At 41.5% G+C, this 46,376-nt stretch carries 39 protein-coding genes, 1 tRNA gene and 1 pseudogene; 32 read left to right on the top strand and 9 right to left on the bottom strand.

Going from position 1 to position 46,376, the window contains the following annotated elements; genetic code table 11:
• Nucleotides 1–210: 210 nt before the first annotated feature.
• Nucleotides 211–1,773 (bottom strand): gluconokinase, encoded by a 1,563-nt coding sequence (gntK, locus tag FC98_RS10680; protein ID WP_040471556.1) that lies wholly within the window; start codon nt 1,771–1,773, stop codon nt 211–213.
• A 309-nt stretch (nt 1,774–2,082) separates the two neighbouring features.
• On the opposite strand from gntK, the gene FC98_RS10675 reads away from it, so the two are divergent.
• Both FC98_RS10675 and FC98_RS10670 read left to right on the top strand, forming a co-directional pair.
• Nucleotides 2,083–2,928: a MurR/RpiR family transcriptional regulator gene (locus FC98_RS10675; protein ID WP_054655579.1), complete on the top strand. Its 846-nt coding sequence runs from the start codon at nt 2,083–2,085 to the stop codon at nt 2,926–2,928.
• Between the two features lie 33 nt (nt 2,929–2,961).
• Nucleotides 2,962–3,720 (top strand): GH25 family lysozyme, encoded by a 759-nt coding sequence (locus tag FC98_RS10670; RefSeq protein ID WP_008856985.1) that lies wholly within the window; start codon nt 2,962–2,964, stop codon nt 3,718–3,720.
• A gap of 132 nt (nt 3,721–3,852) precedes the next feature.
• Here FC98_RS10670 and FC98_RS10665 read toward each other — a convergent pair whose 3' ends face one another.
• A complete protein-coding gene (locus tag FC98_RS10665; protein WP_054655577.1) occupies nt 3,853–4,206 on the bottom strand; it encodes a DUF4828 domain-containing protein in 354 nt (117 codons plus the stop codon).
• A gap of 123 nt (nt 4,207–4,329) precedes the next feature.
• Between FC98_RS10665 and FC98_RS10660 the strand changes: the two are divergent.
• From FC98_RS10660 to FC98_RS15185, 9 genes and pseudogenes are all read left to right on the top strand, one after another.
• Nucleotides 4,330–5,052, top strand: a pseudogene (locus FC98_RS10660) (Gfo/Idh/MocA family protein); the annotation flags it as partial.
• Nucleotides 5,053–5,346: 294 nt separating this feature from the next.
• Nucleotides 5,347–6,639 (top strand): DEAD/DEAH box helicase, encoded by a 1,293-nt coding sequence (locus FC98_RS10655; RefSeq protein WP_056949547.1) that lies wholly within the window; start codon nt 5,347–5,349, stop codon nt 6,637–6,639.
• 49 nt (nt 6,640–6,688) lie between these two features.
• Nucleotides 6,689–6,761: transfer RNA gene (locus FC98_RS10650), tRNA-Arg, on the top strand.
• A gap of 263 nt (nt 6,762–7,024) precedes the next feature.
• Nucleotides 7,025–8,500: a glycan biosynthesis hexose transferase WsfD gene (gene wsfD, locus FC98_RS10645; RefSeq protein ID WP_008856981.1), complete on the top strand. Its 1,476-nt coding sequence runs from the start codon at nt 7,025–7,027 to the stop codon at nt 8,498–8,500.
• Nucleotides 8,497–10,050: a hypothetical protein gene (locus FC98_RS10640; protein WP_008856980.1), complete on the top strand. Its 1,554-nt coding sequence runs from the start codon at nt 8,497–8,499 to the stop codon at nt 10,048–10,050. The genes wsfD and FC98_RS10640 overlap by 4 nt, the downstream gene beginning before the upstream one ends.
• A gap of 183 nt (nt 10,051–10,233) precedes the next feature.
• Nucleotides 10,234–11,487 carry a glycosyltransferase family 2 protein gene (locus FC98_RS10635; protein WP_082602899.1) on the top strand — a complete coding sequence of 418 codons (1,254 nt, stop codon included), beginning with the start codon at nt 10,234–10,236 and terminating at the stop codon, nt 11,485–11,487.
• Between the two features lie 22 nt (nt 11,488–11,509).
• Entirely contained in the window at nt 11,510–13,561 is a 2,052-nt protein-coding gene (locus FC98_RS10630; protein ID WP_235803618.1) for a cellulose biosynthesis cyclic di-GMP-binding regulatory protein BcsB, read from the top strand.
• Entirely contained in the window at nt 13,551–13,985 is a 435-nt protein-coding gene (locus tag FC98_RS15190) for a hypothetical protein (RefSeq protein WP_235803617.1), read from the top strand. The genes FC98_RS10630 and FC98_RS15190 overlap by 11 nt, the downstream gene beginning before the upstream one ends.
• Nucleotides 13,986–14,078: 93 nt before the next feature.
• Nucleotides 14,079–14,414 carry a hypothetical protein gene (locus FC98_RS15185; RefSeq protein ID WP_235803616.1) on the top strand — a complete coding sequence of 112 codons (336 nt, stop codon included), beginning with the start codon at nt 14,079–14,081 and terminating at the stop codon, nt 14,412–14,414.
• Here FC98_RS15185 and FC98_RS10620 read toward each other — a convergent pair.
• On the bottom strand, nt 14,411–15,091 hold the full coding sequence (locus FC98_RS10620) for an EAL domain-containing protein (protein ID WP_008856975.1): 681 nt from the start codon (nt 15,089–15,091) through the stop codon (nt 14,411–14,413). The genes FC98_RS15185 and FC98_RS10620 overlap by 4 nt on opposite strands.
• A gap of 179 nt (nt 15,092–15,270) precedes the next feature.
• Between FC98_RS10620 and FC98_RS10615 the strand changes: the two genes are divergently transcribed.
• From FC98_RS10615 to FC98_RS10600, 4 genes are all read left to right on the top strand, one after another.
• Nucleotides 15,271–16,659, top strand: coding sequence for an FAD-dependent oxidoreductase (locus tag FC98_RS10615; RefSeq protein ID WP_054655567.1), 1,389 nt, complete (start codon nt 15,271–15,273; stop codon nt 16,657–16,659).
• A 5-nt stretch (nt 16,660–16,664) separates the two neighbouring features.
• Entirely contained in the window at nt 16,665–17,819 is a 1,155-nt protein-coding gene (locus FC98_RS10610) for a hypothetical protein (RefSeq protein WP_056949549.1), read from the top strand.
• 141 nt (nt 17,820–17,960) lie between these two features.
• Nucleotides 17,961–18,443, top strand: a complete 483-nt coding sequence (locus tag FC98_RS10605) for a hypothetical protein (RefSeq protein ID WP_040471551.1) — start codon at nt 17,961–17,963, stop codon at nt 18,441–18,443.
• 21 nt (nt 18,444–18,464) lie between these two features.
• Complete coding sequence (locus FC98_RS10600) at nt 18,465–19,112, top strand: GGDEF domain-containing protein (RefSeq protein ID WP_056949545.1); 648 nt, start codon at nt 18,465–18,467, stop codon at nt 19,110–19,112.
• 105 nt (nt 19,113–19,217) lie between these two features.
• On the opposite strand, the gene FC98_RS14990 is transcribed toward FC98_RS10600, so the two are convergent.
• Genes FC98_RS14990 through FC98_RS10590 form a run of 3 tightly spaced genes read right to left on the bottom strand, consistent with a single transcriptional unit; the run spans nt 19,218 to nt 20,771 of the window.
• Nucleotides 19,218–19,367 carry a hypothetical protein gene (locus FC98_RS14990; protein WP_169788692.1) on the bottom strand — a complete coding sequence of 50 codons (150 nt, stop codon included), beginning with the start codon at nt 19,365–19,367 and terminating at the stop codon, nt 19,218–19,220.
• A gap of 17 nt (nt 19,368–19,384) precedes the next feature.
• On the bottom strand, nt 19,385–19,822 hold the full coding sequence (locus FC98_RS10595; RefSeq protein WP_008856969.1) for a GtrA family protein: 438 nt from the start codon (nt 19,820–19,822) through the stop codon (nt 19,385–19,387).
• Between the two features lies 1 nt (nt 19,823).
• Complete coding sequence (locus tag FC98_RS10590) at nt 19,824–20,771, bottom strand: glycosyltransferase family 2 protein (RefSeq protein WP_008856968.1); 948 nt, start codon at nt 20,769–20,771, stop codon at nt 19,824–19,826.
• Nucleotides 20,772–21,453: 682 nt separating this feature from the next.
• Between FC98_RS10590 and wecB the strand changes: the two genes are divergently transcribed.
• On the top strand, nt 21,454–22,569 hold the full coding sequence (wecB, locus tag FC98_RS10580) for a non-hydrolyzing UDP-N-acetylglucosamine 2-epimerase (protein WP_054655561.1): 1,116 nt from the start codon (nt 21,454–21,456) through the stop codon (nt 22,567–22,569).
• A 15-nt stretch (nt 22,570–22,584) separates the two neighbouring features.
• Nucleotides 22,585–23,505 (top strand): YihY/virulence factor BrkB family protein, encoded by a 921-nt coding sequence (locus FC98_RS10575; protein WP_008856964.1) that lies wholly within the window; start codon nt 22,585–22,587, stop codon nt 23,503–23,505.
• A 44-nt stretch (nt 23,506–23,549) separates the two neighbouring features.
• Here the strand turns inward: FC98_RS10575 and FC98_RS10570 are convergent, their stop codons facing one another.
• Entirely contained in the window at nt 23,550–24,005 is a 456-nt protein-coding gene (locus tag FC98_RS10570) for a flavodoxin (RefSeq protein WP_008856963.1), read from the bottom strand.
• A gap of 332 nt (nt 24,006–24,337) precedes the next feature.
• Between FC98_RS10570 and recX the strand changes: the two genes are divergently transcribed.
• From recX to FC98_RS10530, 8 genes are all read left to right on the top strand, one after another.
• A complete protein-coding gene (gene recX / locus FC98_RS10565; RefSeq protein WP_054655556.1) occupies nt 24,338–25,138 on the top strand; it encodes a recombination regulator RecX in 801 nt (266 codons plus the stop codon).
• 256 nt (nt 25,139–25,394) lie between these two features.
• The gene (ntdP, locus tag FC98_RS10560; protein ID WP_040471550.1) at nt 25,395–25,946 is read left to right on the top strand and encodes a nucleoside tri-diphosphate phosphatase; all 552 of its coding nucleotides are present in this window, start codon (nt 25,395–25,397) and stop codon (nt 25,944–25,946) included.
• A gap of 315 nt (nt 25,947–26,261) precedes the next feature.
• The gene (locus tag FC98_RS10555) at nt 26,262–27,374 is read left to right on the top strand and encodes an AI-2E family transporter (RefSeq protein WP_420805291.1); all 1,113 of its coding nucleotides are present in this window, start codon (nt 26,262–26,264) and stop codon (nt 27,372–27,374) included.
• A gap of 120 nt (nt 27,375–27,494) precedes the next feature.
• Nucleotides 27,495–27,905, top strand: coding sequence for a glycerol-3-phosphate cytidylyltransferase (gene tagD, locus FC98_RS10550; protein ID WP_008856956.1), 411 nt, complete (start codon nt 27,495–27,497; stop codon nt 27,903–27,905).
• 216 nt (nt 27,906–28,121) lie between these two features.
• Nucleotides 28,122–28,967, top strand: coding sequence for a hypothetical protein (locus FC98_RS10545; protein ID WP_056949543.1), 846 nt, complete (start codon nt 28,122–28,124; stop codon nt 28,965–28,967).
• 12 nt (nt 28,968–28,979) lie between these two features.
• Nucleotides 28,980–31,004, top strand: coding sequence for a CDP-glycerol glycerophosphotransferase family protein (locus tag FC98_RS10540; RefSeq protein ID WP_056949542.1), 2,025 nt, complete (start codon nt 28,980–28,982; stop codon nt 31,002–31,004).
• Nucleotides 31,005–31,500: 496 nt separating this feature from the next.
• Nucleotides 31,501–33,081, top strand: coding sequence for a peptide chain release factor 3 (locus tag FC98_RS10535; RefSeq protein WP_008856950.1), 1,581 nt, complete (start codon nt 31,501–31,503; stop codon nt 33,079–33,081).
• A gap of 24 nt (nt 33,082–33,105) precedes the next feature.
• Entirely contained in the window at nt 33,106–34,533 is a 1,428-nt protein-coding gene (locus FC98_RS10530) for a C69 family dipeptidase (RefSeq protein ID WP_054655551.1), read from the top strand.
• Between the two features lie 62 nt (nt 34,534–34,595).
• On the opposite strand, the gene FC98_RS10525 is transcribed toward FC98_RS10530, so the two are convergent.
• Nucleotides 34,596–35,723 carry a MucBP domain-containing protein gene (locus tag FC98_RS10525; RefSeq protein WP_008856947.1) on the bottom strand — a complete coding sequence of 376 codons (1,128 nt, stop codon included), beginning with the start codon at nt 35,721–35,723 and terminating at the stop codon, nt 34,596–34,598.
• 177 nt (nt 35,724–35,900) lie between these two features.
• Nucleotides 35,901–38,144, bottom strand: coding sequence for an ATP-dependent Clp protease ATP-binding subunit (locus FC98_RS10520; RefSeq protein WP_008856946.1), 2,244 nt, complete (start codon nt 38,142–38,144; stop codon nt 35,901–35,903).
• 150 nt (nt 38,145–38,294) lie between these two features.
• Between FC98_RS10520 and FC98_RS10515 the strand changes: the two genes are divergently transcribed.
• From FC98_RS10515 to FC98_RS10485, 7 genes are all read left to right on the top strand, one after another.
• A complete protein-coding gene (locus FC98_RS10515; protein ID WP_008856945.1) occupies nt 38,295–38,504 on the top strand; it encodes a hypothetical protein in 210 nt (69 codons plus the stop codon).
• Between the two features lie 133 nt (nt 38,505–38,637).
• Nucleotides 38,638–38,904 (top strand): phosphocarrier protein HPr, encoded by a 267-nt coding sequence (locus tag FC98_RS10510; protein WP_008856944.1) that lies wholly within the window; start codon nt 38,638–38,640, stop codon nt 38,902–38,904.
• 3 nt (nt 38,905–38,907) lie between these two features.
• Nucleotides 38,908–40,644, top strand: coding sequence for a phosphoenolpyruvate--protein phosphotransferase (ptsP, locus tag FC98_RS10505; RefSeq protein WP_056949541.1), 1,737 nt, complete (start codon nt 38,908–38,910; stop codon nt 40,642–40,644).
• Nucleotides 40,645–40,872: 228 nt separating this feature from the next.
• Entirely contained in the window at nt 40,873–42,057 is a 1,185-nt protein-coding gene (locus FC98_RS10500) for a glycosyltransferase family 4 protein (protein ID WP_008856942.1), read from the top strand.
• A gap of 22 nt (nt 42,058–42,079) precedes the next feature.
• Nucleotides 42,080–43,102 carry a glycosyltransferase family 4 protein gene (locus FC98_RS10495; RefSeq protein WP_008856941.1) on the top strand — a complete coding sequence of 341 codons (1,023 nt, stop codon included), beginning with the start codon at nt 42,080–42,082 and terminating at the stop codon, nt 43,100–43,102.
• A gap of 2 nt (nt 43,103–43,104) precedes the next feature.
• Nucleotides 43,105–44,133 (top strand): lysylphosphatidylglycerol synthase transmembrane domain-containing protein, encoded by a 1,029-nt coding sequence (locus tag FC98_RS10490; RefSeq protein WP_008856940.1) that lies wholly within the window; start codon nt 43,105–43,107, stop codon nt 44,131–44,133.
• Nucleotides 44,134–44,168: 35 nt separating this feature from the next.
• Entirely contained in the window at nt 44,169–46,232 is a 2,064-nt protein-coding gene (locus FC98_RS10485) for an LTA synthase family protein (RefSeq protein ID WP_008856939.1), read from the top strand.
• The last annotated feature ends 144 nt before the right edge of the window (nt 46,233–46,376 follow it).

The raw sequence follows: 46,376 nt of genomic DNA, 5'->3' as shown, positions 1-46,376 counted from the left end.
TTTATCGGCGGGACTTATGTCCCAGCCACCTAATCTATGATGCCTAAGAGACTAGATCTTAATAAACTAGAAATCTACGCTCGGACTTGTTTTTTTTGCCGAGAAGTTTCTACCTGCAACCAAATTGCCAAGTAGGCTAAGCGCGTAAATGCGGCCATCGTAGCTTTTAGAAATCCCCCAATCTTTCTTTGCTGCTCATATTTCCACCAACTATCCCTCTTTGTTGGCGTCAGCGTCCTCATGCTCATGGCGACGTTGATAATCAGCGATGTTTTTATATTCAGGTTCTAGGGAACGACTTAAGCGGATGTAAATCGGGATGAGTTCCCGGTAAGCGTTGAAATTCTTTGGATCCGGATGATGGACGACAGTTGTACCAACAAAATTCGAAACGTCGCTTAAACTATCAATCAAACCTAAGCTGTACATCCCAAGGGTAGCAGCGCCAAGTGCCGTACTCTCAAAGCTCTCAGGAATGGCAACGTCTTGTTCAAAAATATCCGTCAGCATTTGTCGCCAAAGCGCGGATCGGGCAAAGCCACCACTTGCTTGGATACTCTTTGGGCGGCCAACAACTTCCTCTAAAGCTAGCATAACGGTGTATAAGTTATAGACAATGCCTTCTAGCACCGCCCGAATCATATGAGCGCGGGTGTGAGTCCGGTTTAAGCCAAAGAATGAGCCCCGGGCATTGGCGTCCCAAATTGGTGCTCGTTCACCACCCAAGAATGGGAAGAACAGGAGGCCATCGGCGCCGGCCGGGATCTTAGCAGCAATTTCAGTTAATAAATCATATGGGTCAATGTGCATTTGCTCAGCGGTTACCTTTTCGGGTGCGCATAATTGATCCCGAACCCAGCGAAAGACAACCCCGCCGTTGTTAACGGGGCCGCCGACAACCCACATATCCTTAGCCAGGTAGTAACAAAATACCCGTGCCTTTGGATCGGTTTTTGGCTTGTCGGTAACTACCCGGACAGCACCAGAGGTTCCAATGGTTACTGCGACTACACCAGGCTTGATAGCGTTGACACCGAGATTGGCTAATGGGCCATCTGAAGCCCCAATGATGAACGGGGTCTCTGCGTCAATGCCAAGCACCTTCGCATATTCTTCATGCATGCCCTTTAATTGATAGGTTGTATCAACCAGCTCGGGGAGCTGTTCACGGGTTACACCGGCAATCTTTAACGCTTGATCGTCCCAGTCGAGGTTGTAGATGTTAAACATTCCGGTGGCGTTAGCGATTGAATAATCTTCCTTCAAAACACCAAAAAGTCGATAAAGAATGTATTCCTTAATCCCAACGAACCAACGTGCTTGCTTAAAGAGATCAGGATGGTCATTGCGCAGCCAAATTAGCTTCGTAAGTGGCGTCATCGGGTGAATGGGGGTACCGGTATGTTGATAAATTTCCATTCCCTCGGGGCTGTGCTTAAGGTCATCCGCATACTTAACAGCACGATTATCGCCCCATGTGATGGCACGGGTGAGGGGCTTATGGTTGTCATCAAGTAGAATCAAACTATGCATAGCACATGAAAAAGCAACCCCTTTCAATTCACCCTTCTGTAAATTAGCCTTGCGGAGGATCTCGGTAATGCCATCAGACATTGCCGAAAAGATTTCTTCGGGATCTTCCTCAGCCATATCAGGGGTATCTTGATAAAGGGGATAACCGTCATTTGAATAGCCATGAACCTTGCCGTGGATATCGTAGAGCACGGTCTTAACACTGGTTGTTCCAATATCAACACCTAGTGTATAATCCATATAAATAACTTCCTTTCTTGGTGGCAGCCAAACAGTTAACGATGCCTTGAATTGATAAAAAATAATAGCGGGTGCATAATTGAATACATAAGTGATACGTTCTGAATTCAGCACCACCTCAGCTTAAAGTTAGCATGTTGACCACGATACTTCAAATAAAATGTCTCCTGGATTTTGAAGCATATGCAAACGCCACCAAGCTATTATATGGAAAACAATTTCACAACGCAACTTTTTTGATGTAAAATATTTACAATAGAAGCTTTGTCGATTGATAAGCTGCATTACTAGAAACGAAAGGTGATCATAATGAGCTCGCCAGTTCAATTACTAAAACAATCGTTCGAAGATTTAAGTCGGACGAATAAAAAAATTGCCCGTTACGTGATTGATAATCCACAAGCCGCTTCTGAAGCCAATATTGAAGATTTGGCGGCGGTAACTGAGACTTCGACAGCGTCGGTTTCTCGGCTGGTTAAAACGTTGGGCTATGCAAATTTCCGTGAATTTACGTTGTCACTGGCTTATACACAATTGCGGCCGCAAAACTTACCGATCTTTAAGGATATTGATGCTAACGACTCACTTTCGACCATTGCGGATAAAATATTTACAAGTACACAACGTGCAATCCGTGACACGCGTGAAGGCATTGATGAAAACGACTTTGCCCGGGCTGTGTTAAGAATCATCCATTGCCGCCGGTTGGGATTGTTTGGCCTCGGCGGTTCTTCCGTAATTGCCTTGGATGGCTATCATAAGTTTTTGCGGACGTCGATTGACTGTTTTTACTATCCTGACTTTGACGTTCAGCTGATGCAAGCAGTAAAATTGGGTGAGGATGATTGTGGCATCGTGGTGTCTCATTCAGGGAAAAACCGCCAGACCCTAAAAATTGCTGAAACGCTGAAGCAACGAAAGGTCCCAGTGATTGGGATTACCGGCTATCCCGATTCGCCGTTAGCAAGCCACAGTGATATTACGTTCGTGTCGTTGAGTGATGAATCGAATTACCGATCAGAAGGGATGTATTCTTTAATTGCCCAAATGACGATTATTGACACCTTATTCATGATGGCGACGGTTAGAATGGGGCCGGCCACTGAAGACACAATTCAAAATGTTCAAAATATTATTGAAAGCACGCGTAGTTAGTGATTAGCTACGGTTAACTGAGATGATTATTTTATGAAGCGTAGAGATATTCAACCAATATATGCTGAAACTTACCGGAGACGGAGAAACACTAAAAAGGTAGTATTCGGCGTTCTTTTGTTGTTGGTTGTCGTTGCCCTAGGCTTTTTTATTGTCCACTGGCATGAAAAACAGGAATTGGCCAAGTATCCAATTCGCGGGGTTAGCCTGAACCAAACCAATGGGTATATTGATTTTGAAAGCTTAAAGAGTGATGGAATTAGCTTTGTATACCTAAAAGCGACTCAGGGAGCCACTTTCACTGATGACAGTTTTCAGAGTAATTTTGCGCGTAGCCAAGGGTCACAACTGCCTGTGGGCGTCTATCATTACTTTAGTTTTAGTAGCTCACCAAAGGCCCAGTTTAAAAATTTTGTGAGGGCGGTTCAGGATAACACTGGCAGTTTACCCATCTGTTTGACGATTCAATATTATGGGACTTATGGCGAAAACAATCTTCGCTGGCAAACTGTCCGGCGAAATGTCGCTCATTTGAGTCAATTGATTCAAGGGTATTATAAACGGCCTATCGTGATTTCAGCTACCTATAGTATTATTAACCACCTGCACATCCAAGCGACGGCTAAGCGCCAAATTTGGCCAACCGACGCGCAACTGGGAAAGCCCAACGGTGACGCGACGTTTATTCAAGTGACCCAGAAGCAAGACTTTAAGATGGATAAGCAGGTTATTTTCTTACCGATGGCAGTCTATAACGGTGGAAAAGCAAGTTGGCATCGTTATTTGAACTAAAAAGCATGTTTTTGGAGATGTCAATTGACGATTTGGGGAATAGTTGAGTATCCATTCTTGGTGTGGGTATGTGTGAGCAAGTTAACAAAAAAATCCAACCAGAAGCTGAATTTTCTCAGTTTCTAGTTGGACCTAATTTGAAATAGTCATTAAATCATAAGTGTCATTTTCTGATTCATCATAAAATTTAACTGGCCGCGCCTCGTTCCCCCGAATTTCGAGCTTATAGCCAAACTTATCGATGTATGAGAGTTCATATCGGCTAATCGCGGAAACTTTAGCTGATAGGTCCTGCTCATCAATCGTTAGCTTTAAATCTGGATCAATGACAATTGTGTGTTCCCGTCCACGGCGATCTTTGAAGCGCCAAGTTCCCACGAAAAATCTAGGATCAACCTTTGGCAATACTTTCTTGGCAGATTTTGGCGTATGAAAAAGGCCAACTCCTAGTGAAATTAAAAATAGAAAAATACTTCGTTTCCGCATCTTAAACCATCCCCTAGCTTGTATTCATCTAAGATTATAACGAATTAATATAACAGACCTGCTGAAATTCGTTTTCATTGCATTAAAACCTTGTTACAATTTAATTAAGAAGAGGTGGATAAAATGATTAAATTAGGAATTATTGGCACCAATTGGATAACACAGCAGTTCGTTGACGCAATTAAATTAGCTAAGACGTATGAATTAACCAGTGTTTATTCTCGTCATGAACAGACCGCCAAAGACTTTGCGGCTAAAAATGGGGCAACGGAATCATTTACAGATTTGGGGACGTTCTTTGATAACGGCGCCTTTGACACGGTTTACATTGCCTCGCCCAACAGCCTCCATTTTGAACAGGCGAAGTTAGCAATTTTACATGGCAAAAACGTGATCGTGGAAAAGCCGGCGTTCGCTAATCAAAAGCAGATGGCACAAATTCAGGAATTACTCACGAATCATTCAGACGTTTTGTATTTCGAAGCAGCCCGTAATATCCACACGCCCAATTTTCACGCGATTGCAGCTAAATTAGCTGAGATGACAACGGTGCAGGGAGCTGAATTTACCTATTCAAAGTATTCTTCTCGCTATGATCAGGTTTTGGCAGGCAAAGAGCCGAACGTTTTCTCACCTAAGTTTGCTGGTGGCGCTTTACAGGACCTTGGTGTATATACGGTTTATGATGCGGTTGCGTTGTTTGGGATGCCCCAAGAAGTGGCCTATTTCCCACAACTCATTCGGACCGGGGTTGACGGTAAGGGAACGGCGATCTTGAGTTATCCTGAGTACACCGTTACCTTAAACTTCTCGAAGGTGTCCAATTCACACATGACGTCTGAGATTTATGGCCTCAAGGACTTGATCTCAATTGATGATGCTGGTGAACTCCGGCAGGCAACCTATATTGATGCCGATAACAACCGGCAAGTGATTGCGAACACTATCGATGAGAACCCAATGTTACCAGAGGCAGAGGATTTTGCCCGCGTAATTAACGATCCGCAAAATGAGCAAAATCACAAGGATTATGAGAACTGGCGCCAATTAAGTATGCACGTGAATAAATTGCTGTTTAATCTACGCCAAGATGCTCACTTGTACTTTGTGGGTGAAGAAGAATAATGGACGGAGAAAATCGTGATAACAGAATTTGAAGAACACGCACACCAATTAGGCTACCAACGCCCAACGGCTATTCAAAAAGCGGTTTATCAACCGTTAAAGGATGGTAAAAGCGTTCTAGGACTAGCTCCAACTGGATCTGGTAAAACGGTGGCCTTTGCCCTGCCATTGCTGGAAAATATTCACCCAGATGATGGTCTCTCGCTGTTGGTCATTGAACCCTCCGCTGAGCTTGCAATGCAGACACAGAAGGTCCTGTTGGAGTGGGGGAAGCTCATTGGGTTATCCGTTGAAGGGATTATCGGTGGGGCCAATATTAAGCGCCAAGTTGATAAATTAAAGACGCATCCAAACGTCATTGTGGGGACAACGGGGCGGATCATGAACCTCATTGATCTTGGGAAATTAAAGTTAGCGTCCCTAACCGCAATTGTGATTGATGAAGCGGACAATTTATTGAGCGAAGATACATTAGATTCGATTCGCTCATTGGTTGATTTAGCGCCAACAACCGTAACCCTAGGCTTTTTTTCGGCAACTCAAAGTGATCTCTTAACTCATTTGAACCGTTGGTTTCTTCAAGATATTGAGACGTATGACGTTTCAGCAATTGATGATACCAGGGGAGAAGTCCGCCATGGATTGCTGGAAGTTTCAAATCACAAAAAGGAACAAATGCTGCTGCGCTTCTTGCATATGAAAAATTTCAAAGCCTTGGTCTTCTTTGATAAAATGGATACTTTGAAAAAAGTGGGGGGCTTTTTGTCCCATCGTCACATTAAAGAAGCAGCCGAACTAACGAGTGAACAACGGCAAACGAGTCGGCAAAAGGCCTTGAAGGAGTTTCGCTTAGGAAACGTTCGACTGCTGTTAACGACCGATGTGGCTGCGCGTGGGATTGATATTCCCAAGCTGCCAGCGGTTATTAATTATGATTTACCTACTGATCAGAAGACGTATATTCACCGGGTTGGTCGAACCGGGCGGATGCACGAGCCTGGCTTGGTCATTAACATGGGTGATGATCATGACTTGCGGGACCTTAAAAAATTGATGCGCAACGATGACTATGACTTAAAGAACATCTATTTTGATGGGAATCAATTATCGGATACGCGCCCTAAAAGTCCCGTTAAAGACGTCGAAGTTGCTCAAGAGCCAACTAAGGATCAGAAAAAAATGGTTGTCACGGATAAGAAACAACGCCCTCAAAGTGAACCGGTAAAACCAACTAAATCACATGCTGGTAAGAAAAAGCACAAGCATTCTAAACGCAAAGGGATGCATCATAAGCGAACCGAAAAATAATGTCTTTACACAACGCGATTAAAATGAGAAAATTAACTCGTGTTGTTTTGGCCTCATAGCACAACTGGATAGGGCACCCGCCTCCTAAGCGGTTGATCCCGGTTCGAGTCCGGGTGAGGTCATATTTATATTTATAAGCAACAAGAACAGGGATGCCGTTATATGTTGATATAGCAGCGTCCCTATTTTTACGAACGGGTTCGATCAGCAAAGTGACATAGTTATATTATTTGATCAGGCTGAAAAAGCGATCCTGATGAATTTTTCGGATTGCTTATTTATTGGTTGTGTCTATAATTGTAAATGGTTGAATATTTATATATTGTCCTAATGATTTAATTAGATACTAATAAAGATAAAGTGGGTTGTTTTTTTGAGTTGGACTGTGAAAAGATTAACGAAGTACATTTCACCAGCGTTATTTGCCACAATACTTTGTGCAATTATCGCTGGTTATTTGTTGTTCGTTCCCCCTGTAAACGGGTTAGCAGATAACGGCGACTTTTTACAGACGCTTTCGCAAAACGGGCTTAATCGAATTGATACCCGAAACTTATCATATTTCAATTATGTCATTGAAAAGTTTCATATCATGCATTTTTATAATGAAACTGCCGTACCAATATATTCATCGCAATTCCTATTTATTCAGGCTGCAATTGAAATCAATAAATTGTTTTTGAGCTCTCAAATTTTTGATATTCGTTTTCTCGGCCTCATTTACTATCTATTCTTTTTAGGCGCAATTTATTTGTTGACTCGTTCATTAACGGCACCTAATCGAAACTTCCGTAATTACCTGGTTTCACTGATCGTTGTTTTTGTTTTTGGGGACACTTCCAATACATTAACATTTAATTCATTTTATCCTGAGGCCGGGACATTTATTTTAATGCTTTATTGTTTTGCACTTTTTTTGTTAATTGCTCGTAAACTTGTTAAGCATGATCGGCTAACGACGGGTGCTTTTTTCGCCGTTTCATTGTTGCTGATTGCGGCTGATTATCACAATGTTCCATTAACCTTTGCCCTGTTGCTCATGTCACTTGGCCTGTTATTTTCTTTTCAGAGGCACTTAGCTTGGGTGTATATTTTGGTGGCAATGGTTGGGCTGATTGGAATGGGCGGCTTGGTTCACCATACAGTTGCGGCTCGATATCAGTCGTTAAATAAGTATCAAGCCTTTACCCACGGAGTCCTGCAGACTCAGGAACCTTCTTCAAAAGTGATGGCTGGGCAAATCAGTTCACAATATGCATTGATGAAGGGAAACGATTATTATCCGAATACCTATTCAGCGATTTTACCAAATTCAAAATATGTGCATGAACATCTGATTCACAAGCTCAATGCTGCTTGGGTAGTGGGTTACTACGTCAAACATTTTGATCAGTTTTCTCATTTACTAGATGATGCTGCCAAAAACGTGATGCAGATTCGAATTCAATCAGTTGGTAACTATCCAGTGGGCGCTAGGAGGTCACCAGGTGCTCATACTCAGTATTTTTCTGGATATAGCTTGTTAATGAAAAGCTTTTATCCAAGAAAATATGCCTTTAACCTGCTGATTGCCGGTGCCTTCTTGGTGATTTATGTTATTGGGATGGTCAATAGTTTTAGGAAACGGGATTCACGAGATATGATGAAGTTCTTTTTGGTGTTGGGACTATTGACCATCGTCGTCGTGCTGCCAATCACGACCATTATTTCATATGGCACCTATAACCTTTCCAGAAATATGTTTCCGGTTGCAATCAGTCTGAACTTGCTTTTAGTCTTGCTAATTGCAGATGCTGTTAATTATCGTTTATGGGGGTCAGCAGTTCAGCGGGATCAGCAGGAGGTAAAGACGCAAAAATGAAAATTTTGAAATCATTATTGCTAATTTTCTTTACCTGGCTTGGGTTAATGTTCATTGAGGTCACGCCAACTGCAGCAGCGCAAAAACATGTTTTGTTGGTTTACGATTCGCAAAATTCCGCAACCCAGAGCTATAAAAAGATTGATTCATTGCAGCGGTTGTTAACCAGTCATCAGTTGAGCGTTAAAACGATTGCTGAATCGCAGTATCGTTCAGGAATGCTTCGTACTAACAAGTATGCTGGCGTCATTACCATGGTAAATTGGCCGCAAAATCCTATTAACAATCGGCAGTTCCAACGGGATCGGCAAACCTTTTCGGGGATTAAGCTGCACATCGGTGGGATTTTAACCAGACAAGAAGCCAGCCAGATTGGCGGAAGATTTACAACACTACATCACCAACAGTTAACCCTTATTGACAGCCGTAGAAATTCTCAGTTGCTGCCATTTACTAGTACGATGACCGTCTTTAAAAAAGATGATTCGAAGAGGACCGAATCATTTGGGACGTTAACGACCCAAGAGGCTAACCAGCGCAAATTTGTAGATGGGGTTGTTAGGCAGCATTTCGGATACTTACCATTTTATTCGACAGATACGCTTAACTTGCAAATTGTTTCTCAGTTGATTGCCGCATTATTTCAAACAAAAAGCGGGAAACACCAACCGTTATTGACGATTACAAATGTGACTCCTTATTCGAATTTGAAGTTGCTGAATCAGCTAAGCCGTGATTTATACGAACAAGGAATTGCGTTTGCAGTCAGTACAACGACTGTAGAAACCAACACAGAGTTATCAGCGTTCAAACAGTTTACGAAGGTTCTAAGAAACATCGAGACCAGAAACGGAATTATTTTTTTAAAAACGCCAATCGTGAGTGCTTATCAGTCTGATCAAAGCAAGCTTAATCAGTTGATGGTTGCGGAATTGACTAGCCTTGGTCAAAATCACGTTTTTCCTGTGGGCATTAGTACAGATGGTTTTTGGAATCAAGATGCGTTGTATCGAAATCAAGGATTAAAAGTAGCTGATCATGTTTTACTGCTACCAAATTCACAAAAGAAACATCAGCTAGCTTCAGAAGGAAATTCACAAGTCTTTAAGCAAAGCTACTATGCGTTGGCGGGAAATCACTTATTGACGGTCCAACACCAACGGAAAACGGCATTTCAGACGCCAACAGCGATAACCTTTAGTATGCCAACCACCCGAGTAGGCCTGCGGGATTTGGAAAGAAAGGTTAGCCGCTTATCTTATCGGTGGTTTAATCCACAGACGCAACTGACTAGTCAAATTGAATTTGGCTCCGCGAATTATCAATATCGACAAGGAAACTATTTCTTGAATGGCAGCCTAGTGGATGTGACGCAAGCAGGCAGTAAGCAACCGCGACCGATAGCGGATCAATCGATGACGGGAACGCTAAACCACTTTTTTAAATTTGAATCACACGTGCTTATCATTTTGTTTACCGCCATTTTCATTGTCTTACTGATTTTTATCGTAATTGGCCGCCGGATTTATGTGAGGATGTTCAAAAATTAGCCTATTCCCGAGCAGCGCCTAGGTAAGGATTTAACTGAGTATTTCAGATTTTGGAATATTTAATTAAAATACTTATATGGCAGGAATCTGCTGTTCGAGACACGTTGCAAACCTAAGGCATTTTCGGTTATTGATTTGCTTTAACGAATAAAGCTTTTTAGTGAATAAGAGAGGTGATGCATTATTTCGATTCTCGATGTTTTTTTATTAGTCGCGATCATTTCCATCTGGGGTATTCTGATTATTAACCTAGGGCTAACGATAGCTGGCTATACATATTATTTAAAATGGCAGCATACTAAAGAGCCTGAATTGCCGCCTAAACCACCCTTTGTTTCTATCATGGTTCGAGCCCATAATGAAGGGGTTGTCATCGTTAAAACCGTTCAGGCACTGCTTAATTTTAGCTATCCTAAGTCACAATATGAGGTCATTGTTATTAATGATAATTCAAGTGATAATTCCGCTGAATTATTGAAAGGGCTGCAAGACCTCTATGCAGATCGCCAGCTGGTCGTTATTAATACGGATAGCAAAACAGGCGGCAAAGGGAAATCAAACGCCTTAAACATCGGTTTGAAGGTGGCAAAGGGAAGTGTTATTTCCGTCTATGATGCTGATAACACGCCTGAAAAGAATGCCCTTTCAATTTTAGTGGCAGAACTTCTGCAAACTGACCAAGTTGGGGCAGTCATCGGCAAATTCCGAACTAGAAATAAAAACGCAACGATTTTGACGCGATTTATTAATATTGAAACGCTTGCTTTTCAGTGGATGGCGCAAGCCGGTCGGCGACAGTTGTTTAAATTATGTACGATCCCGGGGACTAATTACGTTATTCGCCGATCTCTCTTGGAAAAGGTCGGTGGTTGGGATGTAAAAGCCTTGGCAGAGGACACGGAAATCAGTTTTCGGATATATCGATTAGGGTATCGGATTGAATTTCAGCCTGCAGCAGTAACTTGGGAGCAAGAACCACAGACGCTTGATGTCTGGTTCCACCAACGGACTCGCTGGGTTAAGGGAAATATTTATGTGATATTGAAAAATATGCATTTACTGTTTTCAAAGGAAGCGCGAAAAATTCGGTTTGATTTATTATATTTTGCATCAATTTATTTTTTGCTGATGACGTCATTAATTTTTTCCGACACGGTGTTTGTCTTGTCGGTTGCCGGAGTTGCACACTCAGAACTACAAGGGTTCAGTAACGTTGTTTGGGCCTTTGCAGTCGTTTTGTTTGTCATTAGTACCTTTACAGCAATCACAACTGAAAAAGGTGAGATGACGGGTTCAAATTTATTGTTAATTATTGTGATGTATCTTGTATATAGTCAAATGTGGCTGGCTGTGGCAGCTTACGGAATGGTGGGGTATATTCGTGAACAGATCTTTCATAAACAGGCGAAATGGTATAAAACCGTTCGCTATAAATAACTTAGTGGCTTGGATTGGCTTGTTGTTTTTTGGCTTTTCAATGTTGTTTCTTTCTGGTACAACTGTCTGGGCCAAGACTCAAACTTACACACAGCCCTTTCAAAATCAGACGATAACTTTATCTGGGAATGCGGTTCAATCAAATATGTATTTTGTAAAAATGGGGTACTGGGATGTCAAAAAAGCCACTTTGAATTTAAATTTTCAAACTTCTCAACTCAGTGACAAACAGATCTCAGATATCACCGTCTCAGTGAATAATGTTAAGTTTGATTCTTTTCGTCCTAAACGGGTTTCGGGGATTCAGACTAAGAAAATCACGATTCCAACTCGTTCACTGGGGGGAGAGAATAATATTCAAGTTAATGGTCAGATTTTAAACAAGGCTGGCCATAAGAATTACCAGGTCGCACAGACACCGGCTAATTGGTTAACAATTTATAAAAATACGAATGTTAACTTTCAATATCGACTCGTACCGCCGACAAAATCGATTAAGTCCTTTTATGATCATTTTACCGGTGCCGATACGGTTGTTAATCAAGAATCAGTGATCACAACGCCAAGTCAGCCGACTAATAATGAATTGGCTGCTAGTATGTACGCGCTAAGCGGCCAATCCAGGGTGATTACAACTGAAACCCAGCAGATTCCAGTAACAACGTTCCAGGATCAAAAAGCCAGAAAAGCTGATTATCAGGTAGTAATTGCAACGTATAACCATCTGCCAAGCAATATTAAAAAAATGGTGGTAAAAAAAGATGTGGCTCACCAAGCAGTTATCAAAACACATGATGCTCATAATAAACATTTGCTGATTGTGACGGCTAAAAACGGCATTCTCTTAAAGAAAGCGGCCAAGTACATTGCCAATCAAGAGTTAATGCAGGAAACGGACGAGGCTACCAAAGCCGTTACTCAAGATACACCAACGGCTACATCGGTATTGCAATACGATGGTAGTGTTCAATTAACCAAGCAGGATAGTCAAATCACTGGGCCCAACCACCACGAGCAAGCCTATTTTATTAGCTTGCCGGTTGATCGGAACAATGCGGATGGGTCCGAAGTGCGACTGCATTTTCGTTACGCAAAGAATTTAAACTTTAAGCGGTCATTGGTAACGGTGATGGTGAATAACACGCCAATTGGCAGCAAGAAACTGACCGCCAGCCACGCTGATGGTGATGAGTTGACGGTTAAGTTTCCCAAGGGACTGGCTTTAGGTAACGAGTTTACGATTCGGGTTGCTTTTGACTTGGAAATGGCTGACCAATCCAAGGCAAACAATAATCAAACGCCGTGGGCTAGTGTTGGTTCAACTTCTAAAGCAATCATTAAAACCCAGCAGAAAAATAGTCTGTTATTTGATAACTACCCAGGCGTATTCATTAAAAATCGAACCTTTGACAACTTGTTGATTGTTCAGCCCAAGCAGATGCGGGCGGCTGATTTTCAAACGTTATCGAATATTTTCAATCTAATTGGCAACTATGCGCAAAATAATACTGGAAAGATAACGTTTACTAAGCATCAACCTAGTCGTGATCAACTTAAGAGAAGCAGTGTTATCGCCTTTGGTGCGCCAAATCAAAATCAATTCATTAAGTCGTTGAATAAACAGCTGTATTTTCAATTTGATGATCATTTTTCTGTTTTAGTCTCAAATGAAAAATTGAGCATTGAAAAGCAATATGGCGCGACCGTTGGGACGGCTCAATTGTTACGGTCGCCGTTTAACAAGCGACGAGCATTATTAGTGGTCACTGGCGCTAATCCGGCCGCTACTTATTTAGGATCAACGCAAATTAATTTTGAAAAAAATATTGAGATGTATCGAAATAAAGATGCCGTGCTGGTAGACCCTGATAATAATCATTTTAGTTATCGGTTTAAAAAGCAGGCAGCAATTGATTCGAGTGTTCAGGTCAAACGAACGATCAGTAAGAATTCACATCTACTGATTTATTTGGCGGTAGCGTTGTTCTTCATCCTCATTATTGGCGCTTCAATAATTGCAATGTTAAAGAAAAATGGTGTCTCGAAACAAAAGGGGGAGCAAAATGAACGATAGTCAAAAAGCGTCATTACAGGCAGACATTTATTTGCTTTTGTTCTTAGGCTTACTGACACTGACGGCAATTTTGATGACCGCCTCGGGACATTTGCTACTAAACACGATTTACATCGGTCTCACAGTTGTGTCCATTCTAATTACTTATTTTTGGGGGATTATTCCGGGATTGGTTGAAAACCTACTATTCATTTTCGCTCAGATTGTTGTCATGGTTTATCTCAATCTGGCTCAAGGACCGCAAATCCCACTAACATTGACTTTTTGGCTGATTGTCCCGTTAGGCTTATCGTTCTTTGTCTATCAGATGACTGCTGAGCAGCGGCAATTACAATGGCAGAATCAAAGATTAAGATCCAACTTGATCGAACAAGGGGCGTTTGATGAGCAAACCAAGCTTAGAACGATGGTGGCAATGGTTTAAGATGCCCATGTTTTTATTGAAACCAATCGGCGGTTTAAATTGCCAGTTACGGTTGGCATTATTCGAATCCGTTACTATGATCAACTAAAATAGATGATGAGTGAACAGCAAATTTCAACATTATTAACATTGACTTCAGATGTCATGACAGCAAGTACCCGGCAAAATGATGTCACTTATTATTTGAATAAAGATATTCCAACTTGGGGAGTCCTCCTGTATGCAGATGAGGCAGGAGCACAAATTGCGCTTGATAGAATTCGAGACGCTTTCAGCCGCCAGGTGAAAGCATCAACTGAATTGGGGTCACTACATATTTCGTTAATTAGCGGTGCTGCCCAATGGAATGATAGCAAAATGAATGGTCCATATGATTTGATTGATTCAGGTATCAAGGAAACTGAGTATGACGTTGGCCAGTCGAACTAGCGAGGATCATTCTTGAACCGGAATAATCGGGGCTTGCCATAGTAGTATCCTTGGCGTAATGGTAACTCAAGCTCGTTAAGTAATTGATCTTCTTCACTATTTTCAGTTCCTTCGATGATGAGTCTAGTCTGGGTGTCTTTGGAAATCTTTTTCCACGCCGTTAATTTTCGGGGGATTTCTTTTTCCCGATGTTCTTGGCGGAAATTTTGCATGGCAAATTTAACTTCATCAGCGGTCTTTAAGAGATCTGAAATGTGTGAATAAGTATTTTCGCCAGTATCAACATCATCAAGACTCATTTGAATGCCATACTGTTGCAAGTGGTTGCCCTGAGCTTCAAGTGTTGGATTATCAATCTGGTCTTCACCAAGTTCTTCAGTGACCTCAACAACTAGGATTACTGGAAACATTTGTCTTTGAGCATCAATTAATGCTTGAGTCATCTTTTTATCAAGAAATTGAGTCCGGTTCACATTGAACGAGAGCGTGTGAACCTTGAGGGATAGTTCTTCGGCGGTACGCTTTAGAAGGTTAATTTGGATCTCAATAGGGATGGATGCAAAGTTCTTAGGTAATCGCCAGGTCCCATCACCTGCTTGTTTGCGAATGAGCATTTCATAACCAATAATCGAATTGGTGTAAACATTGACTTGTGGCTGGATGAAATATCGATACATTGAGTGAACGCTCCTTTGGTGGTCTGTAATTATGATTGAGGGATAGGTAGAACCATGAAATGTTCTGGGTAGGCTAAAATAAAAGTCATAACTTCATAAATTAAGTCCTAAATACCATAGTATAAAGGAATTATGACGCATTTGTAAAATAATTGAAAGTATTTTTGGAGGGGTTAATAATGAAAGTTGTTATTATTGGGTGTACACATGCAGGAACAATGGCAGCAATCAGAATCTTACAGGATCATCCGGAGACGGAGTTGGTCATCTATGAGCGTCATCAGAACGTTTCATTCTTGTCCTGTGGGATCTCATTGTATTTGAGTGGCGAAGTTAAGCGTTTGGAAGATATGTTTTATTCTTCACCTCAGGATTTGAAGAATCTAGGGGCTGTGGTTAAGACCCAACATGAAGTTCTGCGAATCAATGCCAAAGATCATCGGATCCAGGTAGCGGATATGACAACTGGAAAACTTTTTGAAGATACCTATGATAAGCTTATTATGTCAACCGGTTCTTCGGTTGCATTACCGCCAATTTATGGCATTGACGAGTCAAAGGTATTGTTATGTAAGGATTATCAACAGGCTCAAGCGATATATGATTCCGCTAAATCTAACAAGCGTATTGCCATAGTTGGCGCAGGGTATGCCGGTACTGAGCTTGCGGAGAGCTATGCCAGAACTGATCACGAAGTAACCCTATTTCAACGAGGCAAACAAGTTTTGAATAATTATGTTGGTAAAGAATTATCCGATCAACTCGTAAAGTTACTAGCCGATCATGGGATTGGCATTCATCTCAATCATCGAGTAACGGCGTTTCGAATGAATAAAAAGGATGAATTAGAGATTGAGACAAACCAGGGAAACTTTACCGCTGACTTAGCAATTGTTGCAACGGGTTTTGTGCCGAATACACAGTTGCTAGCTGGCCAGGTCCAATTGGAAAAGCACGGTGCGTTTATTGTCAATGATTATTTACAAACCAGTGATCCAGATATTTATGCAGCTGGTGATTGCGCGATGGTTCGTTTTAACCCAACTGGTAAGCCTGCGTATACGCCGTTAGCAACAAATGCGATTCGTCAAGGAACGTTAATTGCCCTAAACATATTTAATCAACAATATCCATACATGGGAACCCAAGCAACCTCAGCAATGAAATTATTTGGCTATTGTGTTGCAACAACCGGATTAACGCTTGAAAACGCGCAGCGGCATCATATAGCGGCAGAACAGGTCATCTATCAAGGAACCTGGCGTCCAACGTATATGCCTTCGACAGACCCGTTGACAATTGCGTTGGTCTATAATCCCGAAAATCGACAAGTTTTAGGGGCGCAGCTTTGCAGTAAACACGATGTTTCCCAATCTGCTAATGCCGTTTCAGTTCTCATCCAAAACAATAACACGATTGATGATATGGCATTTATTGACATGTTATTTCAACCGAATTTTGACTTGCCATTTAATTATCTTAACTTGGTAGCGCAAAAAGCCGTTGATAAAGAATGGCAGAAAGGAAATGTGACTCCTAGGCATGCAACCCTGGGAAATCATCTGTGAATCTGATGAAGATCTTTAAAGTAAGTTATATCAAAATACTTTTGATCCTCTGCGTTGTCTTAGGTAGTCTCTTAGGCGTTAGTTCCTGCAGTCGAAAAGCTCAGGTAGTTGTGCCAAAGGTCAGCCCTGAGGTTTTGATTCCCAAGACGTTGGCCAAAAAACATGCCAATTCTGCGGCTGAACGACATCTATTGACGTTTATTCAAAAGAAATTACTAACTAAAAATGGTCTTTATACCAGCACAGTTTCCCAGTCTGGTCAAAGTGATTTAGCAAGTGGGCATGATATGTTGAGTGAGTCAGTTGGGATGTGGCTTGACTACCTCAATGCCAGTAAGCAGCCACAAGCTTTCCGGCGGTTTTATGCACATGCCAAGGCCACTTTCGATCAAGGCCCACAATTTAGCTATCGTTATGATCCAACCAACCATCGGCAATACTCAGTTAACGCGACACTGGATGATCTCAGAATTATTAAGGCTTTAATGGTCTATGACGCGCTTAATCATACGGATAGGTATCAAAAAGAAGCTACTAAGCGGTTTACGGTTCTTGCCAAAAATTGCATTGGCAAGGGACAGCTGGTTAATTATTACGATGTGGCGCAAAAACGAGCAGCTAAAAGTGGCTCATTAGCTTATTTTGACCTACAAACATTACATTATTTTGAAAGTGCGACCGCCAATGGTAAAAAAGACTATCAGCAGCAGCTAAGAGTCGTCCAAAATGGTTATCTGGGGGATGTTTTTCCGCTATATCATGCAAGCTTTAACTGGGAACGCAAACAATATTCATCGGCTAATTTAAATACTTCGGAAGCTTTGGAAGTTTTGCTACATTTGGCAGAGGTCGGCAAATTTAAAGCTGCTAGCAAAAACTGGTTAGTCTTTCAAGTAAGCAGGCACGCTTTGAAAAATAGTTATCGGATTACTGGTGAAGTGGCTGACGATGGGCAATCGGTTGCGAACTATGCCTTGGCCGCGCTGATTTTTGCAACTATTGGTGATCGGTCTCATTATCAAATGGCAATGAAGCTTGTCTGGGGAGAACAAATTAAGGATAAGCAGTCACCCATTCGAGGAGCTGTCAGTAACAGAAAAGTACCGATTGCCTATTCATTCAATAATCTAACCGCCCTGAATGCAGCTCAGCGAGAGTGACGTTGGTATCCGTCTACGGGATGCGTAGTGAGGATTGATTACGGTAGCCTTTCCCTGACACAATTGTTGAAGAACCAGCATTGTGTCGTTTCTTAATACATTATTTCTAAATTATTCAAAAGATGATAGGAAGTGACAATCGTGACTATTAATCAGTGGTTGCTCGAAGGCATTATCTGGGGAATTTTCTGTGAACTCGGGATCATTATGTGTTATCAACTTATTTTACTAACACCGATTTTTAAACATTTAAGTCAATATCGAATAAGTAAAGGGACCAGTAGTGCCGCAATCAAGTGGTTCACGGTTGCCTATTTTTCGTTAATTGGTGTTTTTTTTGAGCTGATGAAGACAAATTCGGGAAGCTACTTGTTATCAACCAACTTTATCATGTTAATGGTCATTATGCTCATTGGTATTATTGCCTATTGGCAGGATTTATTAGTGGTAGGACTACTTGCCGTTATGCGGATTCTGATTGATGGTTTCGATGTTAATGGGTTGTTACAGACAGGGATTGCAGTGGCGTTTGTGTTAACTTTAATGTTAATTAGGGTAACTTTTAGTCAAAAATCATTTCGCTCTGATTATTGGATTCAGTGCATCACGATAACGCTGTTTTGACTTAGCTTCTGGGCAATTGGATTGGTTAAGCCGTTAGAAGTATTTCAGCTGGTGATTCAATATATCTGCTTGATGAGCACGTTTTATTGGGCGTTGAAGTTAATTTATCAGGATAATCAATTGCTAATTGTGTTAAGTAAAAACGCCAGTCACGATTACTTAACAGGATTGCTGAACCAACGAATGTATGAAGCTGACTTTCATCGTCAATTGAAAATTGCTCGACAACAGGCAACGCCATTGTCGTTAGTGGCATTTGATATTGATTATTTTAAAGAAATCAACGATCATCATGGGCACGTTGCTGGAAATCAAGTTCTGGTTGAAGTTTCGACAGCCCTCAAACGGGTCTCTCAAGGCTATCAGTCTGATTCAAGGCTTTATCGGGTTGGTGGCGAGGAATTTAACCTAGTATTGCCCAACAATGATCGAAAAAGCGCCGAGCAGCTTGCGTTAAAGTGTTGTGAAACGATTGCTAATTCGGTTATTCAATATAAAGGAGTCAGAATTTCAGTAACGTTGTCTGCTGGGGTATCTGATTTGACACAATCTGACAAACAAGTTGTTGATTTGTATCTAAGAGCTGATCACAATTTATATTTATCTAAGCAGCGGGGACGCAACCGTGTAACGGTTGATGGCAAAACGATTGTTGCAAACAAACGGTAACGAAATAGGCCAACCATTTCAAAAACGGAAATGGCTGGCCTATTTATCAAATCGTCAAGCCCTGGGATCAAAGCATTTAATACCCCAGGGTTAATTTTGAGCAATTTACATTAATACTTTAGCACACGTCACCAATATGGCGATTAGTATAGCCGCCATTGCCAGCAGTTTGAAGCCGTCGTTTCTAGTGTAGTAGCCATCAGGGAATTCTTGGCGGCGCTTCCTGAGAATTTGACGGTTAACGGGTTGTTTCATTTAACAGACTCCCTTACTTAGTTTGCAGACTTCTTGTTCTCGCTATTTCGAAAGACTAGCCACTTTGACCAGAAATAGTTAATAGCAATTACAATGACATTTTCCACTATTTTAACAACAATTTGATTTTGATGCATCAACGTAATTCCAATCCAGAGCATGAGGAATTCCAAGAATAGGGTTGCCAAACGGCCACTAAAGAATGAGATCATCTCAAGAAAATCGCCCATTAATGATTTAGATGGCGAGTGAAAGACGAATGCTTTATTAGTCAGATACGAGAAGAGGACGCTTAAAATCCAGGCGATCGTTGCGTTGATGATGTAATTCCAACCGGTAAAGTGGTGTAAAAGCCAAAAGACAGCGACGTTAATCACCGTTGTCGCAACACCCCAAAATGCATAAGCGATGAGTTCTTCATATTTATAATATAACGCCTTTAGCCGATTTATCATATTAACGTTTCTCCGCAATCACAAATTTTGGTCGGTGTTTGGTTTCGAGGTAAATTTTACCAATGTAGGTGCCAAGAATTCCAAGGCTGAATAGTTGGACGCCACTAAGAAGTAGAATGATGGATACCATTGAAGCCCAGCCATTAACTGAGCCGCCAAAGAACATTGCCCGAATCACAACGAAGAATAAACCGATAATGGAAAGAAAGCTGATGAAGCCACCAACTACGGTTGCCATTTTTAGGGGCACATCAGAAAAATCAACGATCGCTTCCATAGAGTATTCAAATAGTTGGAAGAGGGACCAGGATGTTTTTCCAGCAGCCCTTGGGACACCCTCATATTCTAAGTATTTAGTTTTAAAGCCTACCCAAGAAAAGATGCCCTTACTAAACCGATTATATTCGGGTAGATCTAAAACGGCATCAACGTATTTTCGGGTCATTAACCGATAGTCACGGACATTTTGTTTGAGTTCAACTTTGGCCATTTTATTGATGATTTTATAAAAGCTGGCTGACAGAAAGGCTCGGATGGGGTTTTGCTTGCGACTTGTTTGAACACAACCGACCACGTCGTAATCCTGTTTAGGGTCCTCTAAAATATCAACCATCTGGAGCAGTAACTCAGGTGGATCTTGGAGATCAACGTCCATGACAGCAACGTAATCGCCGTGAGCATGATTGAGGCCAGCTGCAAAAGCGGATTCCTTGCCGAAGTTACGGGAGAATGAAATGTAGTGGACTTCATCAGGATGAGCAGCATTGAGCTTGCGCATAACGTCAAGTGTTTTGTCAGCTGAGCCATCGTTAATAAATAAGTAATCTGGTTGGTATTGCTCAGTATGGCTTGCATTTAACTTGGTAAACACTTTTTCGGTTGTATCATAAAAAAGTTCGACGGTTGGTTCTTCATTAAAACAAGGAACAATTAGACTGATCGTCTTCAAAATAAGCCTCCAAAAATATGTCTAGTTTTCGTTTCTTTATCTTGCAATTAGATTGTTATCCAGCTTTGATTTTGTGTAAAATTGTTGGTAAGCTTAAATTCACTTGGAAACAATTCCATGCAGTGTCGGCAATGGTGGGTCAGTTATGTAGCTCACTGTGTCTGCATCACAATCTAATAACACGTACAATAGTGATGTTACTAAAATATCACAACATCAAATTATAACATACGCCTAACTGATAAAAAATAAGTCAATATTAAGTTTCATGCCGGATTTGATATAATGGATTGCAGGACAGCTACGCAAAGCAGAAACTTCCATATAAGCATCTCAGCCAAAAATTCCAAAACCAGGAATTCTTGGCTGAGACGACTTATATTCCAGTTTCTAACCGCTTTGCTCCGCTCACTCATAATAGGACAGCTGCGCAAAGCAGAAGCCTGCACCCAAGCCTTCTTACCCAAAAATCCAAAACCGGGATTTCCGGGCAAGAAAGCTTAGGCTCCGGCTTCTAACCGCTCTGCTCCGCTCACTCATAATAGGACAGCTGCGTCAGGCAGAAACCTGCGTGTAAGCACCTTCGAGAAAAATTCCAGAACCGGGAATTCCCCTCGAAGGAGACTTACCCTTCGGTTTCTAAGCGCCTGACTCCGCTCACTCATAATATAGGAGACTGAAAATGAAACCAATTAAAGTAATGACAATTTTTGGGACACGTCCCGAAGCAATTAAAATGGCGCCGATTATTTTACTCATGCAGCAGCATCGAGATGAATTCGAACCCATTACCGTTGTTTCAGCTCAACATCGTGAAATGCTTGACCAAGTATTAACCGTATTTCATATTACGCCGGATTATGATTTAAATATTATGAAAAAGAACCAGAGTTTGAGCGACATTACAACGCGGGTCATTACCGCGCTGGATTCAATTATTACCGAGGTCAAGCCTGATATTGTCCTAGTTCATGGCGATACGACAACCACGTTTGCGGCCAGCATTAGTGCCTTTTATCATCAGATTAAGGTCGGCCACGTTGAGGCAGGTTTGCGGACTTGGAATAAATTATCGCCTTATCCAGAAGAAATGAACCGCCAGTTAACCGATGTTCTTTCAGATTTATATTTTGCGCCAACCGAATTAAGCCGGCATAATTTACTTAAAGAGAATCATCCGGATAGTCAAATCTTTGTAACTGGTAATACGGCGATTGATGCCTTGAAACAGACAGTGACTCCCGATTATCAGCACTCGGTCTTAGAAGAACTTAATGCCAAGTCCAAGATGATTCTATTAACGATGCATCGACGGGAAAATCAGGGCGAGCCGATGTTACGAACTTTTCGGGCAATTAAGTCTCTTTTGCAGGATCACCCAGACGTTGAGGTGGTTTATCCGGTTCATTTAAGCCCAACCGTTCAAAAGGCTGCGCATCAAGTATTTGATGGTGATAAGGCAGTCCACTTGATTGAGCCATTGGACGTTTTAGACTTTCATAATATGGCTGCCCGCAGTTACTTTATCATGACTGATTCTGGCGGGGTCCAAGAAGAAGCTCCGTCATTGGGAAAGCCGGTACTGGTTCTAAGAGATACAACTGAACGGCCAGAAGGCATTGACGCCGGCACGCTACGATTAGTTGGTACGGATCCAGCAGTTGTCAAAAAAGAAATGACTGCCTTGTTAGACGACCCTGTGGAATATAAAAAGATGGCGGAGGCTAAGAATCCATACGGTGATGGTAAGGCCTCGGTGAGAATTTTGAACGCCATCAAAGCCGAATTATCTAATTAAAAAAGTGAGCGTAATATGAAATCGATGTATGAGAAAGTCAAAAAATTCATTCAGGTCCTCGTGGGTAGGTATTCGTCTGGAAACGTCTCAGATTCTGCAGCCGTTTTAGCCTTTTATTCATTACTGTCAATCTTCCCAATCTTTTTTGTGATTGGTAGTTTATTAAACTTATTTCATATTCACACCCAGGAGATTTCAACTTATTTACAACCAATTTTTCCTGAGCGGGTTTACAGTTTGCTGGAGCCGGTAATTGAGTCCACGTTGCAAAGTGGCGGTGCTAGTCAACTGTCAGTTGGGCTAATTGTGACGATTTGGTCTGCTAGCCGTGCGATCGCTGCCTTCCAGCGAAGCATCAACAAAACGTATGACGTTGCTGAAAACCAAACGGCAGTTGCCAACCGGATTATTTCATTCGTTTGGATGCTGGTTTTAATTTTAGCCGTCATGGTGATCATGCTATTATTTGCTTTTAGTCAGATGATTTTCAATTGGCTAAGCCCGATTATTAACACCCCCGGTTGGATCGTGAACTTGATCGCCACGGTTAAGTGGCCTGTGACAATTGTGGTTGCCTGGTTTTTGCTGAGCCTGTTGTTTTATTTTGTCCCAACCGCTAAAGTTAAGTTTCGGTATGTCTGGGTTGGCGCGCTGGTGGCGACAATTGGATTGATGTTATTGGCACAGGGATTTACCTATTATCTGAGATTTTTTGCCCGTCGAATTGATACGTATAAGACCATCGGAACATTTATTGTCCTCATGTTCTGGTTAGACTTTTCGGGGGTCATCTTGTTGTTTGGTGGGGTTTTAAACGCCACTATCCAACAGCTCTTTTTGGGTGATATTCAAGAACAGCCGGATGCGATTGACCAAATGATGAAGCAGGCCCGCAAAATCGGCCGGCGTGGTAAAAAACGCCGAAAAAAAAGCTGAGCAAACTTTTACATTTACTCAAGCCAATTAATTAATAATTCAATTTAGTCCTGATTTTGGGCTTTGGTGATTAATTCCTTTGCAAAGGCGTCCAGCTTGGTAATATCGTCTTCATCAGGTTCTAGGTTGATTTTAACGTCTTCAGAACCCTTAGTAGCGCCAGTCTTTTTAAACGCTTCGTCAAACTTATCAACTGAAGTGTTGTAATATTCTTCGTAAAAGGTATCGCCAGAGCCAGCAACGCCATATACCTTTCCTTTTAAGTCCAGATCAGAAAGGTCGTCGAAGAAGTCCATCCCTTCTTCTGGAAGGGCGCCTTCATCGTAGGTGTATGGGCAAACGACACAAATATCGACGTCCTCAAAAACGGATGGATCAGTTTGAGAAATTTCGGTCTCTTTAACGTCCACACCATTGTTTTCAAAGTATTCGGTTACGATGTCAGCAATATCTTCGTTGTTCCCGGTTATGGTTGCGTAAACCACGTGAGCAGTAGTCATAGTATGTCATCCCTTGATTTAATTTAACTTCAGTATAGCAAACTGATGCAAACATATAAAGTAGGCAGGATAAAGCGGTTAGAGAGTGAAGCATCAATTTTCAGCACCAGAAGTCCCGGCTTAGATTTTTGGGGAAGAAGGCTTAGGCGCAACTCTCTGCTTGATGTCACACATTTCAATTCTGTCGCAAAAGTTTAATCCTTGAATTCGGGGGAGTATTGATGGTGCGAACGATCGCTTCGCCAGATCGCCCGTAATCTTCCAATCAAAAGCCAGTCTCAATGCGCCATGCAGATCCTGGTTACAAAACTTTCCTAGACGAGGAGGTCATTATGGTAGAAAAGATCACTAAGATAGAAGCTCAAAAACGCAAGGGCCGGTTTAACGTCTACGTTGATGGTAAGTATGCGTTCCCAATCAGCGAGGAGGTCTTCATTAAGTTTCGGATCTTTAAGGGGATGGAAGTTGATAAGGATCTTATTAAGCAAATTGAGCAGGCGGACGATTTATCGAAATTACATAGCCGTGCGCTTAATTACTTAGCTCATAATTTACGAACGGTATATGAAGTTCGGACCAAACTGGCAGAAATTTCTGACGATCCTGATGCGATTGATCAAGTGATTGCCCAACTTGCTGATCAGCGATTAGTTGATGACGGTAAATATGCTGAAAGCTATGTTAGAACGGTTGTCAGAGAAGAGAAAAATGGGCCGGATTGGATTCGTCAACACTTGAAGGATAAGCACGTCAATAGTGACGATATTGAAGCAGCTTTGGATCGTTACTTTCCGGCAGACGAGGTCATTCGAATTGGCGTTGGGGTTGCCCAAAAACAACTTAAGTCCCACCATAATGACTCAGCTAAGATGGCAATCAATAAAACAAAAAATCTTCTGATGCGGCGAGGATTCCCATATAGCGATCTCGACCAGGTAATGGATCAAATTGATACCGATGGGATGGTTGAGCAGGATCAAGAACTAATTGACAAAGTTGCTGAAAAGTATTGGCGAAAATACGCCAAACTAGATCATTATGAACAGCAACAAAAGACCAAGCAGGCACTCTTTCGGAAGGGATTCTTGATGGATGATATTACGAGTGCTTTGGAGCGGCTTTCAGAGGGGTAGGTTGTGAGGTGGATGCGCCAACTGGAATTTAAGCTGTGTTGATCTTTCAAACATTGCAGAAACGTGCTACACCAGGCAGAAGCTTGCGCATAAGCACCTTTAACAGGAATCCCAAAACCAGGGATTTCTGTTAAAGGAGACTTATACTCCAGCTTCTAACCGCCTGGTTTCGCACTCTGACCGCTTTTCTGATATAATCATACTTGGATTGGCAACAATCGATGCAGATAGCTTAATCAGAAAGTGGGTAGCACAAATGCCGCGAATGCAGAGACTACCAAAAGAAGGGGACTTCATTGCGATTCAAAGCTATAAGCATGATGGCAGTTTGCATCGTATTTGGCGAGATACAATGGTATTAAAGACCAGTGACGAGTCACTCATCGGCTGCAATAATCATACGCTGGTTACTGAAGATGATGGCCGGCATTGGGTGACCAGGGAGCCGGCGTTAGTTTATTTTCATAAGCATTACTGGTTCAACGTGGTTGCGATGATCCGCGATGATGGCATTGCATACTATTGTAACTTGGCTTCTCCATATGTATTAGACAAAGAAGCGTTAAAATATATCGATTATGATTTGGACGTGAAGGTGTTTCCTGATGGTCGGCGGAAGCTTTTAGACGCGGACGAATATTTAGCATTCAGCAAACGCTGGAATTATGGACCAGAAATTGACCATATTTTGAAGCGAAACGTCAGAATACTTGTTGATTGGATTAACAATGAGAAGGGGCCGTTTTCAAAAGAATTTGTTGCAATTTGGTATGAACGCTATTTAGAGTTATCTCGCCAATATAAATGAAGATCACCTAGTAGAGACTGGGAGTAAGTGTTTAGATCCCAGAATTTAACGGAAAATACAATCATTCACGTTGGGATGATTGTATTTTTTTGTCAAATGGCATGAATATGCCGCTTGTTGCAGCTTTTTAAATATAACAGTGGTGATTGAAGCTACCATTACAAACGGAAAATGGCTCATGTTCCGACCTCTTTGTTATCAAGCTTAAGTGAATAAAGATCATACCAATCGGTCACTTTTTAAGCATTTGGGTTCGCTTACCCACACTGTGTTACAATAGTTTCAACAGAAAATACAGAGTTAGGAGTCGATACTTTGCTTGAACGACTTAAAAATTCCTCATTAATGTTTTGGTCAGCCGAGATTTTAATTGTCGTGGCAATTATTTGGGTGTGCACCAAAATAAGCTTTTTCTTTTCACCAATTGGTGTCTTTTTTTCAACTATTTTTATTCCATTGCTACTAGCGGGTATTTTATTTTATATGCTAAATCCAATTGTTAACTTGATCACTAAGATCAAATTTGGAAAGCGACACCGCGTGTCTAGAACATGGGCAACCACGTTAGTTTTTTTACTATTAATAGGGATCATTGTTCTGATTGCAACGGTCTTTATTCCCAAGATTGTCGATCAGTTAGTTACGTTGGCTAACCAAATTCCGGGAGCCGTTAACGATGGTCAAAAATTGCTTGAGAAAGTATTTAAGCAAATGAACTCGCAAACGTATTTGAAACAGATTGATTTTACGCAAGTTACCGATAAGTTTTCTAAGAACATTAGCGGGTATATGAACACGATTTTCTCTGGACTCACGAATGGTATTGGTGGCATTATTTCCGCTGCGGCAAATGTTGTTATTATTGCCGTAACCGTGCCAGTGGTGCTCTTTTACATGTTGAAAGATGGCTATCGGCTTGCACCAACCCTTAAAAAGGTATTGCCTGAAAAGCATCAGGATCAAACAATGGAATTGCTTTCCGAAATGAGTCATACAATTTCAAAATATATTTCCGGACAGATGATTGAATGTTTATTTGTTGGAACGTTTACGGCAATTGGGTACCTCATTATCGGGACACCGTACGCGTTGTTACTAGGGGTCGTTGCTGGGATCTGCAATATCATCCCATACCTTGGCCCTTATATTGGGATTGCTCCAGCGCTCATCGTTTCATTTTCCCACGGCGGTTTCTGGGGCGTTGTGTATAACATTATCGTTGTTCTAATTGTTCAGCAGATTGATGGAAATTTAGTTTATCCAAACGTTATTGGGAAATCCTTGGAAATTCATCCGTTGACGATTATTATTATTTTACTGGCTGCTGGCAATATTGCAGGGTTAATGGGGATGATCCTAGCGATTCCGTTATACGCTGTCGTTAAGGTAGTTGTTGTCCACCTATACAATATTTATCAGTTAGAGTAGTTAGCCAAACAATTAATAATATTTAATAAACATTGACGTTGACGAGGTTTATGCTACTATTTAAGATGTGTTTATTTTTCGTTTAACTAATATTAGAGTAATGATTAAGTAGGAGATTTTATGAAAAAAGTAATTACGTATGGGACGTTTGATTTGCTTCACAAGGGCCATGTCCGTTTGTTAAAGCGAGCTAAGGCGCTTGGCGACCACCTCACCGTTTGTTTGTCATCAGATGAATTTAATGCTGAGAAGGGAAAGAAAGCATACACGTCATACGAAGATCGCAAATACATCTTGGAAGCCATTAAATACGTCGATGAAGTGATTCCAGAGACTAATTGGGATCAAAAAATTCACGACGTTCAGGATCGCGATATTGATATTTTTGTGATGGGTGATGACTGGAAGGGTAAGTTCGACTTCTTAAAGGATTACTGTGAAGTTGTTTATTTGCCACGTACTGAAGGAATTTCAACCACTAAGATCAAAGAAGATTTAGGTCTTACGGATACTAAAGACTGGCAAGCTTAATTTAAATGACTTATGACGAGGCTGTTAACAAAACGAGTGGGTTTTGTACCAGCCCCATTTTATTATGATGGTGATTAGGACAGCTGCACAAAGCAGAAACCTCCACATAAGCACCGCCAACAAAAATTCCCCAAAACCAGGAATTTCTGTTGGCGGAGACTTATATTCCAGTTTCTAAGCGCTTTGTTCCGCTCACTTATTTTTTAGGAGGATAACATGCAACGAGCAATTTTCTTAGTCAGGTCAGTTCAAGGAATTAGAAAACCTACTTTTCGGACTCGGTTAATATCACTCATTAATAGCAACTATCAGATTGTCGTGTTATTAGCAATGACTAACTTTGACGATATTTGGCGGGCCCAAAGGGAATTTCAAGCAGTTAATCTGGGCAGTAGGCAAAACATTCGAGTGATTAGCCTAGCCGACATTTATGCCGATCAGGAAGGGATTGCGTTGAAGGCTACTGATTATTTAGCACCAGATTTTTCCAGCCTTAAAAGCTATGACTCGCATTCTGGTAAGTTATTAGTGACAAGATTTGTTGACGAAGATGGCAATATTGTTGCTGAAAGCTTATTTAGTGAAGCATCCACGAGATTACATACTATTTTGTTTGATAAAAATAGCCGTATTATTCAAATTAATAATTATGATTCAAATGATCATCTGTTTGGAATTGAGAAATATGCGAATGATTTTCTGGACGAAAGCCTATTGTTGAACGCTAGTGGTCAGTTGGTTTTTCGTTTTACCAATTATTTGCAATCCCAAAAAACGACATACAATATCACCGATTCATCCGTTGTACCGCTGCCAGCAGAATTAACAGAAGTTTCTGGGCAAAAAGATGATCAGGCGTTAAAAGATTATGAAGCCAAGGGTGTTTCAACAATCACCAAGGCGACTTCGTATACAAATTACCGGCGTTACGATGACATCAACGCATTTTATCATCAGGTTTTGCTTAATATGGATCTTGAAAATGCCCAGACATACGTTGATATTGATCACCTGGTTGAAGCTGCAAAATATTTGCCGGGTAAACGAATCTTTAATTATTAAGGGGAAATAAAATTGCGAGCGATATTATCCGGAGTTCATCAAAAAAAGGGACTTCAAGTTTTAGAATTTGAATTATTGGATGTGACCGGTTCGATTGAACAGGCCTATATGCTTTTTGTTGAAAAAAATAGTCTGGCCTCAATGATGAAGCCGATCACCAAAGTATTAACTCATAATATTGTCCGAGTTAACATCGATGCGCAGGACTTTCATTTTGATATGGCTGATCAAACTGAATTTGAATGGCAGATTTTCATGGTGAATAATGGCGTTGATCACACCAGCGTGATTCAAGTCGAAAGTGAATACTTAAGTGACCGCCATCAGCTTGAACTTACCAGTTATTATCAATTTAACAGTGATGCGCAGGGAATGGCGTTATTTAACATTCGAACGCGCCAATCTGATGAAGACTTCATGATTAATTCAGTCAACTTAACGGATACCGATTTGGCATTGACTGGCTATAACAAAATTAATGGCATTCGGATCAAGAATCAGCGGATTATTTTAAGGAATAAAACAAATAATGGCAAGCTTGAATATCCAGTTTCCAAGCGGATGTTTCAAGGGATGTTTACCGTTTCGATTCCACTCACCGATATTCCCCAAAATTCCGTTGGGGAGTTATACATTAAGTATGAACTGGCGGGTAAGGAGATTACCCAGCGGCTCATTATCTCTAAGTCGCTAAGTGGTCAGTCCACAATTGCCCAACTTCCTGGTAACCGGGTGATTACGCTTGAAAAACGTTTTGATAATGGCATCCTCGTTAAGGAGTTCTTAGGCGCATCCTTACTGCAAAAGATTGGTGCAGCCGGTGGTAAAGCACACAGTGTTATTGACGTTGTTAGAATGATTCAGGATAAATTAAATTTAGCCCGAATGCGGTTTCTGTTTAAATCAGGCCATTCACCATATGAAAACACAACGATTATTTTTGAGAGCTTTGGCGGCCGTCAAGTAAGCGACAGCCCGTATGCGATTTATAAAGTTTTCAAGACGCTCTATCCTGGGATTAACATGATTTGGTCAATTGACCGCTCACAAAAATCATTCTGTAAGCAAAATGGGATTGCTTACGTCATTCGACGAACAAATAAGTGGGTTCGAATTTTAGAAAAATCGCAATTCTGGATTAGTAATGCTCGATTCCCAACATGGGTCAAGAAGCCCAATTATGTTACTTATATTCAAACTTGGCATGGGACGCCCCTCAAAAAACTGGGCTTGGATATTGAAAATGTGTCAATGCCTGGGACAACGACTGCTAAATACCACAAGAACTTTGTTAGGGAAGCTAATCGTTGGGACGCTTTAGTGTCTCCTAATGATTATTCCACCCAAATTTTTAGGTCGGCCTTTGGGTTTAATAATCAAATTCTAAAGGTTGGTTATCCTAGAAATGATGAATTGATCAATACGAATCCTGACGAAATTGCGGCAATTAAGGAACAATTGGGAATTCCGTTGGATAAAAAAGTGGTTATGTATGCACCAACTTATCGGGATAATCAGTTTGCTGAAAAGGGGAAGTATACATTCGAATTGCCGTTTGACCTAGATGACTTTCGGAAGTCGTTTGGAAAAGATACGGTCTTACTACTACGGATGCATTATCTCATTTCGAATGCGTTGGATATTTCGAATTACTCAGATTTTGTGTATGACTTTTCTAATTATCCGAATATCAGTGATTTGTATTTAGTTTCGGACTTATTAATCACGGATTATTCATCGGTATTTTTCGACTATGCTTACCTAAAACGGCCAATTTTGTTCTATCCTTATGATTATCATTTGTATAAGGAAGAACTCCGGGGCTTTTATCTGAACTATGAAAAAGAACTACCGGGAAAGATTGCCAGCAATTCACACGAGCTGCTAGCTGAAATCAATCACGCATTGGCTCATCCGGATATGAGTGCTAACCAGAAGTTCATGGATTTCTATAACCGCTTCTGTGCAATTAATGATGGGTTGAGTTCGTTGAAGGTGGTCAATTACGTGATGCATCAGATAGAGAGTGGTGTGTAAAGTAAGTGAGCGGAGCAAAGCGTTTAGAGTCCGGAGCATAAGTCTCCACCAGTGGAAATCCCTGGGCTTGGGATTTTTACTGGTGGTGCTTATGTGCAGGACTCTGCTTTGTGCAGCTGTCCTAAAATAAGTGAGCGGATCCAGGCGGTTAGAAGTCGGAGTGTAAGTCTCCTCTAATGGAAATCCCCGGTTGTGGGATTTTTGTTAGAGGTGCTTACGCGCAGATTCCGGCTTTGTGCAGCTGTCCTAATCACTATAGCTAAAGAAACTTAGTTATAGTAATTGTGCTCAAACCCTTATTACGTTCGAAGCCGAAACCGACTAATCTTTTGGACCATAACTTAATAAAATTAATATTGTTAATAAAAACCTGTGGTCGAAGTCGAAAAAACTTCGGGACAGGTTTTTTAGAAGGGAAATTATCCCGGTATCTAGGACGAAAGCTGAAAACGTGTTAAAATTAACTAGTTATTGACGCGTTTGAAAGGAAGTTAACATGAATACCCAACAATTAAAGAAGGAAGACAGCACTCGCCGAACCTTTGCCATTATTTCTCACCCTGATGCCGGTAAAACAACCATCACCGAACAATTGCTATTGTTTGGTGGGGTTGTTCGAACAGCTGGGACGGTTAAAGGCCGCAAGACCGGGAACTTTGCTAAATCCGATTGGATGGAAATTGAGCAAAAGCGGGGCATTTCTGTTACAAGTTCCGTCATGCAGTTTGATTATGGTGGCAAGCGAATTAATATTTTGGATACCCCGGGCCATGAGGACTTTTCCGAAGATACATATCGGACCCTAATGGCGGTGGATTCCGCTGTCATGGTGATTGATTCCGCTAAGGGAATTGAGCCCCAAACTAAGAAGCTATTTCAAATTTGTAAGATGCGGGGCATTCCAATTTTTACGTTTATGAATAAGTTGGATCGAGACGGCCGGGACCCCATGGATTTGATCGATGAGCTCGAAAGCGTTTTGGGTGTTCAGGCTTATCCCATGAATTGGCCAATTGGCATGGGCAAAACACTCGACGGGATCTTTGACCGTTATAATCATCAGGTTGAGTTATACAGCCATGAGCATGACCAGGATAGTACAATCGTTAAGCTAGATGACGATAATAATCCTATTGATGCGCCTGACTTGGCAGAAAACGACCAGTTTCAAGCAACTAAAGACAGTATTGACTTGCTGGATATGGCCGGTAATCCGTTTGATGAGGCGAAAATTGCCACTGGAGATTTAACGCCGGTGTTCTTTGGCTCTGCGCTGGTTAATTTCGGGGTAAAGACGTTCTTTGACGCTTATCTCAAATACGCCCCAGCTCCAAGCGCCCACAAGACTGAAGAAGGCAACGTGGTTGAACCAGATGCAGATCGTTTTTCAGGCTTTGTATTCAAAATCCAAGCCAATATGAACCCGAACCATCGTGATCGAATTGCTTTTGTGCGAGTATGTTCTGGTGAATTCGAGAAGGGGATGGACGTTAATTTATTTCGGACTAAGAAAAAATTGCGGCTGTCAAACGTGACTGAGTTCATGGCGAATACCAGGGAGAACGTTAAGACTGCCGTTGCTGGCGATATTATCGGTCTCTATGATACTGGTAATTTCCAAATTGGGGATACCATTTATACCGGCAAAGCGCCGGTTGAATTTGAAAAGCTACCCCAATTTACCCCAGAACTATTTGTTCGGGTTTCCGCTAAAAATGTGATGAAGCAAAAATCATTTCACAAAGGAATTGACCAACTGGTGCAAGAAGGTGCCATTCAATTGTATACTTCTTATACGACCAATGATTACATCTTGGGTGCAGTTGGTCAGTTGCAGTTTGAAGTGTTCCAATTTAGGATGCAGAATGAATATAACTCTGAAGTTAATATGGAATCATTGGGACACAAGATTGCCCGTTGGATTGACCCTGACCAGTTAGATGAGAAGATGTCGTCATCTCGAAACTTATTGGTTAAGGATCGTGCCGGCAACCCCTTGTTCCTGTTTGAGAATGAATTTGCCCTCAGATGGTTCAAAGATAAGTATCCTGATGTTCAGTTAACGGCTAAACTATAATTTTTTGAAAGAAGAGATCAATGTATGGTTTCAAAACAGTTATCAGCTTGCACCACAATTTTAGTTGGCAAGAAGGCCTCGATTGACGGCTCAACCATGATTGCTAGAAATGACGACACTTTTCTGCCGCTCACTCCCCAACGATTTTATGTTGAACCCGCCGTTTCAAATCGAAGCGAGACATGGATATCCAACCAAAATGGCTTTACTGCGCCACTACCTAAAAATGGCTATCGTTACTCGCTAACACCTAATGCAGACGTTGCTAAGGAAGGTGTCTACGCTGAAAGTGGTTTTAACGAGAAAAACGTTGCGATGAGTGCGACCGAAAGTGTTTATGGTAATGAACGCGCATTGGCATACGATCCACTGGTTAAAAATGGGCTTGCCGAAGATTCATTGCAATCGATGGTCTTACCTTACATTGATTCTGCCAGAGATGGTGTTAAGTATCTGGGAAATTTGATTGAAAAATACGGTTCACCTGAAGGCAACGGTGTTATCTTTAGTGATCAGAATGAAGTTTGGTATATGGAAATTGTTACCGGCCATCACTGGGTTGCTCAGCGAATTCCAGACGATGCTTACGCGGTTACTGCTAACCAAGTGGCAATTCAACAAGTTGATTTTGATGACAATGAAAACTTTATGTATTCGGATGGTATCCAGGCTTTTGTCGAAAAATATCATTTGAATAATCACAAGAGCGGGTTTGACTTCCGGCGGATTTTTGGAACGGATAACGAAAAGGATCGTCATTACAACACGCCACGGGTTTGGTATGGTCAACGTTATTTCAATCCGGAAATTAAACAGGAGCCAACTTCCTCTGACCTACCGTTTATTTGTCACACTGATAAAAAAATTACCGTTGAAGATATTGAATTTGTATTGGGTTCGCACTTTAATGAGACTCAATATGATCCATTGGCACCGGGTAATGAAGAAACTAAGACATTATTTAGGCCAATTTCAATGAACCGAACCCAGAATTCGCACGTGCTGCAGATTCGCAATGACGTGACCAATGATTGTTCAGCAATTATGTGGCTATGTTTCGGTGTCCCGGCATTTTCACCATACGTGCCATTCTTCGGCAATGCGAATGATACAGATGAAAGTTATGCGAATACGCCACTTCATTTCGATGATCAGAGTGCGTACTGGATGTATCGCAAATTGTCTATGTTAGTCGAGAGCCACTATTCAGCATTTGCTCAGGATGATGTTGACTTTTTGACTGATGCTAAGGAAAAGCTTCGTCGGCATGTTCAAGATACTATTGATGAAGCGACCGGATTGTCAGGCGATGAATTAACGGCTTATCTGACAGAGCAAAATCATCAGGTTGTAAAGATGATGAGGCTGGCCACTGAACAGTTTAATCATCAATTAATTGAGAAGGGCTTGAATCTTTCAAAATTAACGTTTGAATACGACAAGAACCTTTAATTAAAGAATTAGTTCATAACAAAAATGGCATTTCGCGACCAAACGGTCTGGAAATGCCATTTTTATTTGTCCACGTCAATATAAGTTCTCGGAACGACAGTGTGGTTTGCTAATTCGTACCAAATTAAATCCTGATCATCAACAATCGTTGCCACAATGGAAACCCGGCTGCCGTGCATCAACTCGCCAACTTTATTACCATAGGGGCTGTCATAGGTAGTGATTGGCTGGTTAGGAATAAAGTTAATCGTACCAAATAACCTGACCGGATTTCGAGAAGTTTTTGTAATCGGGCCGGCTACGATATGAGCTGGTGGATCGCTAGGCTGAAGGTGCTCGTTTTTGATCCATTCAAAGCCACCAATGTTTAACCAACTATTATCATCCCCAGTAACGACTTGCGCGAAGATTTTAATGATTAAATTCTCGGGTAATCCCGTGCGCAGGGAACGGCCAGCTGGCTCATTATAGACGTCATGATGATTTAATAATTTGACATAGTATGTTACGGGTTGGACGGTTTTCCAGTTAGCATTGCGGTAGGAAAAGATCACTTGCTGTATTTCTTGGTTGAAATGCCCGAGGGTGTTGCCCGTGCTGCTGATTAACCGATAGTCAGGAATTGAGGTTGCTTGAACTGCATACCGCTTGCCTAACTGGTCACGGAGGATTTTTACTGATTGCAAAATACTGCCCGTGTCAGTATCAATCGAATAAATCAAAACCGGGTGCCCCTGCATCAGTTCATAATGAACGGTGATTTCTTGGTTGTCATCTTCAAAATGACTGGTAAAATCATCAATCGCAGTTATGAAATAGTCATCAAAGTTTGGAAATTGAAAGTGAAGTCGATCACCACTAAACCCAGTTAAAATATCTGCCGGCTTAATTTCATTGTTGTTTTCATCTAAATAGAAGATGGTAATTTGGGACTGCGGCCTAGTTTCAGTCGTGGAGCTACTTTTAACTGGGGTTTCTTGGGTAGGAGCGGCTGTTGCTTCACCGTGAGCGGACTGTTCGGGTTGCTGCGGGCGACTAGTTTCATTGGATTCGTTAACGTTGCTGGTTTCTTCCGTTACCCGTTTACGTTTATGATAATCATTCCGATGGATTAGCCGATTTCGTCTTCTCGTTGGATGGGTGGGCGAAAAAGAATTTAATTTTTGTCTGAGCCAATCAATAAGCGTCATTTCGTATCTCCTAAAAAGGTTCTAAAAAAATTATATCATAATCATGGGAGAGACTATCAATAAGTTACACTTTTACAGTAATATGAGTGATCTGGTTAAATCGGGGACATAATCCACTGCAGGCAAAAAGAGGTTGAAGACAATTTGCCTTCAACCTCTTTACTTCGGAAAATCAATTTACTTGTCAGTCTTTTTCGAATCGTTTGGCTTAGCAGCAGCTTTTGCTTGGCTGCCAGTCTTAATGACAATATTGCCTTTGCTATTAACATCGGCAATTAGGCTAGCGGCACCTTCATGATCAAGGTAGTAGTCCGCAACCCTGTCTTCAACTTGCTCTTGGATAACCCGACGAAGTGGTCGTGCACCCATTGCAGGATTGAAACCTAACTCGACTAATTTAGCTTTCGCTTTATCAGTTACGTTGATAAACAATCCTTGTTGGGCAAGCATGCTGTTGACATCGTCGACCATCAAAGAAACAATCTTTTGCAGATTATCCTTTGAGAGTGGGCTAAATTCAACAACGTCATCGAAACGGTTCAATAACTCCGGCTTGAAGTAGTTGGTTAACTTATCAATTATTGAGTGGGTCTTACCGGTAGCTGCAGCCCCAAAACCAACGTTGGCTTCAGAATCGCCCTGACCAGCATTACTCGTCATGATAATGATAGTATCCTTAAATGAAACTGTTCGGCCCTGACTGTCGGTCAAACGACCATCGTCGAGGATTTGCAGGAACATGTGAAGGACATCTGGATGAGCTTTTTCAACTTCATCAAGCAAAATTAAACTATAAGGGTGACGACGAACCTGTTCAGTCAACTGACCAGCTTCTTCATACCCAACATAGCCAGGAGGTGAACCGATCAATTTAGCCACTGAATGCGGCTCCATGTACTCAGACATGTCAAACCGGATCATGGAATCCTTAGAACCAAATAGTTCATAAGCTAATTGCTTAGCTAACTCAGTCTTACCAACTCCGGTAGGGCCAACAAATAGGAATGACCCAATTGGCCGGCCAGTTCCGTTAAAGCCAACCCGGTTTCTCCTAATTGCCCGCGCAACTTTTTCAACAGCTTCATTTTGACCGATAACGTGTTTTTCAAGGTTAGGGGCTAAGTTACGAAGTTGTTGTTGCTCTTTAGCCTGAAGTTCGCCGACAGGAATTTCAGTCTTTTCTTCGACAATCTTTTCCATGTCTTCAGCTGTTACCTTCGGCGTGTCTGAAGCATCCAGGCTGCCGTTTTGCTTAGACTTCTCAAGTTTGCTTACTTGATCACGATAATAAGCAGCCTTTTCGTAATCCTCACTCTTTAATGCAGCTTGCTTCTGCTCTTCGGCACTTTGAATTTTTTCGTTAACGGTATGAGGATCAACCGCATTAATTGTTAAATTCTTGCGTGATCCGGCTTCATCGAGTAAGTCGATTGCTTTGTCAGGCAAGAACCGATCTTGGATATAACGGTCAGATAATTTAACCGCAGCCTCAATCGCATCATCGGTATATTTGACGTGGTGATAATCTTCATAACGTTTTTGAATACCCTTCAAAATCTTGATCGATTCTTCCGGTGATGGTTCTTCAACCGTTACAGGTTGGAGACGACGGGCAAGGGCGGAATCTTTTTCAATATCCCGATATTCTTTTAGCGTTGTGGCACCAATCAACTGGAACTCACCGCGGGCAAGAGCTGGCTTTAAAACATTGCCAGCATCCATGCCACCCTCGGCATTTCCGGCACCAACAATTTCATGAATTTCATCAATGAACAGGATGATGTCTGGATTGTCTTGGACTTCCTTGATTAATTGCTGCATTCGTTGTTCAAATTGACCACGAATCCCGGTTCCTTGAACAAGCGATACCACGTCAAGGCGAATAATTTGTTTGTTTTGCAGCTTGGAAGGAACGTTACCAGAAACAATCTCCTGGGCTAATCCTTCGACAACGGCTGTTTTACCAACCCCGGCTTCACCGATTAAGACTGGGTTGTTCTTGGTACGTCGGTTTAAGATTTCAACCACTCGTTGGATTTCGTTATCCCGGCCGATAACGGGGTCAACTTTTCCTTCTTTTGCGAGCTGGGTTAAATTGATTCCGTACTGACCAAGAAGCGAATTACCTTGCCGTGGGTTTCTTGGGCCACCGCCATTATTTGGGCCCATTGGCTGGGTAGGTGGCGTTTGTTGTGGATTTGATGGATCGACATTTCCGTTTTGCATTGCGCGGAAAATGTCGTCTAAGCCACCAAAGCCAAATGGATCTTGAGCCATATCTTGAGCACCTCCTGTGTTACGTTGTTTGTTGGATAGGAGTTGATAGCAATTTTGACAAAGATTAATTGTTTGCTTTTGGCCATTCACATTGGTATAAAGGTGAATGGTTGCTGGATTTTGATGGCAATTTTGGCATAGCATTAATTGCTTTCCTCCTTTAATATAGAAAATAAAAGGACAACGAAGGATGAAGCTACTGACCAACTTTGACCTTTGAAATTATTATACAACAACATATGATGTAATCAAGTAATTGGACTGATCCCCAATGACAAAGGAGATGAATGACTAATGGCAGACAAAGTAGACTATGCTGAACAACTCAAACAACTTGAATCTGGTGCAATTGATAAGATTGAGGTCCAGCCAGCAAATTTTATGGACTTTCAAACGGCATATATGAACTTTGACCGGCGAAAACGGGTTATTGGAACCGCCAATCAAGGTGGGATGGTTACATATGTTTTTGAACATGATGAAGCTGACAAAAAAACCGAATAAATGGTGTAAGCGGTTGAGGTTAAGCTTGTATTTTGGCTGATATATTGCTATTCTAAGATGAGTAAGGAATAATTTTAAATTTTGAAATTATTTTTCGAAGTTTATAAAACTGATCAGAGGAGAATGATTTATAATGGAAAAACGTGAATATAACATCATAGCAGAAACCGGGATTCATGCGCGCCCAGCTACTTTATTAGTACAGACCGCAAGCAAATTCAATTCAGATATTACCCTTGAATACCAAGAAAAATCCGTTAACTTAAAATCAATCATGGGCGTGATGTCTTTAGGGGTTGGTCAAAGTGCCTCAGTAACAATCACTGCTGACGGTGAGGATGAAAAGCAGGCAATTGCTGCCATTACCGAAACAATGAAGTCAGAAGGATTAACTGATTAATCAATGAAAACCTTTATGGGAATCGCCGCTAGTAACGGAATTGCCATTGCGCCTGCATTTCGGTTAACGGGTCTTAATCTTTCAGTTAAGAAACGGTCAATTGAAGATCCTACTGCTGAGATCAAGCGGTTGCATGCTGCAATTGACGTTTCAAAAGATGAACTGTTGATAATTAAACGAAAAGCATTGAAAGACCTCAGCCATCCTGTTGCTGAGGTCTTTCAAGCACATATTGCAATTTTAGCCGATCCGGTGTTTTTAGAAAAAATTGAATTAATGATCAAACAAAATGGGGTCGATGCAGCGTTTGCCCTCCAGACGGTGGTTGATGATTATAGGAAACACTTGCAAGCAACCACGCCTGACCACCAAACGCGTTATCGGCTGGTTGACGTTAATGATGTCGCTAGACGGGTTCTGGGGCATTTGCTTGGAAGACCACTGGCGAGTTCTTTTCAGGCAGATTATCCGGTGATTGTGGTTACCCACGAACTGACACCCAGCCAGACGGTTCAATTTTCACCATCCTTGGTAAGGGGAATTGTCTCAGACATGGGTGGTCAGACATCACATGCCGTTATAATGTCTCGCGGGTTGGCGATTCCGACCGTTGTTGGTCTTCAAGGCGCGTTATCAAGTATTCACGATGGTGACATTGTCATTGTGAATGGTTTAACGGGCGAAGTGATTGTTAATCCAACCGATGCTCAAAGGGCAACGTACACTGAATTAATCAAGGAAGATCAACGCCGGAACCATCAGTTAATGGCTTCCAAGCAAGAAAATGTTCGAGCTGACAAGAAACGGTTGCCAATGATTGTTGCTAATATCGGACTGCCAAGCGATGTTGACGGAGCCCTTAAAGCGGGTGCTGACGGTGTTGGATTATTTCGAACGGAATTTTTATTTTTAAGTTCAAAGCGGCTGCCCACAGAAAATGAGCAATTTCGTGCTTATAAGGTCGTTTTGGCTCAGATGGCTGGTCGACCAGTAACAATTAGAACGGCGGATGTTGGTGGCGATAAAACGCTGCCCTATTTAAGAGCCGCCACTGAGGCCAACCCGTTTTTGGGGAACCGAGCGATTCGGCTAGCCTTCAGTCAGCCAGATAGCTTTCGGGTTCAGCTAAGAGCGCTATTGCGAGCCGCTGTTTACGGAAAGTTGTCCGTGATGTTTCCATTAGTTACGACGCTTGACGAACTTAAGCGGGCCAAACAAATGATGGCCAACGAGCGTGCAAAGTTGACCCACCAGCATATTTCTGTTGGTGATGTTCGAGTTGGGATCATGGTTGAGACACCGGCGGTAGCAGTGTTGGCAGATCAATTTGCGAGTGAGGTTGACTTCATGAGCATTGGAACGAATGATTTAACCCAATACGTCATGGCCGCCGACCGTGGCAACCAACAAGTAGCTGACCTTTACCAGCCGAACAATCCCGCTGTCTTTCGGCTGATCAAAACCGTCATTGGTGCTTGTCACGATAATCATATTCCAGTGTCAGTGTGTGGGGAGATGGCAGCTGATAAAATGGCCATTCCGATTTTGGTTGGCATGGGCCTGGATGCTTTTTCAGCCAACCCACGCTCGATAAATAAGGTACGATGCTTGATTAAGCGCTTGAATCACCGCAAAATGGTGACCTTGGCAAACAAGGTCGTTACAATGGCTGGGACAACTAACCAGGTTGAAGCATTCGTCCAACAAGCTGTTCATAATGAAGCGCAGACTTATAAATAACTTAAAAACAAGTTGTTAATCGCTATCAATAGTTGATTGGCAGCTTGTTCTTTTATTGTCGATGGTTTGCAATACTAGAACTAAACAAATATAATTATAACGATTGTGGGGCGGGTGGATTGCCGTTACTTGATAAGGATTCATTATCTTGTGTAACGATGGTAGGCCATTAACGATACCGCTATTCCACCACGGTGTTAGATATTATGATAGAAAGGGGTGTCAGTCGTGAATATTGGCATTTTTACGGATACATACTTTCCGCAGGTTAGCGGGGTTGCAACTTCAATTCGAACACTTAAGAATGAGCTGGAACGTCAAGGAAACCAGGTATATATTTTTACGACAACTGATCCCCATGTGGAAAAGGATACATATGAAAGAAACATCTTTCGGTTTTCGAGTATTCCATTCATTTCATTTACGGATCGGCGGATTGCTGTCCGTGGATTATTCCAAGCTTATGAAATTGCTAAGGAACTCAATCTTGATATTGTTCATACCCAAACCGAATTTTCGATGGGCGTCATTGGAAAGTTTGTTGCGAAGAACCTGAACATTCCCTGCGTTCATACTTACCACACGATGTATGAAGATTATCTTCACTATGTTGCCAATGGTAAATTGTTGAAACCCGTTCACGTTAAAGAGGGGACGTTAGCATTTTGCTACCATCTGTCTGGCGTGATTGCTCCGAGTGACCGGGTTCTTGATAAGTTGACTGATTATGGTGTTAAGAGTCAAATGAGGATCATTCCAACCGGGATTGATATTGGGATGTATTCACAGAAGTTGACGACAGACGTTCGAGCGCAATATCACATCTCAAGGGACACGCCATTGATGTTATCAATTAGTCGACTAGCTTATGAAAAGAATCTCTCCCAGGTGATTGATTGGGTGCCTGCTATTTTGGAGCAGGTTCCTAATGCAATGCTGATGGTTGTTGGCGATGGTCCCGCTAAAGAGGATTTGATGGCACAGGTTCATCAATTAGGATTGGATGAACACGTTATCTTTCCTGGTGAAATTAGCAATGACCACGTAAATGCATTCTATCAGGCCGCCAATGTGTTTGTTTCGGCGTCAGAATCTGAATCTCAAGGACTAACCTACATTGAGGCAATGGCGGCTGGGTTGCCAGTGGTTGTTTCGACTAGTGATTACACTGATAATTTACTGAGTAATGAAACACTTGGTAAGACTTATCATGATCCTGAAGGCTACATTCAAGCTGTTACCAGATATTTGACCAGTTCAGTTGACAATCACAATGCTAAAGCGCAGCGAATCCTTCACCAAAAACTTAAGGCAATTTCTGCCGAGACATTTGGTAACCGGGTGGTTGACTTCTACCGAAACGTTACGGTTGAACAGGAATTACAAAAGGGCCCGACAATTAACATAGAGTAAGTACTTTTCCAAAGGAGTTTTTATGCTTAAGATCAATATGTTTTCAACCGCCGATAAAGTTAAGGGACAAGGCGTTGGGAGTGCGTACGACGAACTAATGGCAATGCTCAAGCAACATTTCACCAAGGAATTTAAAATCACTGTTAATAACTATGGACGGGCTGATATTAGTCATTATCATACGATTAACCCCAGCTTTTATTTGTCAACGTTTTCCAAAAAACGGGGGCGAAAAATTGGTTACGTGCATTTTATTCCGGAAACACTGGAAGGCAGCTTGAAGATTCCTCAGCCGTTTAAAGCAATCTTTTATAAGTACGTGATTGCCTTTTACAAGCGGATGGACCATATCGTTGTGGTTAACCCTTCCTTTATTCCTAAACTTGAAAAATATGGCATTCCTGCTGACAAGATCACGTACATTCCCAATTTTGTTAGTCCCACTGAATTTTATCCTACCGATAAGCAACACAAAGCCGAATTACGGGTGACTCATGGCTATAGTCAGGATCGGTTTACTATCCTAGGAAGTGGTCAGATTCAGACTAGAAAGGGTGTTTTGGACTTTATTGACCTTGCTAAGCGTAATCCGACCATTCAGTTTATTTGGACTGGTGGCTTTTCATTTGGCAAGATTACGGAAGGATATTCGGAATTAGAGAAGGTTGTCAAGGATCCGCCAAGTAACCTTTCGTTTCCGGGAATCATTGATCGTCAGAAGATGGTTGACTATTATAACCTTGCTGATTTATTCTTACTGCCATCGTATAATGAATTATTTCCAATGTCTGTGCTAGAGGCGTTTGCAACCAACACACCAGTGATGTTACGAGATTTAGATTTATACAAGTCGATCATCGACGGTTATTATTTACCCGCAAAAGACGTTAACGAAATGAACGATCAATTATTGGGGTTAATTCACGACCAGGCTAAGCTTGATGAGTTAAAGCAAGTGACCAGACAAGCAAGCCAACGATATTCTGAATCTCATTTAGCCAAAGTTTGGTATGAGTTTTATACCCAACAGGCTAGGGAAGGTTAACAATGTCACGAAAAAATAAAATCACCCTATTCATTATGGTGATCATTGGGGCAGCCATTTTGGCGTACTCGATGCGAGATATTAAGCTTAGTGTGCTCATTCATGATTTCTTTACGCTTAACCCATGGTGGCTGGTAGTTGCGTTTCTGTGTATTTGTGCGTATTTATTGCTTGAAGGCGTCATTACAAAAGTCTTGGTGTCCAACCGAGTAGCCAATTTTACTTTCAAAGACGCGCTGAGGGTTCCCTTGGTTGAGCAGCTGTTCAATGGGATTACCCCGTTTTCTTCAGGTGGGCAGCCAGGGCAATTGATTGTGATGCTGCAGACTGGAATCGATGGTGGTCGGGCGAGTTCCGTGTTGTTAATGAAATTTGTTGTCTACCAGGCGATGATTGTGATTAACTTTTTCATTAGTCTGGTCATTGGTTTTCACTTTGTTGCTAGCAAGCTTCACTTTTTAGCCCTGTTTGTTTTGTTTGGCTTCTTAATTCATTTTTTTGTGATCGTTGGGTTATTAATGATTATGTATTGGCCTGGATTTACGAAAAAGGTGACAAAGTTGCTTTTCCGCCCTGTAAAGTGGTTTGTGAAGGACGAAAAATTTGACGCCATGCAAGTGACTTTATATGAAAAAATTGATAACTTGTATGAAGAAAGCATTCGGATTGGGCGGCAGCCTAAATTACTGTTAAAGATTGTTGGGCTGACCTTTTTCCAGCTTCTATTTTACTATCTGATTCCATACTTTATTATGCTTTCGCTTGGGTACGATAACGCCAATATTTTCATGGTAACCAGTTTGCATATTATGATTGTGATGATTATTTCGTTGTTTCCGATTCCAGGTGGATCGGGCGGGGCAGAGTTTAGTTTTGAGTCTTTGTTCCATAGTTTTATCTCAAACAACAGTAAATTGGTATTAGCCATGATCTTGTGGCGACTATTAACTTACTACTTCGGAATGGCTGCTGGGGCCTTTGCTTTATTAATCAAACCAGATAAAGTTGATGATTCTGATAAACCAGCTTGAATGGCTGCTTATCAGATATTTTTGGAGGAACAAGGATGATATCTGATAAAAAATACCGGTTTTCGAATATTTTAAATACGCGATTGGGCTTCTTTTTCCTGATCGTGTTGCTTTTTTGCGTTAAAACTTATATTGCCTATCTAACGAAATTTTCACTTGGTGCCAAGGGTGGGATGCAAGAATTTTTACTAGCAGTTAATCCCATTCCGGCGGCATTGTTGACATTTGGAATTGCGTTGTATTTTAGCGGCCGGCTGTCCTACTGGTTGATGATGATCATTGATTTTCTTGAAACGGTTTGGATATTTGCAAATATTGTCTATTACCGGGAATTCTCTGATTTTCTTTCACTAGGGATTATCAAAGGTAGTGGGAATGTTCAAAACAATCTGGGAAAGAGCCTTGCTGAAATCATTCATTTCAGTGACTTCTTTATTTTCCTGGATATTTTAGTGTTGGTTGGCCTGTTAGTTTTTCATGTTATCAAAACCGATGCTCAGCCATTTAAGAAGCGGTATGCCTTATTAATTTCACTCATTTCTTGTCTGTTGATGGTGGGTGAATACGGCTTGGCAAATGCTAACCGTTCTGGATTATTAACCCGGACGTTTGATAATAACTACATCGTTAAATATTTGGGTTTGAATGAATACGCAGCGTTTAACGCTTATCAAACGCAAAAAGAATCGGCTACCCGATCACATGCTAAAGCAAGTGATATGGATAGTATTTTAAAGTATTTAAAGCACACTCGGGCGAAGCCAAATCCAGAATATTTCGGTAAGGAAAAGGGCAAAAACGTTTTTATTATTCACTTGGAAAGTTTCCAGCAATTTTTAATTGACTATAAGGTGGATGGTAAAGAGGTAACGCCGCATATTAACAAGTTCTTCCATAACAAGAATACGGTTAGCTTTGATAACTTTTATCATCAAGTCGCCCAGGGAAAGACTTCGGACGCAGAAATGATGTTAGAAAACTCACTTTATGGTCTCCCTCAAGGATCGGCAATGGTTACGTATGGTGCCCAAAACACCTACCAAGCGGCCCCAGCTATTTTGGATCAACAAGGGTATACGACTGCTGCATTTCATGGGGATGTACCAAGCTTTTGGAACCGGGACAGTACATATAAGTCTTGGGGATACCAGTATTTCTTTAGTTCCGAATATTATAAAATTAAGCCATCTTATAGTGTTGGTTATGGGTTAAAGGATAAGATATTCTTTAAGGATGCTGCTAATTATATTCAGCAGCTCCCACAACCGTTTTATGCAAAGCTCATTACGTTGACGAACCACTATCCTTATGAGCTTGACAAAAAGAATACTGATTTTCCAGCTACGAAGACAGGCGATAAGACAGTTGATCCATATGTTCAAACGGCCCATTACCTGGATCAGGCGTTTGCAGAGTTTTTGAATTACCTTAAAAAGACTGGTCTTATGAAAAATAGTGTGATTGTTGTTTACGGAGATCATTACGGGATTTCCAATAATCACCGGCCAGCGATTGCACAACTTCTCCATAAGAAAACTATTAATAATTATGATTTAGCTCAATTCCAGAAAGTACCGTTTATGATGCATGCAACTGGTTTGAAGGGAAAGGTTGATCATAGTTACGGTGGGGAAATAGATGTCCTACCAACCCTGCTTCACTTATTGGGAGACAAGGATAATAATACGATCCAGTTTGGAACAGATTTATTATCTAAGCAGCATGACCAGCGCGTTGCCTTTCGAAATGGTGATTTCGTCACCCCTGAGTACACTAAGGTCGGCAGTACCGTTTATTTGACTAAGACAGGAAGGGCGATAACACCTAATGCTAAGCAAAAAAAGGCAATTGCGGCCATTCAAAATCATGTGACAACGGAACTATCGTTGTCAGATCGGGTTATCTACGGTGATTTACTCCGATTCTATACACCTAAAGGATTTAAGAAGGTTAATCGTAAGGACTTCACTTATCAATATACCAAGGGCATTGATAACCTAAAGAAAGCACAAGAAACACATCCAACAAGTGTTGAAGCAAAAAATGGTGGTAAGTCGACCATGAATTTGTATCAGACTGATGCACCTGAATTGAAATAAAAGCTGTTTTGAGAGGTTATCACTAGTGACCTTTCGGAACGGTTTTTGTTTATTTAGTACTGGTAGACCAATGTTAACGGGCGAGCTAGATGGGTACAATAATTTATTTGTCATTTACCCTTGACGGCAGCTGATTTTTTAGGT

It is taken from the genome of Lentilactobacillus kisonensis DSM 19906 = JCM 15041 (assembly GCF_001434135.1).
Lineage (GTDB): Bacteria > Bacillota > Bacilli > Lactobacillales > Lactobacillaceae > Lentilactobacillus > Lentilactobacillus kisonensis.
The sequence above is the reverse complement of the archived record's forward strand: the minus strand, read 5'-3'. Positions and strand labels throughout refer to the sequence as shown.

Bases quoted from the DNA above. Each gene is read 5' to 3' on its own strand.
- gntK (WP_040471556.1), bottom strand. From the start codon at position 1,773: ATGGATTATACACTAGGTGTTGATATTGGAACAACCAGTGTTAAGACC.
- FC98_RS10675 (WP_054655579.1), top strand. From the start codon at position 2,083: ATGAGCTCGCCAGTTCAATTACTAAAACAATCGTTCGAAGATTTAAGT.
- FC98_RS10670 (WP_008856985.1), top strand. From the start codon at position 2,962: ATGAAGCGTAGAGATATTCAACCAATATATGCTGAAACTTACCGGAGA.
- FC98_RS10665 (WP_054655577.1), bottom strand. From the start codon at position 4,206: ATGCGGAAACGAAGTATTTTTCTATTTTTAATTTCACTAGGAGTTGGC.
- FC98_RS10640 (WP_008856980.1), top strand. From the start codon at position 8,497: ATGAAAATTTTGAAATCATTATTGCTAATTTTCTTTACCTGGCTTGGG.
- FC98_RS15190 (WP_235803617.1), top strand. From the start codon at position 13,551: ATGAACGATAGTCAAAAAGCGTCATTACAGGCAGACATTTATTTGCTT.
- FC98_RS15185 (WP_235803616.1), top strand. From the start codon at position 14,079: ATGATGAGTGAACAGCAAATTTCAACATTATTAACATTGACTTCAGAT.
- FC98_RS10620 (WP_008856975.1), bottom strand. From the start codon at position 15,091: ATGTATCGATATTTCATCCAGCCACAAGTCAATGTTTACACCAATTCG.
- FC98_RS10615 (WP_054655567.1), top strand. From the start codon at position 15,271: ATGAAAGTTGTTATTATTGGGTGTACACATGCAGGAACAATGGCAGCA.
- FC98_RS10610 (WP_056949549.1), top strand. From the start codon at position 16,665: ATGAAGATCTTTAAAGTAAGTTATATCAAAATACTTTTGATCCTCTGC.
- FC98_RS14990 (WP_169788692.1), bottom strand. From the start codon at position 19,367: ATGAAACAACCCGTTAACCGTCAAATTCTCAGGAAGCGCCGCCAAGAA.
- FC98_RS10595 (WP_008856969.1), bottom strand. From the start codon at position 19,822: ATGATAAATCGGCTAAAGGCGTTATATTATAAATATGAAGAACTCATC.
- wecB (WP_054655561.1), top strand. From the start codon at position 21,454: ATGAAACCAATTAAAGTAATGACAATTTTTGGGACACGTCCCGAAGCA.
- FC98_RS10575 (WP_008856964.1), top strand. From the start codon at position 22,585: ATGAAATCGATGTATGAGAAAGTCAAAAAATTCATTCAGGTCCTCGTG.
- FC98_RS10570 (WP_008856963.1), bottom strand. From the start codon at position 24,005: ATGACTACTGCTCACGTGGTTTACGCAACCATAACCGGGAACAACGAA.
- recX (WP_054655556.1), top strand. From the start codon at position 24,338: ATGGTAGAAAAGATCACTAAGATAGAAGCTCAAAAACGCAAGGGCCGG.
- ntdP (WP_040471550.1), top strand. From the start codon at position 25,395: ATGCCGCGAATGCAGAGACTACCAAAAGAAGGGGACTTCATTGCGATT.
- tagD (WP_008856956.1), top strand. From the start codon at position 27,495: ATGAAAAAAGTAATTACGTATGGGACGTTTGATTTGCTTCACAAGGGC.
- FC98_RS10545 (WP_056949543.1), top strand. From the start codon at position 28,122: ATGCAACGAGCAATTTTCTTAGTCAGGTCAGTTCAAGGAATTAGAAAA.
- FC98_RS10535 (WP_008856950.1), top strand. From the start codon at position 31,501: ATGAATACCCAACAATTAAAGAAGGAAGACAGCACTCGCCGAACCTTT.
- FC98_RS10530 (WP_054655551.1), top strand. From the start codon at position 33,106: ATGGTTTCAAAACAGTTATCAGCTTGCACCACAATTTTAGTTGGCAAG.
- FC98_RS10525 (WP_008856947.1), bottom strand. From the start codon at position 35,723: ATGACGCTTATTGATTGGCTCAGACAAAAATTAAATTCTTTTTCGCCC.
- FC98_RS10520 (WP_008856946.1), bottom strand. From the start codon at position 38,144: ATGCTATGCCAAAATTGCCATCAAAATCCAGCAACCATTCACCTTTAT.
- FC98_RS10515 (WP_008856945.1), top strand. From the start codon at position 38,295: ATGGCAGACAAAGTAGACTATGCTGAACAACTCAAACAACTTGAATCT.
- FC98_RS10510 (WP_008856944.1), top strand. From the start codon at position 38,638: ATGGAAAAACGTGAATATAACATCATAGCAGAAACCGGGATTCATGCG.
- ptsP (WP_056949541.1), top strand. From the start codon at position 38,908: ATGAAAACCTTTATGGGAATCGCCGCTAGTAACGGAATTGCCATTGCG.
- FC98_RS10495 (WP_008856941.1), top strand. From the start codon at position 42,080: ATGCTTAAGATCAATATGTTTTCAACCGCCGATAAAGTTAAGGGACAA.
- FC98_RS10490 (WP_008856940.1), top strand. From the start codon at position 43,105: ATGTCACGAAAAAATAAAATCACCCTATTCATTATGGTGATCATTGGG.
- FC98_RS10485 (WP_008856939.1), top strand. From the start codon at position 44,169: ATGATATCTGATAAAAAATACCGGTTTTCGAATATTTTAAATACGCGA.